The sequence below is a fragment of the Pseudomonas sp. GW822-FHT07A10 genome (genome assembly GCF_058798795.1).
The window spans coordinates 115,344-170,268 of sequence record NZ_JBXAKV010000014.1; the positions used below are offsets into that span (position 1 = coordinate 115,344).

Here is a 54,925-nt window from a genome sequence, read left to right on the forward strand (position 1 = left end):
AGGGCGCGGTGAACTGGGAAGGTAAACCGATCACCACGTTCAAGCCGCACCAACGGGTGCATGCCGGTATCGCTTACGTGCCTCAGGGCCGGGAAATCTTCGGCCGGCTGACCGTGGAAGAAAACCTGTTGATGGGCCTGTCGCGCTTTCCGGGTTCCGAAGCCAAAGAGGTCCCGGCGTTCATCTACGAGCTGTTCCCAGTGCTGCTGCAAATGAAGCAACGGCGTGGCGGTGACTTGTCCGGCGGTCAGCAGCAACAGTTGGCAATCGGCAGGGCATTGGCCAGTCGTCCACGGCTGCTGATTCTCGATGAGCCCACCGAAGGCATCCAGCCGTCGGTGATCAAGGAAATCGGCGCAGTGATCAAAAAGCTCGCAGCCCGTGGCGACATGGCGATTTTGCTGGTGGAGCAGTTCTACGATTTCGCCGCCGAGCTGGCCGATCAGTACCTGGTGATGTCCCGGGGCGAGATCGTGCAGCAAGGTCGCGGCGAAAATATGGAAGCCGAAGGTGTGCGTGGGCTGGTTACGATCTAACCTGCAGCCTTCTGACGATAAATTAGACGATATGAATTTACCTCTCCCCACTGCGCTGTTTACCCCGAGCTGGCATGCCGAGCTGGAGCTGGGCTACGCCCGTTTCGGCGCCAGCACCCGCCCGGTGCAGCGCCGTCATCAAGGCCCGCTGCGGGTGCAGAAGCACTTGTATGCCGAAGGCCCCGAGGTGTGTCAGCACATCATCGTCCACCCGCCGGGCGGGATTGCCGGCGGTGATCGGCTGGATATATCGGCCAGCGTCGGCACGCACGCCTGGGCGCAAATCACCAGCCCCGGCGCCGCCAAGTGGTATCGCGCGGCCGGGCCGGCTTATCAGAAACTCGACTTGCGCGTTGCCGCCGGTGCTACGTTGGAGTGGCTGCCGCAAGAAACGATTATCTTCAGCGCCGCTCAGGCTGAACTCAGCACGAGCATTGATCTTGAGGGCGATGCCCGGTTGTTCTACTGGGACGTGGTAGCGCTGGGGCGTCCGGCCAGTGGCGAGCGCTTCGACCTCGGGCACTTCCAGACCCACCTGGATATCCGCCGCGACGGCCAGTTGCTCTGGCACGAACGCCAGCGCATTGCCGGGGATGACGGTTTGCTGGACTCGCCGATCGGGCTGGATGGGCAACCGGTGTTTGCGACGTTGCTGGTGACCGGAGAGATTGATAGTGAATTGCTGGAGAAGTGCCGCTCGCTGCCCAATGAGGTGCGCGGGGATCTGACGCAGCTGCCGGGGCTGCTGGTCGCCCGGTGCCTGGCCAGCGAGGCGCTGTTGGCACGGGGCTGGCTGATTGATTTATGGCGATTGCTCCGGCCTGCATTGCTCGGCCGCGAAGCCGTTCCGCCCAGAATATGGGCCACCTGAACACCTATCCCTGTAGGAGCGAGGCTTGCCGGCGAAGGGAACGCCCCGGTTTAACTGGAGGACCACGTTATCGTTCTTCGCGGGCAAGCCTCGCTCCTACAGGTTGAGTAAACCTTTTAACTGCCGATTATGGATTTCTACGATGGACCTGACCCCACGCGAAAAAGACAAGCTGCTGATCTTCACCGCCGGCCTCGTGGCCGAGCGGCGTTTGGCTCGCGGCGTGAAACTCAATTACCCGGAGGCCATGGCCTACATTTCCGCGGCGCTGCTCGAAGGCGCGCGTGACGGCCAGACCGTGGCCGAGCTGATGCACTACGGCACCACCCTGCTCAGCCGCGAACAAGTGATGGAAGGCATCCCGGAAATGATCCCGGAGATCCAGGTCGAAGCGACGTTTCCCGACGGCACCAAACTGGTCACCGTTCACCAACCGATCGCCTGAGGCTGCGCCATGACTTACCACATCCGCGATGCGCTGCACGCCGATCTGCCGGCGATCCGCGACATCTACAACGACGCGGTGCTCAATACCACGGCGATCTGGAACGAACAGGCCGTGGACCTGGGCAACCGCCAGGCCTGGTTCAGCGCGCGGCAAGCCCAGGGCTATCCGATTCTGGTGATCGTCGACGGCGACGACAACGTACTCGGCTACGCTTCATTCGGTGACTGGCGGCCGTTCGACGGGTTCCGCCACACGGTTGAGCACTCGGTGTACGTGCGCAACGACCAACGCGGCAATGGCCTCGGCCCGCAACTGATGGCAGCGCTGATCGAGCGCGCCAAAGGCTGCAACAAACACGTGATGGTCGCCGCCATCGAAAGCGGTAATAGCGCCTCGATCCGGCTGCACGATCGGGCCGGTTTTGTCGTCACCGGCCAAATGCCGCAGGTGGGTACCAAGTTCGGCCGCTGGCTAGACCTGACCTTCATGCAACTGATCCTCGATCCGGGCGCAATGCCACCCGATCCCCACAAGGAGTGATGCCCCATGAACGCCGCCCAACTGCGACGCGTCAACGTTGAAAGCTTTGCGCACTATCGTCAGGGATTGATTGATCTGCTGCTCGACGCCGTCGGCTATGGCGCCAGCGTCGGGTTCATGGCGGATCTGGACGCCACCCAGGCCCGAGCCCATTTCGATGAAGTCCAGGACAACCTGAACAAAGGCAACGTGCTGCTGTGGGTGGTGGTCAAGGACGAACAGGTGCAGGCCAGTGTGCAACTGAACCTGTGCCAGAAAGCCAATGGGCTGAACCGCGCCGAAGTGCAGAAACTGCTGGTGCGTGAACACGCCCGTCGTCGCGGCCTGGGCCAGCAGTTGATGAATGCCCTTGAGCTTACGGCCCGCCAGCACAAGCGCGGCATGCTCTACCTCGACACCGAGGCTGGCTCCCCCGCCGAAGACTTCTACAAGGCCTTGGGTTACACCCGTGCCGGCGAAATCCCGGACTACGCCTGCGACCCGAACGGGCGCTACAAACCGACCGCCCTCTACTACAAGATTCTCCAAGGAGCCCAGTGATGATTCCCGGTGAGTACCAGATCCAGCCCGGCGACATCGAGCTTAACGTGGGCCGACGCACTGTCAGCCTGACGGTGGCCAACAGCGGCGACCGGCCGATCCAGGTCGGCTCGCATTATCACTTCTTCGAAACCAACGACGCGCTGACCTTCGACCGCGCCGCCAGCCGTGGCATGCGCCTGAACATCCCCGCCGGCACCGCGGTGCGCTTCGAACCAGGGCAGAGCCGCGAGGTCGAGCTGGTGGACCTGGCCGGGCATCGCCGGGTGTTCGGGTTTGCCGGCAGGATCATGGGCGACCTGTAAGTAATGCGTTGTCCGCACCGGCCCCTTCGCGGGCAAGCCTCGCTCCTACAATTAATCGCATCCCCCTGTAGGAGCGAGGCTTGCCCGCGAATCTGTGAGCGAAGCGAACAGTCTCAAACCCAATTGAATCCCAAGGCAAGCGCATGAAAATCTCAAGACAAGCCTACGCCGACATGTTCGGCCCCACCGTCGGTGACAAGGTCCGCCTAGCCGACACCGAACTGTGGATCGAAGTGGAACAGGACTTCACCACCTACGGCGAAGAAGTGAAATTCGGCGGCGGCAAAGTCATTCGCGACGGCCAGGGCCAAAGCCAACTGCTGGCACGCGATGTCGTCGACACCCTGATCACCAACGCGCTGATCATCGACCACTGGGGCATCGTCAAGGCCGACGTCGGCCTCAAGGATGGACGCATCGCCGCCATCGGCAAGGCCGGCAACCCGGACATCCAGCCCAACGTCACCATCGCGGTCGGCGCCAGCACTGAAGTGATCGCCGGTGAAGGCATGATCCTCACTGCCGGCGGCATTGACACCCATATCCACTTCATCTGCCCGCAGCAGATCGAAGAAGCGCTGATGAGCGGCGTCACCACCATGATCGGCGGCGGCACGGGACCGGCCACCGGCACCAACGCTACCACCTGCACGTCAGGGCCGTGGCACCTGGCGCGCATGCTCCAGGCCGCCGATGCGTTTCCGATGAACATCGGCCTCACCGGCAAGGGCAACGCCAGCCTGCCGGAACCGCTGATCGAACAGGTCAAGGCGGGCGCCATCGGCCTGAAGTTGCACGAAGACTGGGGCACCACGCCCGCGAGCATCGACAACTGCCTGAGCGTCGCTGATCAGTACGACGTGCAAGTGGCGATTCACACCGACACCCTCAACGAGTCCGGTTTTGTCGAAACCACCCTCGCCGCTTTCAAGGGCCGCACGATTCACACCTACCACACCGAAGGTGCGGGCGGCGGTCACGCGCCGGACATCATCAAGGCCTGCGGTTTCGCCAATGTGCTGCCGAGTTCCACCAACCCGACCCGGCCGTTCACCCGCAACACCATCGACGAACACCTCGATATGCTGATGGTCTGCCACCACCTGGACCCGAGCATTGCCGAAGACGTGGCCTTCGCCGAAAGCCGCATCCGCCGCGAAACCATCGCCGCCGAAGACATCCTCCACGACCTCGGCGCGTTCTCGATGATCAGCTCCGACAGCCAGGCCATGGGCCGCGTCGGCGAAGTCATCACCCGCACCTGGCAGACCGCCGACAAGATGAAAAAACAGCGCGGACCACTGCCGGGCGATGGCCAAGGCAACGACAACTTCCGCGCCAAACGCTACATCGCCAAGTACACGATCAACCCGGCGATCACCCATGGCATCAGCCATGAAGTGGGCTCGATCGAAGTCGGCAAATGGGCCGACCTGGTGCTCTGGCGCCCAGCGTTTTTCGGCGTCAAACCGACGCTCATCCTCAAGGGTGGCGCCATCGCCGCCAGCCTCATGGGCGACGCCAATGCCTCGATTCCGACGCCGCAACCGGTGCATTACCGACCGATGTTCGCCAGTTATGGCGGCTCGCTGCACGCCACCAGCCTGACCTTTATCAGCCAGGCTGCACAGGAGGCGGGTCTGCCTGAGGCGCTGGGTTTGAAGAAAAAAATCGCAGTGGTCAAAGGGTGCCGCGAGGTGCAGAAAACCGATCTGATCCACAACGACTATCTGCCGGACATTGATGTCGATCCGCAGACCTATCAGGTCAAGGCTGACGGCGTACTGCTGTGGTGCGAACCGGCGGATGTGTTGCCGATGGCCCAGCGGTATTTTCTGTTTTGATTTCCAGTCAGGCATAAAAAACCCGGCACGAAGGGCGTCAATCTTCGTGCCGGGATGGCTGTATTGTCAGGTCAATCAGTTGCTCGGTTCAACCGTAAAGGGTATCTCCACCCTTTACAGCTTCGCCCGATCCATCGCCTGTTGGGTCAGGGTTTTGAGCAGTGTCTTCATTTCGTTATAGATCAAGTCCAGCTCGGCGGAATAGGCCTCGTGAGTCATGATCTGTCCTGGGGCAATCTCGCTTTCCGGTTTGCCCAGCTCTGCGGCGAGTACCCTCAGCTCCTCTTTCAGGCCGGCCTTTGCCTCAAGCGAAAGATCCTGTTCGGTCGCGCGCTTATCAAGCGCCATGAAAAACTCCGTCGTTGCATCGATTCGACGCCTGAACACCTTGAACGCGCGACGATTCGAGCCCTGGACGTAAGACGCCCAGAATGGCTGTTCAACGATGGAATCACGCAGCAAATCGCCGGCCTCCAGATCCAGTACCCGCCGATAGGCATCTTCGATCATCTCAGGCGTGACGTCCGTGTACGTGCGGAACTGCAGATCACGGGATTGCCAGGGCAGATCCAGTCGCTCGGCCAGGTCCGTCATGTAGCCCAGATGTACCTGGACCTCATCGATGCTCCCCGTAACACGGCCGTTGGCATCGACCACCATGTAATCCTCACCGTTCGCCAGTCGACCGGCGATCACTTGGTGGGCAATCCGGCTCAACTCATCCAGACGGGATTTGCCTCTGGCAAGCTGCACCAGTTCAGCCTCCACCAGGCTTGGACTCCCCAGCGCATAGGCTTCGTGGATCAGCACCTCCACACCCATTGAATTGAACAACTGGGCCCCGGCATCCACACAGTTGGTAGCCTCGTCCCTGCCGATGACAAAAAGGTTGCTCCGCAACTCACTGTCCTTGGACATCGCTTCCAGCATTCGCCAGACCTTGCTCGTCATGTCCACTCTGAATGCGTTGTCGTTTTGGAAGTGGCTGGACTCAGTGAGCTTCCTGATCTTATTGAAAAAATGCACCGAGCCGAATTCGTCCTCCACGCTGTTCCATATCTCCTGTTTGGCGACCCAATCTCGTCGCGTCAGGCCAGCCTCCCACTCAAGGCTGTCGCGCACACCACGAGGCGGATACGGACGATCGGGGTCCAGGCCGACGGACCTGATGTTGTCTCTGAGCGTGTTCAAAGTATCGGCCGACATCCACTGCCGGTCCCGACTCACCACCGTCCGCGCCACCAGCTCCGCTCCGACAGAGCCGGGCGTCACCCGAGGGATGACCCTCAGTTCATTGCGTTGCAGATTCAAGTAAAAATGCCGGAATCGGGGTTGAGAAAACAATCCGTCCGGCCAGGTATCAATGCCGGTATCGCCCAGCATCACCGTGTGCAGCAGGCGCATACCGCCGATATCCGGCACTCGACCCAGCGGGTTCCCCTGCAAATCGAGACTTTGAAGTCGGGTAAGCCATCTCAAGTACGTAGCCCCCTGCAGATCCAGCACAATCCGGTTATCGGCGAAGTACAACTCGGTCAGTCCAATCATTCGCCCCACGGCACTGGGAAAATGCGTGAGCCGGTTGCCGGTAAGGTTGAGCGAACGGAGTTTGGGGAAATGATCAAGAAAGGCGACGTGAGCGTCGGTCATTTCAGTGCCCAGCAAGTTCAGGCAAGTCACGTGCTGAAAATCGGCATCCAGAGGAGGCATGGTCCCCAAGTGCCGCCCCAAGGGCATATTCCTGAGGTCAAGCACCGTCCCCGGTAGATTCCCGGAAGCGTCCACATCCCTGGGCCCGGTTTGCTGCCAGCACTGACGAATGGCCTTGTACAACTTGTTTCTGGACTGCCATTCGGCAACGCCGGCAGGGCTGAATCTGTACGCTTCCGTCGGCGAATTCAGCCAGCGCTGGAAGTTGGTATTGAGGCGGTTGAATTCCGCTTCCAGCGCGCTGGCCCGCAGTTCCGGGTCAGCCTCGTTGCCGGCACCGTCCAGATAAGCCTGGGCTTGCTCCTCCGTCCAGCCCGGCCGCACGCTCCTGACGCGTTCCTGCAACGTCAGGCGTCCGGTGAGCCGTCGAATGCCTTGAGGAAGAGGCATTCCACCGAACAGCTTCATCGTCTCGGGATCATAGGCAGGCTTGCGCAGCGGACTGTCCGCCAGCATCGGACGCAGCTGGTCACGCGCCAATGGTGCATTTTGAACGGTGTGCTTGAGTGTCGAGCCTTGATTGATTTCAAAACCCAATTCTTTGCGTTCAGCGTCAGGCAGGGCATGCAATACCGAAGAAAACAGGTCATCGGCGCCGTGCAGATGGTTGTCCTCGGCATCCCGCGCTTCATAACCGTTCTCCGTGCTGACCAGGACTTTGCGTACATCCGCTTCTTCTGGGCCAATGCTGTCGCGCAGACGGCCAGTGAAAGAATGCTCGCGAATCTCGATGCGCACCTCCTGCGGCCAGTTCGGCAAGCTTTCAAGGCTATGCAGTGCCAGCCTTTCCGTATCCAGCGCCTGCAGTGAATCAAGGAACAGCCCTTCATAGGCACGCGCCAGACGCACCTCCAGCGAGGCGGCGCGCGCCTGTTGCCTGAGGTGCAAGCCAATACGCTTTTGCTCGGCCAGCACTCGCAAGTCAGCCGGATCAGCGGCGCTCAGTAGCTCCTCTGCCATGTTGGCGGGCAATTGCGCGAAGGTGTCCTGAAGCGTCCTGGCGTCGGCAATGTTTGACTGGTCGTTCTCAGGCAGTTTCCCCGTTTCCGCCCACGCCTTGAACCGGTTGATGGTGTCGACCAGCAACGCGGGCGGCGCTTCGTTTTCGACATGCAGCCGACGCAACACATCTTCTTCGATACCACTGGCGATACGGATGCGTTCAAGCATTGCATCATCGAACGCTTCTGACTTCGTCCCCAGCCCACGCATGAGCTCGGCCGAAGTCCACTCGACAGGGCGGTCGAGTTCGGTGTGCCAGGTACCGGCGCCATCGTGGTCAAGCTTTGGCTGGTAAGCTGTTGGCCGGTCCGGATGCTGCATCCTTGGCTCGCCGGTCAGTGGATCGTCCTGCACCGCGAAGTATTTGCTGTCGCGCGGCAGCAACTCCTTATCACCGTGCACGTGAAGGCCTCGCTCGTTGGGCGTCGAGTCGGAACTCAAACTGACTTGATGCTCGTACGGGCTCAAGTCCGGGTTCCAGAGGCGGGTCTTGCCGTCAGCGAGTACGACCGGCCTCAACTGGTCGATAAAAGGCGAAGGCTTGACCGCTGCCGCTGCGCCCGTCGGCAACACATGCCCTGCCCCCATGATTGCCAGCTGGGCAGCATTGATCAGGACACCGCACAGAAGCGCCGACGCTTCTTCCTTGTCTCCCTTGCTCCAGTCTTCGATGCCCTCCATGGTTTCGAGCAGCATTTGCCCGACCATGATGCCCAGCATGGCCTCTCCCAAACCCGGTACCAGCATCGCGCCGAAGTTGAATACGTTCCAGCCGATGCTCGCGTAACTGTTTAGTCGCGCCCAACGGGCATTGGCATCTTCATCGTCAGTGGGAACGGCGATATCTCGCGCATCGGCGATGGCCTTGTCGAGCCTCCATTGACTGAGCTGAGGCCAGAGCGCGCCTTCAATCACGTTGGTGATCGGCTCTGCATCGGGGTTTTCCACTGCAGTTTCCCGCCACCATGGCCCCATGCTCAACGGTTCCCGCTGCTGCCAGGTAAAGGTGCTGAAGCGCTCTCTGACGCGTGCGAAAAACCTGCCCTTGTCTTTTTGCGGTACGAACCGACTGAAGAACTGCTGGTAGTCCGACGAGCGCAATTGGCTCGTCAGCTCCTTCATGAAATCGGTGAAGGACGGGTATTCCTTCAAAGGATGTTCAGGGTCTTCAGGTACGTAGGCGATCAAGGCGCCATCGAGCCGGCTTTGCGTAAAAATATCGTTTCTACTCTGTATCTCGTCGACCACACCGCTTGGCCCGTTGGCAAAAAAGGCTTTGAGTAGTTTGAATTGATCAAACTCCTGCCCGGGCAAAATAGCCAGTTTGCGCGACCACTCCATCATTGTTCGTTGGTGTGTCGGAACCAGGCTATTGTAGATTCGCTTTACTCGTGTTGAATCAGCCACTGCACTGAACAACACGATACCCGACAGTTTCACCCCCAAAAGAGACAGTCGATGAGACTGTAACGGGCGCTTGCCCATCGTGATGTTTGTCTGGTTGTCTCGCAGTTGCTGCAACTTGCCGTACGCATAAGAAGTGATATCGCCCTTCAAATATGCAATCAGCGCCGACTCATTGAACGCAGCTTTTTCGGTCCCGATGAAGTGTTGCTCAAGTGAGGCCTTTGCACCTGCCGCCGCAGGGGCCAGCAACTCTGTGATGTGTCGCTGATATTGCGCACCGAGATCCAGATCCCTGCAAAGACTCGCAAAACTTTCGATGGTCAATGAATGGCGCTTGAGGGCTCCTTCGGCGTCGGTAATGAAAATGCCGGAGCCATCACGAAAGGTGCCAGCACGGGTTTCAGACTCCTCGAAGTTATGGAGTGCGGCCTCCAGCAGAGTTGACTGCCTGAGCCGACTGGCATTGGTGTCGATGCCAAAACCCAGAAGGGCCGGAATATAAAGCCGTACCGATGTCGCATGAACATCCAGATCCAGGTTCAGCTTTTCTTTCAGGGCCTGAACAAGCAAGGGTTCGGCGAACTTATTGATGTCCTTTTGTAAATTGCCCAGTGTGACATCCAGACTGTCCTGCAATCGCCAGCGCTCACTCATGAGCTCCTTGAGATACTGACGGTCGATAGCGCTGGCCTTGACGTACCACTCGGGAAAGTCGGGTGGCTGAATTGCATTTGATACAAGTTTTGATACCAATGGCTTATTTATTAACGCCGGCACTTTGGTTGCAAGATAATTCAGATGAATATTTTCATCGACAGCGGGCACTGGAGACGTGCCCGAAACAGATCCTTCTGATACTTCATTCATTACGCATGTATCCCTATGCGATCAACAGAACGCCTAGCTTATTCAATGACGACAAAAATAAAAGCTCAAATAGTTGTTGGAAAACAGCGATAAAACAAACAACACCACTCAACTTTAGAATCTAAAAAACAATTAAATACCACCCGCAAAACTCGCAAGCCTGATCCGCCTTGTCAGCGGTAGTTTTTACCCGTCGGCAAAGGGGCTAAGATGCCAAGAGTTTCCAGTCAGGTGTGCCGGCCATGCGCTTATCCGAATTCATCAGGCAACACGTGGACCGTATCGTCGATGAATGGGAACAGTTCGCCAGAACGATCGCCCCGGCGGCCGAGTACATGGATCAAGCAGCCTTGCGCGACCACGCCAAGGCGATTCTGCTGGCGGCAGCGCGGGACATGACCACCGCGCAAACCGCCAGCGAACAGCTCGCCAAGGCCAAGGGCGAAGGCCCGGAGAAAACCCCAAGCCTGGATGAAGCGGGTGCCAGCCATGGCGAACTGCGGCATACCGTGGGGTTCGACCTGGTGCAGATGACCAGTGAGTTCCGCCATTTGCGTGCCTGTGTGATTCGGTTGTGGGTCGACAGCCTGGACGCCCCGGACATCGCCTATTTCCAGGACATGATCCGTTTCAACGAGGCCATCGACGAAGCCCTGGCCGAATCCACCGAGGCTTATGCCGAGCAGGTCAATCGCTCCCGGGACATCTTTTTGGCGATCCTCGGCCATGACCTGCGCGCGCCGCTGCAAGCGGTGAGCATGTCCACGGAGATGCTGCTGCGCAAAGCCGCTCTCGAAGGCGACGCGCTGACGTGTGCAATCCATATCCAGCGTGGCGCTCGGCACATGGCGGTGATGGTCAGCGATTTGCTGGAACTGGTGCGCAGTCGCCTGGGCAAGCGCCTGCCGATCGAACCGGCGCCCATGGACCTGGCCGAGGCGGCGCGCGAAGCGATTGCCCAAGCCTGCGCTGCTCATCCGCAATGCGATCCGACACTGAGCGTCGAAGGTGATACCCGGGGTGTATGGGATGGCCGAAGGCTCGCTCAAATGCTGCAGAACCTGATCGGCAATGCCTTGCAGCACGGTTCGAACCACAGCGTGATCAAACTGACCCTCAGGGGTGAAACGGACAGCGTTCGCCTCACCGTGCACAACGACGGTGCGCCGATTCCACCCGAGGCAATCGGCACCATCTTCGATCCGTTGGTACGCAGTGCCGACGAAGAACTCGGAGCTCCTAGCACCAGCCTTGGTCTGGGATTGTTCATCGTCAAGGAAGTGGTTGATGCCCATCAAGGGACGATCGAGGTCAGTTCCAACGAGGCTGAGGGCACACTGTTTAGCGTGGTGTTGCCCAGGAAGGTGTAACGCCTTGGGACCGCTGTGGCGAGGGGGCTTGCCCCCGTTCGGCTGCGCAGCAGTCGTAAAATCGACGCATGCGGTCAGTCTGAAAAACCGCGATGACCGGATTTGGGGTCGCTACGCAACCCAACGGGGGCAAGCCCCCTCGCCACAGGTTTAGTGTTTACAACTATTCGATCACCAAGCGCCCCAACCGCTGCTTGAGCATGCGGTTCTCGGCCCGCAGCTGCTGGACCTCGTCAAGCAGGTCCAGCGCCAGGGCGACGCCTTCCCATTCCAGTTCCAAGTCGCGCCGCAGCTTGGCGGCGCGCTTGGCCAATACCAGTTCGTAGTCGGTGAAACGCCAATCCTTGGGCTCTGTCCCCTGTGGTTCGAGGATGCCGTGTTCGACGATCTCGATCACATGCACGTCCGACAACTCGGTCGCCTCACAGAATTCTGCCAGGTCCAATAGAACGATCACGGGGTCGCTCATGATTGGGCTCCTCCTTAATTTGGAATCAAAAATTCTCTCGCGGATCGAAAGCAGCTTTTTTCGCCAACTCCTCCCACAACGCCTTGACGTCATGGTCGAGTTTTTTCGGCATCACCGCCTTGAGCTGCACGAACAGGTAACCACGGTGCCCGGCCTTGTGCATCAGGCCGTGGCCCTTGGCGCGCATACGCTGGCCATTCTGGCTGCCGGCCGGCACCTTGAGGTTGATCTTGCCGGTCAGGGTCGGCACCGCGACTTCGGTCCCCAGCGCCAGTTCCCACGGCGCCAGTGGCAAGGTGATGATCAGGTTTTCGCCTTCGACATCGAATTTGGGGTGCGGCGCAAAACGAATGGTCAGGTACAAGTCGCCATTGGCCCCGCCACCGATGCCCGGAGCACCCTGGCCCTTGAGGCGGATGCGCTCGCCGTCGGTCACGCCGGCGGGGATCTTCACGTTCAGGCTTTTGCTGGTGTTGCTGACATGCTGGCCGGCAGCGTTGTACTGCGGCACCTGGAAGCTGACCTTCTTCGATTCGGTCGAGAGGGTTTCTTCCAGAAAAACCGGTAATTCCATTTCCACGTCTTGCCCTCGACGACCGGCGCTATGGCCCGACCGTCCACCACCACCGAAACCCGAACCACGGTTGCCGAAGATCGAACTGAAGAAGTCCGAGAAATCGCCCGTGTCCTGACCACCGCCACCGAAACCACCACGACTCTGCCAACCCGGCGGGCCCTGGAACGGCTGGCCGTGGTGACCGTATTTGCGCAAGTCGTCGTATTCGGCGCGCTTGTCGGCGCTTTTCAGCGCTTCATAGGCTTCCGACGCATCCTTGAACTTGGCCTCGGCGTCCTTTTCCTTGCTGACATCGGGGTGGTATTTGCGCGCCAGCTTCCGATAGGCGGCCTTGATCGCCTTATCGTCCGCGGTCGGCTCCACGCCGAGAATCTTGTAATAGTCTTTGAAGTCCATCGAGGGAATCACCATCCATTATCGAAATCGCGCCACTCGGTACAGCATGCTCTGGTTTACAGCGTCTTGATTGATCAATCTCAACTTTGTGACCGGGCAGCGCATCAGTAGTTTATCGGCAGCCGGGCGCAGTTCTTGCTGTAGCCCAAGGATTGCCAAACCTATGCAGGGAAGTTTGGGGGTGATGACGCATCTTTCAAGCGCAGATCAATGTGATTTAACAGATAGTCGGCCTTCGAATCTGCGCCGCACTGACATACACTGCGCGGCCGTTTTTTAACCGGAACTTGAAAGACATGAAAAACGCATCTCCAGCCCGTGCCTGTGGTATCGACTTCGGCACGTCCAACTCCACCGTCGGCTGGCTGCGCCCCGGCATGGAAACGCTGATCGCGCTGGAGGACGACAAGATAACCCTGCCCTCGGTGGTCTTCTTCAATATGGAAGAACGCCGCCCGGTGTACGGTCGGCTGGCGCTGCACGAGTACCTGGAAGGTTACGAGGGCCGCTTGATGCGCTCGCTCAAGAGCCTGCTGGGCTCCAAACTGATCAAGCACGACACCAGCGTCCTCGGCACGGCGATGCCGTTCAAGGACCTGCTCGGGCTGTTCATCGGCCAGCTGAAGAAGCGCGCCGAAGCCGCCGCCGGTCGGGAGTTCGAGGAAGTGGTGCTAGGCCGTCCGGTGTTTTTCGTCGACGACGATGAACTGGCCGACCAGGAAGCCGAAAACACCCTGGTGGACGTGGCCCGCGCCATCGGCTTCAAGGAAGTCTCGTTCCAGTACGAACCGATTGCAGCGGCGTTCGACTATGAATCCACCATCGAAAAGGAAGAGCTGGTACTGATTGTCGACATCGGCGGCGGTACGTCCGACTTCTCGCTGGTGCGCCTGTCCCCTGAGCGACGCGGACATGACAACCGTCATGACGACATCCTCGCCACCGGCGGCGTGCACATCGGCGGGACCGATTTCGACAAGCAGCTGAGCCTGCAAGGCCTGATGCCGCTGTTCGGCTACGGCAGCCGGATGAAGAGCGGCGCCTACATGCCCACCAGCCATCACATGAACCTGGCGACCTGGCACACCATCAACTCGGTGTACTCGCAGAAATCGACCCTGGCCCTGGGCAGCATGCGCTACGACATCGAAGACACCGGCGGCATCGATCGCCTGTTCAAGCTGATCGACCAGCGCGCCGGGCACTGGCTGGCGATGGAAGTGGAAGAAACCAAGATCCAGCTGACCCACGCTGACAGCCGTCATGTGCCGCTGGACCGCATCGAGCCCGGTTTGAGTGTGGAACTGACTCGTGCGCTGTTCGAATCAGCCATCGACAACTTGCTGGAGCGGGTGCGCAACAGCGTGACCCAGTTGCTGAACGACGCCAATGTGCGGGTCGATCAGGTGGATACGGTGTTCTTCACCGGCGGTTCTAGCGGGATTCCGGCGCTGCGTAACAGCGTCTCGGCGATGTTGCCGAAGGCGCAGCATGTTGAGGGGAATATCTTCGGCAGCATCGGTAGCGGGCTGGCGATCGAGGCGGCCAAGCGTTACGGCTCGATGGATTGACCTGAAACCCTGTGTCGAGGGGGCTTGCTCCCGTTGGATTGCGCAGCAGTCCCTTCTTTTGGAGATAAGGGGGGCCGCTTCGCGACCCAACGGGGGCAAGCCCCCTCGCCACAGTAGATCAACACTGGATCAAACCATCCCCACCTGCTTCAACTCACTCTTCAGGTACGCGTAATAAATCGGCCCCGCCACCACCCCCGGCAGGCCGAACGCGGCTTCGAACACCAGCATCGCCAGCAGCAACTCCCACGACTTGGCACTGATCTGCCCGCCGACGATGCGCGCGTTGAGGAAGTATTCGAGCTTGTGGATAAAGATCAGATACCCCAGTGCCGCCACCGCCACCCAGATCGACAATGACAGGCCGACGATGGTGATCAAGGTGTTCGACATCAGGTTGCCGATCACCGGCAACAAGCCGAGCAGGAAGGTCAGCACGATCAGGGTTTTGGTCAGCGGCAGCTTGATCCCGAACATCGGCAGGACCACCGCGAGGAAAATCCCGGTGAAGAAGGTGTTGAGCAGGGAAATCTTGATCTGCGCGAAGACGATGTTGCGAAATGCCTGGACCAACAGGTGCAAACGGTCGAACAGCGCCGCGGCCAAGGGCTTGCGCTTGGTCAGGTCCGGCACGCGCTGCAAGGCGATGATCGCGCCCAGCACCATGCCGATCAGCAGCGTCACGAACATGTGCGCCGCGTCCTTGCCCACCAGCTGCAAGTCGCTCAAGTGCTTGCTCATCCACTCACCGATGGCCACCCGGAACTCGGCGGCACTGGCCGGTAAATAAGCATCGATGAACGGCGGCAACTGCCCGCGTGCACGGTCGACCACGCCCATGAATTTGTCGAGGGAAGCACCGGGGTTTTCCGCCTCGTGCAGCAGGAAACTGATCGCACCGGCAAAGATCAGCGCCAGCACACTGACCACCAATGTTCCCAGCAATGCCACCGCCAACCAGCGCGCACGGCGGCCTTCGATCAGCCGTTGCAATTGCGGCGTGAGCATGTTGACCAGTTCGAATACCAACAACCCGGCCAGCAGGCTGGGCAGCAATCGCAGAGGGATCACCAGTAGCAAACCGCCAAAGATGATGACCCAACTGATGAGCAACAAGACCTGACGCTGAGAAAACGCTGACATACAGCCTCAAAACGAACGACGTGAAAGGATTGGCAGTCTGCCAGCGTTCCGGCGCCGAAGCGAGCGGATGACCCACAAGCGGCGTCACCCCGAAAAGATCGCAGCCTGTGGCAGCGCCTACAGGGAACGCGATCTCATGCGGGAGCTGCCGCAGGCTGCAATCTTTTGATGTTTATTTTTTCTTCAGGCACTCGCTCATGAACGCTTTGCGCGCATCGCCCTTGAGGGCCTTGGTGGCGGCATCGGCGTTGCAGGTTTTCATTTTTTCTTGCTGAGGAGTCAGGGGTTTGGCGGCATCGGCGGCCGGGGCGGCTTTGAGGCAGCTGCTCATGAAGGCTTTGCGCTCGTCGCCTTTAAGGCTCTTGGCGGTAGCGTCGGCATTGCAAGTGGTCATCTTGTTCTGTTGGGCAGTGGCGGCGAAACCCTGGGAGCAGAGCAGCAGACCGATCATCAACAACGGGGCACGCAACATCTTCATGGAGTTTTCTCCTTGTTACCGCACCGATGGGTACGGCCTCGCTCTGGAGTGTAGACAAAGCCTGTTACACGTTCACCTGCTATCAAGGTGGCTGCGTCGATACTGTTCCGGCGTGCACCCGGCCTGGCGTTGAAACATCGCGATAAACGCCGAGCCGGTGCTGTAACCCATGTCGAAGGCGATTTCCTGAATGCTGCGGTGGCTGTCCAGCGCTTCGATCGCCGCCAGAAACCGCAACCGTTGCCGCCATTCACCGAAACTCATGCCCAACTCGCGAACAAACTGCCGGGCCAGCGTGCGTTCGCTGACGTGAACCTGCCCGGCCCAATACGCCAATGGCCGGTTATCCCCAGGCTCGGCCTGCAAGGCTTCCAGAATGCCAAGTAACCCGGGGCTGCTGGCGTAGGGCAAATAGCACTCATGCATGGGCGCCTGTTGCAGTTGGTCCACCAGCACTTGAGCCAGACGCTGGTCCGCGTCGTGCTCGGGAATTTTCACATCGCGGGCGGCGAAGTCTTTCAGGATCGCCTTGAGGATGTCGCTGATCGCCAGGGTGCAGGCCTGTTGCTGCAGATTGCGGCACAGCGTCGGCGCGAGGCAGACCGCGCGATAGTTGATCGGCTGATGGCTATAGAAACTGTGTTCGGTCCCGGGCGGCACCCACACCGCGTACTGCGGCGGCGACATGAAACGGCTGCCATCGACTTCCATGTGCAACACGCCATGGGCCGCGTACTCCAGCGTGCCCCACGGATGCCGGTGAGGCGCAGCGTATTCGTGAGCGCTGAAGTCGGCATAGCGGAAATACACCGCCGACGGCAGTTCGCTGAAATCCAGCAGGTCGATGTGTTTACTGTTCATGCTGTCCGGAATCAGGGGCAGGTTGTCTGGATCGCAGTATAGGCTTGCATCCAGACAGACGGATAATTGCCCCTCATTAACGTTCTGGCTTTTTTCCGATGCAATACGCTTATCCCCTGCTGGCCATTTTCATTTGGGCCGGCAACACCGTGATCAACAAACTCGCGGTGGGTGCAATCTTCCCCGCCGAAATCGGCTTCTACCGCTGGCTGCTGGCCGGGATTCTGTTCACGCCTTTCATGCTTAAGCCGGTGATCGCCCATTGGCCGGTAATACGCCCAAACCTGGGGAGGATCTTCATCCTCGGCGTACTCGGCATGGCGGTTTATCAGAGCCTGGCCTATTTCGCTGCAACACTGACGTCGGCCACCAACATGGGGATCATTCTGTCGCTGATGCCGTTGATGTCGCTGGCCATGGCGATGGTCAGCCTCGGCCAACGCCTGACCGCCGGTGCGCTGGCCGGCGCGGTGCTGTCGTTTGCCGGTGTTCTGGTGGTGGTGTCGTCCGGCAGCCTTGGCGCGTTGCTGGAGCACGGGGTGAACCTGGGCGATGCGATGATGCTGATCGCCACGCTGGCGTATGCGGTTTACAGCACCTTGCTGAAAAAATGGCAGCTGCGCTTGCCGCCGCTGGTGTTGCTGTATTTACAGGTGCTGGTGGCGGTGGCGGTGCTGTTTCCGCTGTTCCTCGCCTCACCGAAAATCGGCCCGACCCTGCATAACATTCCGCTGGTGCTTTACGCCTGTCTGCTGGCCTCGATGCTTGCGCCGCTGGCGTGGATGCAGGCCGTGGTGCGCCTGGGCCCGAGCCGGACCACGCTGTTTTTCAATCTGCTGCCGTTGATTACGGCGCTGATTGCGGCGGTGGTGCTGCATGAGCAGTTGGCGCTGTATCACCTGGTGGGTGGGGTGTTGACGTTGGGTGGGGTGATTTTGTCGGAGCGCTGGACTACCGTGCTGGGCCGCAAGAACAGCGTTGCCTGACCGGACGCCTTCGCGGGCAAGCCACGCTCCCACAGGTTTTGTGTCGGACGCTGGCAATGGGCACGACGCCAAACCTGTGGGAGCGTGGCTTGCCCGCGAAGAACGATAACGCGGTCTAAACCCCTGCCGCCTTCAACCGCGCGGCATGCTCGACAAACAACCGCACCGGCTCTGCCCCTTTGCCCACCAGCCCCAGGGATTGGTTGACGATATCGAAGTGATCCATCGGGTATTGATCGCCAATCACCGTCCCGAGATGCGAGCTGTAGCGCCCGACCATCCCGTCGCAATGCCCCGCTTCACGCACGAAGGTTCTGGCAAACAACCGGCAACTGCGGTTAGTGCCGTCGAACAGGTTGCACCCGCGATCGGTCTTGCCCGGCTGCAAAGTCCCGGACCAGGAGTAATAGCGCACGCCATTGACCACTTCCGGGCCATGCCCACCCCAGGTGTCAGGCAGCCCCTGTGGATAACGCTGATTGAACAGCGCCACGCCGGCCGTGGTCAGCGATTGGTGCGAAGCCGGGATATCCACCGGCAGTCGCGGCCCGCGATAACCGGTTTCCAGCAGGCACATCAACGCGCTGATCAACCACAAAAAAAAGGTGAGCAATCGGCCCCTGGCGCTGTCTGCCGGGTAGTGATCGTGCAGGTAGTCCGCCAGCTCCGAACCGTGATTGGGCCCGGCCACCGAAGTCACTGAAGCCACCTGGTCCGGGCGTTTTGCCGCAGCATACCGAGCGGTCAGCGAGCCCTGGCTGTGGCCGATCAGGTTGACCTTCTCGGCCCCGGTGTCGCGCAGGATTTCCTCGATTCGTGCCAGCAATTGCTCACCGCGCACCTCGGTTGAATTGAGCGGCGAAACCTGCACCGCGATCACCGTCGCCCCATCCCGGCGCAACGCCGAAATGATCCCGAACCAATACGGATAGAGCAGCAGACGAATAAACCCGAGCATCCCCGGGACCAGCACCAACGGGTAACGCGTGGCGGAGCCTTGCGACATGGATGAACATCCTTGTGGTCGGTGAGATGAAGCAAGGCTGGATGCAAGGCCTCAGCCAAGCATCGCCATCCAAGATGACAACTCGACGACCAGTCTATGACATCCCCTACTTCAACCCCACCACGCCCGCCACAATCAGCCCGACCGACACCAGCTTCAGCGCAGTCAGGCTTTCGCCCAATAACGCAAAGCCGAGGAACACCGTGCCCAGTGAACCGATAGCGGTCCAGATCGGGTAGGCGATGCTCACCGGCAATTCACGCATGGCCAGGGTCAGGAAATAAATCCCTCCGATTGCCGCCACCACGGTGATCACCGAAGGCCAGAGCCGGGTGAAGCCTTCGGCGTACTTCATGCCCATGGCGAAGGTGACCTCGAACCCGGCAGCAATCATCAGGAACAGCCAGGCCATCTAGAACTCCCTGGCCAGCGCCAACAAGCGCTGTTCGGCCTCGGCCACGGAAACCTGGAAGGTGCGCTCGGCGGACTCTTCGCCCTCGGCGGCGACAACCGTGACGTCAGTGATGCCGATGAACCCCAGTGCCGTGCGCAGCAACGGGTCGGCATGGTTCATCGCTTCAAGCTCGCCACCGGGGCCGAAGCCAAACCCGCCGCGACTGGTGACGATCAACGCCTTCTTGCCCCGCACCAGCGGTTCGTACTGCGCGATGCCGTTGTCCAGGCTGTGATTGAACGTCAGTCCGAGCCGCACAATCTGGTCGATCCAGGCCTTGAGGCCACTGGGCACGCTGAAGTTGTACATCGGCGTGGAAATCACCAGCAGATCATGGCCGAGCAACTCCCCCACCAACTCATCGCTGAGTGCCAGGTCGGCCTGCATCGACAACGGTCGCGCTTGAGGCTCCGGATGAAAAGCAGCCGCTACGAAGGCTTCGTTGACGGCCGGGATCAACGCCCGGCCGACTTCACGGCGGGTCAATTGCGACTGCGGGTTACGGACCTGCCAGGCTGAAAGAAACACCTCGGCCAACCGCCGCGAATGAGAGCGTTCGCCACGGGGGCTGGCGTGAATGGCAAGAATTGTGCTCATCTGAATCTCCTTGAGGGCTAAACTGAAACGGCTTGTGGTTGCAGCTTGAAGTGCACAGCCGCCTGCCTTCAAATGAGCAAAAATCAGTCTGGATGAATCTATTTCACCCATGGAGTTTTAAATGTTTGCCTCGTTGCCATTGACCGCCCTGCGGGCCTTCGAATCCGCCTCGCGCCTGCTGAGTTTCAAGGCTGCCGCCGAAGAGCTGTCCGTGACGCCGACGGCCGTTTCCCACCAGATCCGCTCCCTGGAAAACTGGCTCGGCGTGCCACTGTTCGAACGACTGCCACGCCAGGTGCGCCTGACCGAGTGCGGCGAACGGCTGTTCCGTAGCCTGCATGGCGCCCTGCTGGAAGTGGCGCAAAGCGTCGATACCTTGCGCCCGCAACGCAGCGGCACGAGCCTGACGATCTCCACCACCGCCGCTTTCGCCGCCCTTTGGCTGGTGCCACGGCTGGGACGGTTTTATGCCCGGCATCCGCACATCAGCGTGCGGCTGGACACTCACTGCGAAGTCATCGATTTGCATCAGGACGCCAGCGTCGATCTGGTGCTGCGTTACAGCCAAGACGACTACCCGAACCTGTATGGGTTGTGCCTGTTCGACGAATCCTTCGGGGTTTATGGCTCGCCTGAACAAGTGGCCCTGGCGACCCGTCGGGTACCCACCCTGATCAGCGTGCAGTGGCATAACTCCAAACTGTATGCCCACGGCTGGGAAGCCTGGTGCGCACAATCCGGCGAAACCTGGCTGACCGGGCAGCCAGCGGTGCGTGAATACGACGAAGAGCATTACGCCCTGCAAGCCGCCATCGCCGGGCAAGGTTTGGTGCTGGCGAGCAATATTCTGGTGTCGGAGAATGTGGCCAGCGGCTTATTGCTGCCTTACCGGGGTGAGATTCAGGTCGACGGGGCCGGATACAGCGCACTGTGTGTACCAGGGCGCGAACGGCATCCGCCGGTGCGGGCGTTTTTTGCGTGGTTGCAGGAGGAAGCTCGATTGTCTGGTCTATTGCCAAGATCGAAGCCTGCGGCAGCTCCTGCAGGGGAACGCGTTCCAATGTAGCTGCCGCAGGCTGCGATCTTTTGATCTACCGGGTCGGCTTGACCGTCACCGGCGCCTTGCCCGCCTTCATCTGCTCCAGCAACGGCGCACATTGATTCGGCTCGCCAGCGCTCGGCGCGATCAGCGCCAGCAACCCCGCCGCCGGCGCGGCAATCACACCCAACGCCACCATCCCGGCCCCGCGCAGCATCAGCGGCACCGCTTTCACCCCCGCATCCGGCTTGATGAACTTGCCCCGCACATACAGTGGCGAACGCAACGAAATCAAGCGCCAGCCCTTGGATTCCGGGCTGATGGTCAGGTCCAGTTGCTCGGTCGCCATGTTCGCCGTGCCATCGATGTAGACAATCGCGTTCTCGGTATCGAAGACGAACAACTGCGTGGTCGCCAGACCGCTCTTGATGTCGAAATTGGCCGCCGCGCAGTTGATCTTCACTTCCTTGTCGCCAAAGATTTTCCCGACCACATAGTTGCCGACATTGAGCCCGGCCAGCTCCATCAACTCGCGACTGATGGCGCCATCATTGATCAGCATCTTCAAATTGCCGTCAGCGGTGCCCAGCAGCTTGGCCACCGAGTTGCCACGACCGGTAAGGTCGGCGTCGCCATTGAGCTCACCGAAGCTGGTTTTCATCCGTTCAATGGACGGGAACAACTGTTTGAGCTTGAACTTGCGCGCGGTCAGTTTGGCCCGGCCTTCCAATGGCTCGGCGCGCCCGTTCAGACGAATCTGCGCATCCAGATTGCCGCCAGCCACGCCGAAACGCAGGGGCTCGAGGCTGAGCACGCCATCGGTCAGCACCAAATGGGTGTAGAGGTCGTTGAACGGCAGTTTTTCGCTGTGGACGATGCGCTTGCCAGTGAATTCAACGTCAGCGTCCATATCGCGCCAGCGCTCGGTCTTGAATTCCTCGACCGGCAGTATCTTGTCCGCCGGCTGCTTGCTTTCACCGCCGCGGGCCTTTTGCTTGGCATTGGAGTCGGCGCCGATCAGCGGGGCCAGGTCGGTAAACAACAGTTGATTGGACTCCACCGCCCCGCTGAGCTTGGGCCGCGGTTGGCTCGCGACATAAGCCAGGTTGCCATGGATGTCGCTCTCGCCGATCTTGCCGTTGAAGTCCTCATAGCGGTAAACCGCCCCGCCCGACTCATGCAACTTGGCGGTCAAATGCCCATCCGTGGCGTACGGCGGGGTATCCGGCAGGGTCACGCCGATCAGCGGATAGAGATTGCCCAGGCTGGCACCGGCCAGTTTCAGGCGCAGATCCAGGGCGCCGAGGTTCAATGGGTCGGTGAGCGTGCCGGCCAGTTCGACGCTGGTGTCGGCAATCTTCATTTGCGCATGAAGCGGGAACGGCTTGGCGGCATCCTGTAGGGCCAGCAAACCACCGATTTTGCCTTGGCCGGCCAGATTCTGGCCGTGGTATTGGCCTTTGACCTTCAACGCGAACGCGTAATCCTGCGGCGAACCGCCCTTCTCAAGCGCGGTTTTCGCCGCTTTGTCGCCGACGATGTCACTGAACGGAATCGGCTTGCCCAGCGGATCGATAAGCAAGTCGAGGCGGGTTTTCAGGCTCTGGTCGTCGAGCGTGACATGGCCCTTGTCGAAGCCGATGGCACCGATGTCCAGCACCCAGTTAGAAGGCTCGGCATTCGGATCCTTGGGGTCGAACTTGAATGTCCAGTTGGCGCGGCCGTCGGCAAGACGCTGCAGGTCGGCATTGGGCTCGGTCAGGTCGATACGCGGGATCGTCACCCGCTGTGTCAGCAAGGCCAGCGGTGAAATACGCAGCTCGACGCGTTTGAGGGTGGCCATCTGCGGTTGCTTCGACCAGTCCGGGTTGCCCAGGCTCAGGTCCTCGGCCACCACATGCGGCCACGGTACCCAGGCCCGCCAGCCGCCTTCGTCGGGCTCGCGCTGCCAGACCACCGCGAGGTTGCCATTGATGGCGAACGGACGATGCAGTTCTTCGGAGACTTTGGCGTTAAGGGGCGGTTTGATCCGGTTCCAATCGAAGAACGCGATGATCAGCACCAGGACGGCCAGCAGCACAACGAGGCTGGCGGAGGTCCAGGCAAGCATTTTACGAGTGCGCGTCATTGCACAGAGCTCCTGAATACGACTGAGCGCCCTGACAGCGACGCACTGATGAAACGTTAGGCCAGAACCGGCCTGCCATGAAATGTACGACTGGAAAACGGCCCGCAGGTTTAACCCGAAGGCCGATTCGAACGCAAATAGCCGTCTCGCCCCTCCCTTTTCAGCGTTACCGACCCCGCACTTTTGCGAGGCGAAAATGAGTCGAAAATACCCACCTCAGTGCAAAAACGTTCGCCGGAAACGCCCGTTCTAGAGCCGCTCGGCCAAACAATCAATTCCGTTGATTATTACCATTGCGTTTATGAACTTTTATATCGACTTATCGAGAGTAGCATTGCCCTCGTACCCACTTTATCGCCCTCCCAAGGAGCAACCCATCATGAAACGCGAATTACTGCTTAGCCTGACCCTCTCAATGTTAGCCAGCACCGCTTTTGCTCTGCCGGCTGCCGATCAGGCCACTCCACAAGTCAAAGACAGCCACTCGGTGTTCAGCCAGACCGTTGCCGATGGTGCCAACGGTAACGAGCGCCTGAAAGAAAAAGGCCTGATCACCCAGGATGGTTCGGATCGCACTCCACAGGGCCAAACCCTGGCCGCTGACGGTGCTGACCGCACTCCACAAGGCCAAACTCTGGCTGCTGACGGTACCGACCGTACCCCACAAGGCCAAACTCTGGCTGCTGACGGTACCGACCGTACCCCACAAGGCCAAACCCTGGCGGCTGACGGTACCGACCGTACCCCACAAGGCCAAACCCTGGCGGCTGACGGTACTGACCGCACTCCACAAGGCCAAACCCTGGCGGCTGACGGTGCCGATCGCACTCCACAAGGCCAAACCCTTGCTGAAGGTGGTGGTGACCGTGTGATCGAACGCAACAGCGCTGTGAGCTAAGCCCATGGCGGCCTGGAAAAAAAGCCCAATCCCCGGATTGGGCTTTTGACTTTATAGAAGCTGCATTTCCCCCGCGTGATCCCCCGACAGTCCGTTCGACGCCAGCGAAGCCGATTTGCTAGAGTGCGCCGCTGTCCCTGTCCAGAAAACACCCTTGCGATGCTGCCCCGCGCCGAACAGAAACAACAGACCCGCAACGCCCTGATGGACGCTGCCCGCCACCTGATGGAAAGCGGCCGAGGATTCGGCAGCTTGAGCCTGCGCGAAGTGACGCGAACCGCCGGGATCGTGCCCACTGGTTTCTACCGGCACTTCGCCGACATGGACGAATTGGGCCTGGCGCTGGTGTGCGAAGTCGGCCAGACCTTCCGCGAAACCATCCGCCTGGTGCGCCATAACGAATTCGTCATGGGCGGTATCATCGATGCCTCGGTGCGGATCTTTCTCGACGTGGTCACGGCCAATCGCTCGCAGTTCCTGTTTCTTGCCCGAGAGCAGTACGGCGGCTCGCTGCCGGTGCGCCAGGCCATCGGCCGCCTGCGCGAGGACATCAGCTCGGACCTGGCGGCCGATTTGTCGCTGATGCCCAAACTGCAGCATCTGGACATCGCCGGCCTGAGCGTCATGGCCGATCTGATCGTCAAAAGCGTGTTCGCGACCCTGCCGGACATCATCGATCCGCCGGCCGAAGCATTGCCCGAGCACCTGACACCACAGGCGAAAATCACTCAGCAGTTGCGGTTTATCTTTATCGGGCTGAAGCATTGGCAGGGACTCGGCAGTACCGAGTAACCCGTTAGAAAAAGATCGCAGCCCTCGGCAGAAGGCTGCGATCTTTTTTTGTGCGCTGCAAATTGGTGCGCAAACACCCGCCACGCACCAACTTCAATCAAAGTCCTGCAACACTGTGAGTCTCCCCCGTCGCTCTGACAGGCATTTCCTACCTCTCACCCGATTGGCAAGCCCCTTGCTCTAGCCTGAACATTGTTCATTGCTGGAAGCCTTCCGATGCTGGTGATTCATCGCAGAATCGACCCTCAACCCGTCTGGGCCGCCGAGTTGCACCTGACCTTCGAAGCCAGGAGCAAAAGTCGCTTGCGCTGTTTCAGTGCCGAGGGTGAAGACGTCGGCTTGTTTCTGGAGCGCGGCCAGCCGCCGCTGCATGACGGCGAATGCCTGCAAGCCGAAGACGGGCGCGTCGTTCGCGTCTGTGCTCGCCCCGAACAACTGCTGCACGTCACCTGCGCCAATGCGTTCGAACTGACCCGCGCCGCCTATCACCTGGGCAATCGCCACGTGGCCCTGCAAGTCGGCGACGGCTGGTTGCGCCTGCTCGACGATTACGTGCTCAAGGCCATGCTCGAACAGCTTGGCGCCAAGGCCGAGAACATCGAAGCGCCGTTCCAGCCGGAACACGGTGCCTACGGCGGTGGCCATCACCACTCGCGCCACGGTGACGAGGACTTCAACTATCCGCCGAAACTGCATCAGTTCGGCGTGCGTTTATGAACCCGGCCTGGGCGCTGCTGCGCCTGGCCAGCCCGCAGCTGCCGATTGGCGGCTACAGCTATTCCCAGGGCCTGGAAATGGCGGTGGATAACGGCCGGGTCAATGATCCCGACAGCGCGCGACGCTGGATCAGCGATCAATTGCTGCTGAACCTGGCGCGTTTCGAAGCACCGCTACTGCTCGCGCATTGCACCGCCGCAGCCGAAGAAAACTGGGCCGAGTTGCTGCAACGCTGCGAAGAGCATCGCGCCAGCCGCGAAACCCGCGAGCTGCATCAGGAGAGCCGGCAGATGGGCTATTCGCTGCAGCAACTGCTCAACGGCTTGCCGGAGCTGGACGAGCCTGCTCGCGCCTTTCTCGAGCAACGCCCTGAACCGCACTTGGCTCTCGGCTGGGCGCTGGCGGCTCGCGCCTGGAACATCAACCCGCAAGATGCGCTGGCCGCCTGGCTCTGGAGCTGGCTGGAAAACCAACTGGCGGTGTTGATGAAAACCCTGCCGCTGGGCCAGCAAGCCGCACAACGCCTGACCAGCGAACTGCTGCCGTTGCTGCAACAGGCGCAGCAGGACGCCAGCCGAATCAATCCCGAACATGTTGGCAGTGCCGCTTTCGGTCTGTCCCTGGCGTGCATGGCCCATGAGCGCCAGTACAGCCGTCTGTTCCGTTCCTAGGGCCTTTTAGTTTGGAGAATCACATGAACACACAACCCCTGCGCGTCGGCATCGGCGGCCCGGTCGGCTCCGGCAAAACCGCCTTGACCCTGGCCCTGTGCCTGGCCCTGCGCGAACGCTACAACCTGGCCGTCGTGACCAACGACATCTATACCCGCGAAGACGCTGACTTTCTGGTGCGCAACGAAGCCTTGGCGCCGGAGCGGATCATCGGCGTGGAAACCGGCGGCTGCCCGCACACGGCGATCCGCGAAGACGCCTCGATCAACCTCGAAGCCGTGGACCAACTGAACCGGCGCTTTCCAGGGCTGGATCTGATCCTGGTGGAATCCGGCGGCGACAACCTCTCGGCGACCTTCAGCCCGGAACTCTCCGACCTGACCATTTACGTGATCGATGTCTCCGCCGGCGACAAGCTGCCGCGCAAGGGTGGCCCCGGCATCTGCAAATCCGACCTGCTGGTGATCAACAAGATCGACCTGGCGCCGCTGGTAGGCGCGTCGCTGGAAATGATGAACAGCGACACCCAACGCATGCGCAACGGCAAGCCGTTTGTCTTCAGCAACCAGAAAACCGGCCAGGGCCTTGAAGAAATCATCGCCTTCATCGAACGCCAAGGCCTGCTGACTGCGGCCTGATCACACTTATCAACAAGGAAGCTTATCCATGACACTGAAACGCATTCTGGGCGCCATGGCCCTGCTGCTGACCCCAGCCATTGCCTTCGCCCACCCGGGCCATGGCGACAACGGCTTGATCGCCGGCATCAGCCACCCGATCGGCGGCATCGATCACTTGCTGGCGATGGTTGCCGTGGGATTGTGGGCGGCGCAGCAGAAAGGCGCTGCGCGCTGGGCCCTGCCGTGCACATTCGTGGGCACCATGTTGATCGGCGGCTTGCTGGGTTTTGAAGGGCTGAACCTGCCGGCGCTGGAGAGCGGGATTGCGGCATCGGTATTGGCACTGGGCCTGGCGGTGGCGTTGGCGGTGCGTCCGCCCTTGAGCCTGGCGGTGGCGGCGACTGCGTTGTTCGCACTGTTTCATGGCGTGGCACATGGCCTGGAGCTGCCGGACATGTCCAGTCCTTGGGCGTATGCCGCAGGGTTTGTGGCAGCGACAGCGGCTTTGCATACCGCGGGTTATGCGCTGGTTCGCGTCTTGCCTCAGGCCGCGGTACCGTTGGTTCGGCTGGCGGGTGCGGCGTCGGCGGCAACCGGAGTCTGGTTGCTCGCGGGTTGATTCTCTAGCGTCTGAACTGGCCCCTTCGCGATCCGACTTGCCCGCGAAGGCGGCCTGACAGACACCGCATCTCTAAGGCCTGCTAACATGTCGCGCAATTAACCCTGCCGTGACGACGCCAGCCAATGCCGCATGTTTCCCGCTCTGCCTCCCAGCCTGAATTGACCACCCTGTTCGCCTCAGTGCATCAGCACTTCCAGGACGTGATCGTGCCGCTCTGGCAGGGCCCCGGCTGGAACGCCGACATGGCGTTGCCTTATGAGGCGCTGGATGCCGAGCATAAACCGCTGCCCCCTCAGCGCTACCGGGCCATGGCCTGCGCGCGGCAGCTGTATTTGTTCTCCAGCCTGATCGGCCAGGTGCCCAAGGCTGAAGAGCGCGCGGCGGCGCTGTTTCGTTCCTTGCAACGGCATTTCCACGATGCCGAGCATGGCGGCTGGTTCTACAGCATCGACCCGCAAGGTACGCCGCTGGACCAGCGCAAAGACCTCTACACCCACGCCTTCATCCTGTTCGCTTGCGCCCATTATTGGAACAAGGTTCGCGAACCGCTGGTGGAGTCGGTACTCAATGCCGCGCTGGAAGTGGTGGCGCAGCGTTTCGCCACGGGCGACGGCCTGTACGAAGCCAGCCTGGACCGTGATTGGTCCTCGCTCGACTCCGGTCCATTACAGAACCCGCTGATGCATTTGGCCGAAGCCTTCCTCGCCACCCTGTCGGTGCGCGAAGACGCGGCTGTGCAGAACGCGCTCATCGAGTTATGCACAGCCATGCAAAAGCGTTTCATCGACCCGCGACATGCGGTGTTGATGGAGAAGCCGCTGGGAGCTGTGGATAACTGGTTCGAGCCGGGCCATCAGTTCGAATGGTATTTCCTGCTGCAATCCTCGCCATTGCTGCGCGGCTCGACACTGCATGCCTCGCTGGAGCGCGCGTTTGCGTTCACCGAGCAACGGGGTGTCGATCAGCAGACCGGTGCCGTGCGAGCGATGCTGGAACTGGATGATCACCCTCGCGACGCAACCCAACGCATCTGGGCTCAAGCCGAATACCTGCGCGCCCTGACCTTACGCCCGGACAGCGAAGCATCGGTGCAACGCCAATTGCAGGCGTTGCAGCAGCGCTTTCTGCACGCGGGCGGTTGGTATGAGTGTCGCGATGAGCAGGGCGAAGTAAGCCGCAAGGACATGCCTTCGACCACGCCTTATCACTTGGCAACCTGCTATCGCGGGCTGGCCGAGTATCTCGGCTGAGTTTTTGTGGCGAGGGGGCTTGCCCCCCGTTCGGGGGCGAAGCAGCCGCCTGCGATGCAACTGACAAAACACTAGGGCTGCTGCGCAGCCCAACGGGGGCAAGCCCCCTCGCCACAATTACGCCTTACCGCCATTACGCTCAATGGCAAACCCGCTCCAGGTCTGGCTCACCGGCATCAGCTCGAGGCTGTTGATGTTGATGTGGGCCGGTGCGTTGAGCACCCAGAAAATGGTCTCGGCGATGTCTTGCGGCTGGATCGGATCGGCACCGGCGTAAGTCGCGTTGTAACGCTCCTGGTCACCGGCAAAACGCACCAGCGAGAACTCGCTCTCGCACAGGCCCGGCTCGATGTTGCTGACCCGCACGCCCGTACCTTGCAGGTCGCAGCGCAGGTTCAGGGAGAACTGTTTGACGAACGCCTTGCTCGCGCCATACACGTGGCTGCCCGGGTACGGGTAGTTGCCGGCGATGGAGCCGAGGTTGACGATACTGGCGCCACGGCCATGAGCGATCAAACGCGGCAGCAACAGGCGGGTGCTGTACATCAGGCCTTTGATGTTGGTGTCGACCATGGTGTCCCAATCATCGAGATCGCACTTGGGCGCCGGATCCACACCGAGGGCCAGGCCGGCGTTGTTGATCAGCCCGCGCAGCTTGGCGAAGGACGGCGGCAGGTTGGCAATCGCCTCCTCCATGGCCTTGCGATCCCGTACGTCGAGCACCAGGCCATGGACCTCGGTCTGCTTCGACAACTCGGCGCACAGGGCATTGAGGCGCTCTTCACGACGACCTGTCAGCACCAGTTTCCAGCCGGCCTCGGCAAAACGACGGGCACAGGCTTCACCAAAACCGGAGGTCGCGCCGGTAATAAACAGGGTGTTGGACATCGTGTTCTCCTTGCTTCGGCTGACAGTCAGCCCTTGGAATAGAAAATCAACCGGCAGCATGCCCGGCCTTGCCCACAGCGGCAACCATGGCAAAAACCGTACAAAAAACGATCAATGCTGGCAACAGCCCATGCCCCGTGGCTTGCAGCCATGTACGCGCACCTTATCCACAGGCCGGTCCACAGTTTCCGGGGGCAAGTGGAAAAGCTGCAAGCCGCTATCCACAAGGCTTTGCGGGTAGATTTGAAAGTTTTTTTCTTGACCCTGAGGCATCCGCTGTGTAGTCCAGGGCAATTTGCACGACCGAGTGGTCATAGCGACGATGGCGCCAAGCCAGCAACCACGGCCCTCAGCCGAGTCTTTCCAGAGTTTAACCACAGACTTATCCACAGGCTTGTCCACCTCGGCTCATACCGTGTTCGCTCATAACAAAAAGGTTGACAATGCCCACTTCAGGCTCGCCAAAAGCACCTGATCAAAAAACAACCACCTCTCTGCAAGCCACGTATTCAAAGGCTTACAGCCAGCTACTCCCACGTTATTCACAGCCAGCTCCACAGCAAACGGGGACAAGTCAAAACCGTGACAAAACAGCAATTTGCAGCGGCTTTATGTCGCGCTTTGAGAGGTCATGAATATTGTTTTCCACAATTTCCCTTTACCTCAAACCACAGCCTCGTGTAGGGATTGTGCGGGCATAAAAAAACGCCCTGAGTTCGTCAGGGCGTTTTCCAGGCTCTTCGGTTTAGTGCCCGCCGAGATAGGCGTTACGCACCTCCTCGTTCACCAGCAGCTCCTTGCCGGTGCCGCTGAGGCGGATCTGCCCGTTGACCATCACGTACGCCCGGTCCGACAGCTTGAGGGCGTGGTTGGCGTTCTGCTCCACCAGAAAGATGGTCATGCCCGTCTTGGCCAGTTCCCGCAGGGTCGCGAAGATCTGTTTCACCACAATCGGCGCCAGCCCCAGGCTCGGCTCATCGAGCAGCAACAGCTTGGGTCGGCTCATCAACGCCCGGGCGATGGCGAGCATTTGCTGCTCGCCACCAGACATGGTCATGGCCCGCTGGTTACGCCGTTCCTTGAGCCGCGGAAACAGCTCGAACATGCGCTCCATGTCCTCGGCGGCGTACTTGTCACCGATCGGAATGGTGCCCATCAGCAGGTTTTCCTCGACGGTCATGTCGGGGAACACCCGGCGGCCTTCCGGCGACTGAGCGATACCGTTGGAGGCGATGTAGTGGGACGACTTGTGAGTGATATCCACACCCTGATAGACGATTTGCCCGTCAGCCGCCCGTGGCTGACCGAAAATCGACATCAGCAGGGTCGATTTGCCGGCACCGTTGGAGCCGATCAGGCTGACGGTCTCCCCTTCATTGATGTGCAACGAGACTTTCTTCAGGGCCTGGATCGGTCCGTAGAACACGTCGATCTCTTTCAGTTCGAGGATCGGTTGACTCATACCAGTTCCTCTTCGTCGGCGCCCAGGTAGGCGGCAATCACTTTCGGATCGTGTCGGATCGCATCAGGCCCGCCCTCGGCGATGACAACGCCGTGGTCCAGCACCACGATGTGGTCGGAAATGCTCATGACCATGCCCATGTCGTGTTCGATCAGCACCACGGTCAGATCATGCTCGTCACGCAGCAGCCGGATCATCGCGCTCAGCGCTTCGGTTTCCTGAGGGTTGAGGCCGGCGGCCGGTTCGTCGAGGCAGATGATCTGCGGCCGGGTACACATGGCCCGGGCGATCTCCAGACGGCGTTGCTGACCATAGGACAGTTCACCGGCCAGGCGGTTGGCGCAGTCCACCAGGTCCACCACTTCCAGCCAGTAGAAGGCGTGGTCCAGTGCATCGCTTTCGGCCTTGCGATAACCCTTGGTGTTGAGGATGCCGGCCAGCATGCCGCGGTTGACCCACATGTGCTGGGCCACCAGCAGGTTTTCCAGTACCGACATCTCCTTGAACAGGCGAATGTTCTGGAAAGTCCGCGCCAGACCGGCACGGTTGATCAGGTGCGTGCCACCGAACATCTTGTAGTGGAGCCGGCTGATGAAGCTTTTCGGCGAAACGAAATCGGTTGCCTTGAACGGCTCCCCGAGCATTTTGATGACGTTGGTTTTCACCCCACGGGTGTTGAGCTCGATATGCCCGCCGGACGCTTTGTAGAACCCGGTCAAGCAGTTGAACACAGTGGTCTTGCCCGCGCCGTTGGGGCCGATCAACGCGAAGATCGAGTTGCGCTTGACCTTCAGGCTGACGTCACTCAACGCCTTGATGCCACCGAAGTGCATCATCAGGTTCTCGACCGAGAGTACGACTTCACTCATGGCGCTACTCCTTTACGCGGGGTCACACCGGTACGGCTGATCCGGATCAGGCCGCGCGGTCGCCAAATCATCATCAACACCATCAGGATGCCGAACAGCAGCACGCGATATTCAGCGAAGCCGCGCAGCAGTTCCGGAGCGACGGTCAACACGAATGCTGCCATCACCACGCCGATGGTCGAACCCATGCCGCCAAGTACCACGATGGCGAGGATCAATGCCGATTCGAAGAAGGTGAATGAGGTCGGGTTCACAAAGCCCTGATAGGTCGCGAAAAACACGCCGGCCAGGCCCGCCGTCGATGCGCCGATGGTGAACGCCGACAGTTTGACCAGTACGTGATTCAGACCCATGGAGCGACAGGCGATTTCGTCTTCACGCAAGGCTTCCCATGCGCGACCGACCGGCATGCGGGTCAAGCGATGCTTGATGTACAGCACGGCCAGCACTACCAGGAACAACACCGCATAAATGAAGTAGTACTTCACGTCCGGGTTGTAGGCGATGCCGAAGAACTCATGAAAAGGTACCCCACCGTCCTTCGCTCGCTTACCGAATTCGAGACCGAAGAAAGTTGGCAACGGCGCCGCCATGCCATTCGGGCCACCGGTCAGGGACAACCAGTTGTTGAGGATCAACCGGATGATTTCACCGAAACCCAGGGTCACGATTGCCAGATAGTCGCCGTGCAGACGCAGCACCGGGAAACCCAGGATGCACCCCGCCAGCCCGGCAGTGATCGCCGCCAAAGGCAGCACCGTCCAGAAGCCCAGCCCCAGGTATTGGTAACCGAGCGCCAGGCCGTAGGCACCGATGGCATAGAACGCCACATAACCCAGGTCGAGCAGGCCGGCCAGGCCGACCACGATGTTCAGGCCCAGGCCCAGCAGCACGTAGATCAACCCAAGGATGACCACGCCCAACAGGTAAGAGTTGGAGAAGAACGGGAATACCACGGCGACAACGATCACCAGCGGGACGACCCAGCGCAACCGGGATTTGTAATCAGGCGCCAGAACATGAACCCCGGAGCCGGTGCTCTCAAAGCCTTCGAGAATTCTCAGGCCTTTGGAGGTTTGCAAGAATAGGCTCAGGGCAAAGCGGCCAGCCATAACGATGGCGACTATCCATGCCACGCGCGTCGGCTGCAGGTTGAAGCCGTAGCCGTCGAGGACCACACCAACAATCGGGCCGAACACAATCAGGGCGATGAGGCCGGCAAGAATCGCGTCAACCAGGCTTTTTTTGACATCAATGGTTTTAGTGGTTGAAGACATCGCTTACACCTTCGACACAAGAGGACGGCCAAGCAGGCCTTGAGGCCGAAAGACCAGAACAAGAACGAGCAGCGAGAAGCTGAAAACGTCTTTGTAATCCGAGTTGACCAGCCCCGAGAACAGCGACTCGGAGATCCCGAGAATGATCCCTCCCAGCATGGCGCCGGGCAGTGAGCCGATCCCGCCGAGCACCGCCGCGGTGAACGCCTTGATCCCGATGACGAAGCCTGCGTAGAAGTCGAACGTGCCGTAGTTCATGGTGATCAGCACGCCGGCCAGGGCCGCCATCGCCGCACCGATGATGAACACGTAGGAAATCACCCGATCGGTATTGATCCCCAGGATCGAAGCCATCTTGCGGTCTTGCTGGGTGGCGCGGCACATGCGGCCGAGCTTGGTGTACTTGATGACGTAGGTCAGCAGGCCCATCCCGACGAATGCGGCAACCAGAATGAAGATTTTGGTGTAGGTGAGTTGAACGAAGCCGTTCCCGACTTCAACTCGCCATGCACCGGTCAGCAGTGTTGGTACACCCTGTTGACGGGCGCCCTGACTGATCTGTGCATAATTTTGCAGGATCAGGGAAATACCGATGGCGCTGATCAGCGGTGCCAGTCGGGTGGAGTTGCGCAGCGGTTTGTAAGCGACACGCTCAATGACCCAGCCATACACCGCGGTGACGATGATGGTGAAAACCAGGGTGCCGAGCATCAGCAGCGGGAAGGATTCAATACCGAAGTAAGCCAGCAGAGCCAGACTGATCGCCGCGAGGTACGCAGAGATCATATAAACCTCGCCATGGGCGAAGTTGATCATGCCGATGATGCCATAGACCATTGTGTAGCCGATGGCGATCAGGCCATAGACCGACCCGAGGGTCAGGCCGTTGACCAGTTGCTGCAGGAAAATACCATCCATAACGCAATCTCACGCACTTGAGAGACTGCACAGAAGCCGGGCGCGACGGACCGGGGTTCAGCCGCCGGCGCAACTCGGTTGTGTGCAGCTCTACGAGAAAAGACAGGTACTGCACGGACATGTTTCAGGACTGCCCGGCGCGCAAGGCGCCGGGCAGATCAACCGCTCATATCACTTCTGTTTTTCCAGCTGGTGGTATTTGCCGTCCTTGTCCCACTTGTAAACCACGTAGTCGGAGACTTTCAGGTCGCCCTTGCTGTCCCAGGTCTTCTCGCCCATGACGGTCTTGACCGGGTTGGCTTTCAGCCATTTGGCAGCGTCTTCGCCCTTGTTGGATTTGGCGCCATTGAACGCCGCGGCCAGGGTCTGGACCGAAGCGTAGGCGTACAGGGTGTAGCCTTCAGGTTCGGTGCCGGCCTTGCGGAAGGCGTCTACCACGGTCTTGCTGTCTGGCAGCAGACGTGGGTCGGCGCCGAAGGTCATCAGTACGCCATCAACGTTCTGTGGGCCACCGGCGGTGGTCACCAGTTCGTCAGTCACGATGCCGTCATCGGACATGAACTTGACGTCTTTGAGGCCCTGTTCACGCAGTTGCCGAACCAGTGGACCGGCTTCCGGGTGCAAGCCGCCGAAGTAGACCACGTCGGCACCGGCCGCACGGATCTTGGTGACGACGGCACTGAAGTCTTTCTCGCCGCGAGTCAGGCCTTCATACAGCACTGGCGTTACGCCGCGCTTGATCAGTTGAGCCTTGGTGGCATCTGCCAAGCCTTGGCCATAGGTGTCCTTGTCGTGCAGCACGGCGACTTTCTTGCCCTTGAGCACGTCGACGATATAGTCGCCAGCCACGATACCTTGCTGGTCGTCACGCCCGCACATGCGGAACATGGCACTCAGGCCGCGCTCGGTCACCTTGGGGTTGGTGGAACCTGGGGTGATCGTGATGATGCCGGCTTCGTCGTAGATCTCGGAGGCAGGGATGGTCGACGAGGAGCAGAAGTGACCTACCACACCAACGACTTTCTTTTCAGTCAGGTCTTTGGCGACCGTCACAGCCTGCTTCGGCTCGCAGGCGTCATCGCCTTTGACCAGTACGATTTTTTCCCCGTTGATACCGCCCGCTGCGTTCACCGCATCAGCGGCTGCCTGTGCACCCTTCATGTACTGCTCGCCAAATGCCGCGTTGGCGCCTGTCATCGGGCCCGCCACACCGATTTTCACATCAGCCTGTGCAAACGCAGAAACACCCAACGCAGCTGCCACTGCGAGGGCCAGAAAGCCTTTCTTGTAAAACGTCTGGGACATGAGGTGGTGCTCCAAGGTTTTTTTTAGTTGGCACTGCGACTTCACTGAATGCTCAGAGCAAGGGCCGTGCCATCGGTTTTTTATTCTGAAAAAAGTCGCTGCTTTCTTGTTATTTCGACTGTTTCGATCCCATTTTCATTGGGCGTGCAACCGTCTAAACCGCGGGAGGTGAAACCATCCATTCCAAAAGGCGCAACCCGTCTGCGCCATCATTGCAACCGCAGCGCCAAACGATGTGCAACCTACCTGTAACAGCCCGCGTCACCGAACTGCACACTGCCGGTGCACAACTGCTACAACCCGCACCATTACAGGCTAGCCGCTTCGCTGAAAAGCGCTGCTTCCAGCAACATATTTCAACAATCAGATCACGATCCGCAGGCACTGGCCCGCGTGATACAGCGAAAAGCCGGCCTCATACAGGCAGCTTCGCAGCCCCACACCCGCCAATGGCTGCATGGGTGCAAAGGGAATCGGCAAGGCCTGAGGATTTCCGTTACACAGATAATCGGCAAAGGCTTTGCCGACCACTGTACCGGTGGTTACCCCTCGACCGTTGTAACCGGTAACGGCCACCAGACCCGGTGCTGGCTCGAACAGGCGCATCAAATGATCGGGGGTGAAGGCGATGCAACCGGTCCAGGTGCATTCCCATTCCACCGGTTTCAGGTAGGGGAAGTAATGCTGCTGAACCCGATCGGCCCAGGCTTTGAGGAACCAGGTCGGTTTCTGGTTGCCATTGCCGAGGCTGCCGAGCAACAACCGCCCTTCGGCATCGCGACGGATGCTGCTGAGCACTTGCCGGGTGTCCCAGGAGCCCTGACCACCGGGCAGAATTTGCTGCGCGGCGTCTTCGGTCAGCGGCACCGATGCCACTTGATAGTAATAACCGGGGAAGAAGTTGCGGCGCAGTTCCGTCCAGTCGCCTTCGGTATAAGCATTGGAGGCGATCACCACCTGTTCGGCCAGCACCGAACCCTGGGCGGTCTGCACTGACCAGCGCTGGCCCTGACGTTCGAGTCGGGTCACCGGGGAATGATCGAACAACTGCCCCCCAAGGCCGATGGCCGCATTGGCCAGCCCTGTGGTGTAGGCCATCGGGTTGATCGTGCCGGCACGCCGGTCGAGCAGCGCGGCGGCGATCTTTTTGGTGCCCGTGGCTTGTTCGCAGGCAGCTCCGGTCAACAACTCCACCGGTGCCCCGCGACGTTTCCATTGTTCTTCACGACTGCGCAGGTCCGCCTCGCCACGCGCGTTGTGCGCCATATGTAGCGTACCTTCGCGGCGTAACTGGCAATCGATGTTGTATTTGTCGACAAGGCTGAATACCAGCGACGGCGCCGCACCGAGCATACGGTTGAGCTGACTGCCGACCGCCTTGCCAAAACCGGCTTCGATTTCGTCCGGAGGAATCCACATCCCGGCGTTGACCAGCCCGACGTTACGCCCCGAACCGCCATGGCCAGCACGATGCGCTTCCAGCACACAGACACTTTTGCCTTGCTCCAGCAGATGCACCGCCGCCGACAGCCCGGTGAAACCGGCACCGATGACGCAGACATCCACCGTCACCTCACCCTTGAGCGCCGCATTGTCGGGCCTTTGCGGCGTCAGTTTTTCCCACAGACACTCTTCGCGTAACGGCATTGCCAGACTCCGAAAATGAAACCTAACCAACACACCATCGATCGTTCCCACACAGAGCGTGGGAACGATCGATCAACAGCTTGTCGCTTGCTGCTTAATCGAACGTAATCCCCTGAGCCAACGGCAACTCCAGCGAATAGTTCACGGTGTTGGTCTGGCGGCGCATGTACCCGCGCCATGCATCGGAGCCCGACTCACGACCGCCGCCCGTTTCCTTCTCGCCGCCGAACGCGCCGCCGATTTCCGCGCCGCTCGGGCCGATGTTGACGTTGGCGATGCCGCAATCGCTGCCCACCGCCGACATGAACCGCTCGGCTTCACGCACGTCGGTGGTGAAGATGCACGACGACAGGCCTTGTGGCACGGCGTTGTTCAGGCGCAATGCCTCTTCGAAATCGGTGTAACCGATCACGTACAGAATCGGCGCGAAGGTTTCGTCGCGCACCACATCGCTCTGTTCCGGCATTTCGACAATGGCTGGCGAAACGTAGTAAGCGTTGGGGAATTTGTCTTCCAGCTGACGCTGGCCGCCAAACACCCGGCCGCCTTCGCTCAAGGCTTGCTCCAGCGCGTCCTGCATGTTGTCGAAGCTGTGTTTGTCGATCAGCGGCCCGATCAGGTTGCCTTCCAGTGGATGGCCGATGCGCACCTTGGAGTAAGCGGCTTTCAGGCGGGTGACGATTTCTTCCTTCACCGATTCGTGGGCAATCAGGCGACGCAAGGTGGTGCAACGCTGACCGGCAGTGCCGACGGCGCTGAACAGAATCGCCCGCACAGCCATGTCCAGATCGGCGCTTGGGCCAAGGATCATCGCGTTGTTACCGCCCAGTTCCAGAATGCTGCGGGCGAAGCGTGCGGCGATTTTCGGTGCCACTTCGCGGCCCATGCGGGTGCTGCCGGTGGCGCTGACCAGCGCGACACGCGGGTCATCGACCAAGGCTTCACCGGCATCGCGACCACCGATGATCACCTGGCTCAGGTGCGGTGGGGCGTCGCTGAAGTTCTTCAGGACGCGGTCGAACAGCGCTTGGCAGGCCAGCGCGGTGAGCGGGGTTTTCTCCGACGGTTTCCAGATCACCGGGTTGCCGCACACCAGCGCCAGCGTCGCGTTCCAGGCCCAGACGGCGACCGGGAAGTTAAACGCGCTGATCACGCCGACGATGCCCAGCGGGTGCCAGGTTTCGCGCATGTGGTGGCCAGGGCGCTCGGAGGCGATGGTCAAACCGTACAACTGACGGGACAGACCGACCGCGAAGTCGCAGATGTCGATCATTTCCTGAACTTCACCCAGGCCTTCCTGAGTGATCTTGCCGGCTTCCCAGGAAACCAGCTCACCGAGATCGGCCTTGTACTCGCGCAGGATGTCGCCCAATTGACGAACCAGTTCGCCACGGCGCGGCGCCGGCACCTTGCGCCACAATTCGAACGCATGATCTGCGCGACTGATGTGCTGCTCGACTTCAGCGGCGCCTTCCCAGTTCACGGCGGCAATCCGACTACCGTCGATGGGCGAATGCACCGGCACTTTGCCGTTCTGGTACAGGGCCGGGTTCACACCAAGACGATCAAGCAATGCGGCAACCATGGGTCACTCCTCGAGCAGAAACAGAAAACGTGCAGCCGGATTAATTCGACTGATCTGACCTGTATTTTTAGCGCTCCCGAGGTTCTCCAACAAACGACGATTAAGCGAGATATCATTCCGTTTATTCATGCTGTGAATCTGCCGCAACGTAAAGTGCCGGCGGAGCGACAAGAACAAGGAGAACCGATGCTGAATAAACGCTACTTGCCGTCGATCACTGCGCTGCAGTGTTTCGAGGCCGTGACCCGGCATTTGAGCTTCACCCGCGCCGCCGAAGAGCTGAACCTGACCCAGAGCGCCGTGAGCAAACAGGTCGCGCAACTCGAAGAGTTGTTGCAGCACCTGTTGTTCCGCCGGGTGCGCCGACGCCTGCAAATGACCCCCGCTGGCGATTTGTATTTGGTGGAGGTGCGAAAAATCCTCACCCAAGTCGAAATGTCGACCCATTACCTGCGTTCCTACGGCGGAGACACCGAAGTCTTGCGCGTCTCCACGCCTCCGACCTTCGGCGCGCGCTGGCTGGTGCCACGCTTGAAAGGCTGGCGCCTGCGTCATCCGTCTATCCATCTGGACCTGTGCAGCGAACAGGAAGCCGACGACCTGCTGCAAGGTCGCAGCGATCTGGCGTTCTACTTCGGCCAGGGCTCACGGCCCGGCACCGAATGCCTGAAGCTGTTCGGCGAAGAGCTTGTTCCTGTGTGCGCCCCGGGCAGTCTGCCGGACACGCCGTTCACCGATCCGACCCAACTCACCGACCTGGTCCTGCTGCAAAACGCTTCCCGGCCCCAGGCCTGGCACGATTGGTTCGACAGCCAGGGCTACCACACCGAACACAGCTACCACGGCCCGCGTTTCGAAACGTTCTACATGTGCATCCGCGCCGCCCAAGTCGGCTGTGGTGTAGCGCTGCTACCGAAGTTTCTGGTGGAAGAGGAATTGGCCGACGGCAAACTGGTCATTCCCTGGCAGCATGCAATGCCCAGCACCGACGCCTATTACCTGGCGTATCCGGAGCATTCGGCGGAAGTGCCCAAGGTGCGGGATTTTGTGAAGTGGATGCTGGAGCAGATGGACAATCCGAATACACCGCAAAGTTGAAATATCATGCAAAACTCTGTGGCGAGGGGGCTTGCCCCCGTTGGGTCGCGTAGCGACCCCAAAACCTGCAATCGCGGTCCCTCAGACAGATCATGCATGCGGAATTTACGACTGCTGCGCAGCCGAACGGGGGCAAGCCCCCTCGCCACAGAGATCTCTAGCGTCTAAAAAATTGCTGGCAATCCTCACCGCTGATATGCGCCACTAGCCCCATTCATTGAAACAGCTGCAACGTCGCTGCCACGGGCTGCGACCCGCCTGGAGACCCGTTATGAGCGAGAGTGTGTTTGCCGATCGCATCGTGCAGAACCTGCTCGACACCGACTTCTACAAACTGACGATGATGCAGGCGGTGCTGCACAACTACCCTAACGTGGAAGTCGAATGGGAGTTTCGTTGCCGTAACAGCGAGGATCTGCGCCCGTACCTGGCGGAGATCCGTTTCCAGATCGAGCGCCTGGCCGAGTTGAGCCTGAGTGCCGATCAGTTGAGCTTCCTGGAGCGCATCAGCTTCCTGAAACCGGATTTCCTGCGCTTTCTCGGTCTGTTCCGTTTCAATCTGCGCTATATCCACACCGGCATTGAAAACGGCGAGTTGTTCATCCGCCTGCGCGGGCCGTGGCTGCACGTGATTCTGTTCGAAGTGCCGTTGCTGGCCATGGTCAGCGAAGTGCGCAACCGCTATCGCTACCGGGAAATCGTCCTGGAACAGGCCCGTGAGCAGCTCTATCGCAAGTTCGACTGGCTGACCGCCAACGCCAGCAGCGATGAATTGTCCGAGTTGCAGGTAGCCGATTTCGGCACTCGCCGGCGCTTCTCGTACCGTGTGCAGGAAGAAGTGGTGAACGTGCTCAAGCACGACTTCCCCGGTCGTTTCGTCGGCACCAGCAACGTGCACCTGTCCCGCGAGCTGGATATGAAGCCGTTGGGCACCATGGCCCACGAATGGATCATGGCCCACCAGCAACTCGGCCCACGGCTGATCGACAGCCAGATCGCCGCCCTCGACTGCTGGGTCCGCGAGTACCGTGGCCTGTTGGGGATCGCCCTGACCGACTGCATCACTTCCGATGCGTTTCTCGGCGATTTCGACCTGTTCTTTGCCAAGCTCTTCGACGGCTTGCGTCACGACTCCGGTGACCCGGTGCTCTGGGCGGAAAAGGCCATCGCCCACTACCACAAGCTGGGCATCGACCCGATGAGCAAGACCCTGGTGTTTTCCGACAGCCTGACGTTGCCCAAATCTCTGGAGATTTTTCGGGCGTTACGTGGTCGGATCAATGTCAGTTTCGGCATCGGCACTAACCTGACCTGCGATATTCCGGGTGTCGAACCGATGAGCATCGTGCTTAAAATGACTGCATGCAACGGCCAACCGGTGGCCAAGATTTCTGATGAGCCTGGCAAGACTCACTGCAAAGACCCGAATTTCGTCGCCTATTTGCGACACGTTTTCCAAGTACCTGCCACCCTTTCCAGTACATCAAGCAAGGAGTGAATTCATGCAAGCCGTACAGCGTGAGATTGCTGAACAGCTCAAGGTCCAACCGCCGTTCGTGGATCAACTCGCCCTTGAGGCTGAAGTCGCCCGGCGAATCACCTTCATTCAGGATTGCCTGGTCAATTCCGGGCTCAAGGCCCTGGTGCTCGGTATCAGCGGCGGCGTCGATTCCCTGACCGCCGGCCTATTGGCCCAACGCGCCATCCGTGAACTGCGTGAGCGTACCGGTGATAACAGCTACAAGTTCATCGCCGTGCGCCTGCCGTACCAGACGCAGTTCGATGAACACGATGCCCAGGCCTCGGTGGACTTCATCGCACCGGACGAACGCCACACGGTGAACATCGGCCCGGCAGTCAAATCCCTGGCCGGCGAAGTGGCAGCCTTCGAAGGCAAAGAAGCCGTCTGGGTGGATTTCGTATTGGGCAATACCAAGGCGCGGATGCGCATGGTCGCGCAATACACCATCGCCGGTGCGGCTCATGGCCTGGTGATCGGCACCGACCACGCGGCAGAAGCCGTGATGGGTTTCTTCACCAAGTTCGGTGACGGCGCCTGCGACCTCGCACCGCTGAGCGGCCTGGTGAAAAATCAGGTCCGGGCGATTGCCCGCAGCTTCGGCGCGCCGGAGTCGCTGGTGGAGAAAATCCCGACCGCCGACCTCGAAGACCTGTCGCCGGGCAAACCGGACGAAGCGTCCCACGGCGTGACCTACGCCGAGATCGACGCCTTCCTGCACGGCGAACCGGTGCGCGAGGAAGCGTTCAAGATCATTTGTGATACGTATAAGAAGACTCATCACAAGCGTGTGATGCCGTTCGCGCCTTGATTCTGCCCCCCTGTAGAAATGAGCACAAAAAAAAGCGTCCCAAGTGGACGCTTTTTTTATGCGCTTGAATCGATTACTTCAGTGTAACCGTGCCTTTCATCATCGAGATGTGGCCCGGGAACGAGCAGAAGAAGCCGTATTTTTCGGCTGCATTGAGCTTCGACACATCGAATGTCACAGAATCCTTTTCACCAGCGCCGATGACTTTGGTGTGAGCGATGACGCGGGCATCACCTTCTTTCAGGTAATTTTTGTCGATGCCAGCCGACAGGCCGTCGGTGGCGATCGGCTGCATGTCAGCCTCTTTGCTGATCACCAGGTTATGGCCCATGACGTTTTTCGGCAGGCTGCCGGAGTGGGTCAGTTCAACGGTGAAGGTCTTGCAGCTTTTGTCGATTTCAATGGCCTTGGTGTTGAAGGACATCTGATCGGTGGAGTCGATGGTCGTTTTGCACTCGGCAGCCATCAATTGGCTGCTGGCCAGTGTCAGCAGGGATACCGCAACAAGTTTGGCAAACATGGTGAATCTCCAAGGCAGGGTTAACAAAAGTGCGAATGGACAGAAGACTGCCTGAAATCTTCGCAAGTTCCTATGACCTGAATCAAAAATTGTATACAACTTTCGGGCTATGACACCCATCGAAACAATCTACCAGCCAGACGTCTGGGACGGCCCTATCATCAGGGCCATCATTACTCACCTGGAGCGCCTGTCATGTCTTTCAGCAGCTTGTTGAGCAGTTTGTTGGCCGCCTACGCCTGTGGCGCCAGTGGCACTTACGAAACACCTGAACGCGCGGTTTAACCCTTGGAACGATGCGAGCCTGCCTTTACTCTGTGGTCCTGATTGACCATGGAGCAAGGCATGTCTTTAACGTCCGTTTGTGTATTTTGCGGTGCCAGCACCGGCACCAATCCGGCTTATCGTGAAGCGGCTATCGCCCTGGGGCGAGCATTGGCCGAGCGCAAGCTGACCCTGGTTTATGGCGGCGGCGCTGTCGGGCTGATGGGAATTGTGGCTGATGCCGCACTGGCGGCCGGTGGCGAAGTGATCGGGATCATTCCGCAGAGCCTCAAGGACAAGGAAATCGGCCACAGCGGCCTGACCCGCCTGGAAGTGGTCGACGGCATGCATGCGCGCAAGGCGCGAATGGCCGAGCTCAGCGATGCCTTCATTGCCCTGCCCGGCGGTCTGGGCACGCTGGAAGAGCTGTTCGAAGTCTGGACCTGGGGCCAGCTCGGTTATCACGGCAAACCGCTGGGTTTGCTGGAAGTGAACGGTTTCTACAGCAAGTTGACGTCTTTTCTCGATCATATCGTCGGCGAAGGCTTCGTTCGCGGGCAGCACCGTGACATGCTGCAAATGAGCGAATCACCGCAAACCCTGCTCGATGCACTGGACGCCTGGCAACCCTCGGTACCGCCAAAATGGACCGAGCAAAAACCCAGCTAACGGCTCGGTGCCGATACAGGGCAGAATATGCGCCGCTCAACCTCACCTTCGACCCCAGAGGATCGCCCATGGCTAAACCTAATTATTCCTTCGCCAAACGTCAGAGAGACTTGGCCAAGGAGCAGAAGAAAGAGGAAAAGCTTCAGCGCAAGAAAGCTACAGCTGAAGAAGAAGCAGCAGCACTGAACCCGGATGCAGAAGGTGAAGTGGCGGCAGAAGATGATGTTGAAGCACCGAAAGATCAGGCGCCCGACGCCTGAGACCCTCAGGGCCCGATGATCTGATCAGGCCCACCGGATCTGTGTCCAGGGTCAGCAACGATGTTGCTGGCCCTCACAGGCCAATTTGAAACCCTCCTCCAAAAAACACATTCCCGCATGGGGTCTGCGCTATTCCAATGGCATCACTGTCACCCGAACTTCGGGATCATGGCTGCCACCGCCCAGAATCACCCCGCGCAACGGCGACACATCGGAAAAGTCCCGGCCCCAGGCCAGGGTGATGTGCTCCAGCGCCGGTTGCACATTGTTGGTCGGGTCAAAATCCACCCAACCCAACACCGGGCAAAACACCGATACCCATGCATGCGATGCATCGGCGCCGATCAGCCTTGGCTGGCCCGGTGGGGGCTGTGTCAGCAGATAGCCACTGATGTACCGCGCCGCCAACCCACGGGAGCGCAGGCAAGCGAGCATCAAATGCGCGAAGTCCTGGCAAACCCCACGACGCCTCTCCAGCACTTCCACCAACGGCGTCGCCACTTGGGTCGCCTCGGCGTCGAAGGTGAACTCGCTGAAGATCTTCTCCATCAACGCTTGAACACCCAGCAGCAATGGCCGGCCAGCAGGAAAGCAACTTTCGGAGAACTCGACGAAACTGCGTTTCAAATGCACGTAGGGCGATTCGAAGCGGTAACGGCAGGCTTCCAGCAACGCAGGCGAGAGTGGCTGACCGCTGTAGGTCAGCGCGTTGCAGGTCGCTTCCCAGGCCGGCGATTGATTGAAGTCCAGCGACGGACGTTCCAGCACTTCGACGGTGAGCCGAGCGTTGACCAGCAATTCATCGTGGGGGCGCTCGAACGCCAACCGGGTCAGCGGATTGCCGAACACATCCAGCTCATCCCTGCGTGAAGTCGGCTGGGGACTGATCTGCAACTGCTGCTCGGTGCAGCGCTGCCAGGCACAGGCCCGCGGCCACAGATGTGCCAGTTGCTGGGCCAGGGACACCGGGCTGTCGTAGTGATAATGGGTGTCGTGGAAGATCTGGTAATGGGCACTCATCAGACGGACACCGTGCGCTGGCTGACATCATCGACATGGGCGAAATGGCGCAAGGCCAGGCGATCCGACACCTGTCCGCTGGCATCGGCAATCTCTTGCAGCAGATCCGCCAGCCCCTCTACGGCGGCGTGAACACTGGCCTCGCCGAACAGCGAGTTCTCCAGGCAGCCCAGATCGAAGTGCACCAGCCGCTCCACCAACTGCAGCAGACCCGTTTCGCGTGGCGCGCCGAAGTCGTCGTTCAAGCGCTTCAACGTACGGGTCACCAGTTTCAACTGGAACAGCACCGCGTGCGGGTTCTGCTCGTCGAGCAGCAACAGGTCGAGCACCGGGATCAATTGCGCCACCGCCAAGTATCGCGAACGGTAGGTGATGCTGCTGTTGCCCAGCTCCAGCAGCCATTCCAGCCCGGCCTGATCGAAAGCCCCGGCACCGCGCAAAAACGCCGCCAGACTGCCGCTGAGAAATTGCAGCCGTTCGATCCGCCGACCGATCATCAGGAACCGCCAGCCCTCATCCCGGGTCATGTCGTCGAGAGCAAAACCGGACAGCGCCGCCAGCGACATCACCAATCGGTTGAGGAAATCCAGCAACTCGCCGAAATCCGGCTCTTCGGTTTCCAGCTCCATGGCCTCGCGCTGCAACTCCACCAGCGCTTGCCAGTTCTCTCGCGAGAGCTTGCCGCGTACTTGCGACGCCGCCCACTGCAAACGCTGCAGATTGGAGCGCAGGCTGAACGGCCAATCATCGCCGAGCAGCGCCGCCAGCAATCGTTCCGGCAACTCACCCTCCTCCGGCAACAGATTCAGGCGTTCACCGAGATCGACCGCCGCCTCCAGGGCTTGCGGGTCATCGCCATCGACATAGCGCGCGAGCATGACCCGCAGCAGCCGCGCGCTGTCATCGCAGCGCTCGCAATAACGGCCAAACCAGAACAGGTTCTCGACCACCCGCGATGGCAGATACGGATCACGACGTACCAGATCGTGAACGCCAATGTTGCGCTGGGCTTTCCATTGTTCGCCGCTGGGCGGGCGGTCGCCCAACACCCAGGTGTCTTTGCTCGCGCCGCCGCGTTGCATCGACACCGCTTCGGCATCGGCCTCGGCGGCAACCCGGGTCAGGCCACCGGGCAGCACTCGATAACCCTCCCGACTGGCCACCGCATACACGCGCATGCCGATGGCTCGCGGTTGCAACTGTCCGCCTTCGGCCTGCCAGATCGGCGCCTGGGACAGTTGCGCCAATTCTTGCGCAACATAGGCGTAAGGCCGTGCCTGCATGCGCTCGGCCAGAGCCTGGCGCTGTTTTTCACTCAAATCACGCCCAAACACCGGTGCAAAACTCTGCGACGGAAACGCCGGCTTGATCAACAGTTCCGGCAGTTTTTCCAGGGCCTGGGCCAGCACCGGCGCTTCGCCGCACCACCAAGTTGCGATGGACGGCAGGATCAACTCTTCGCCGAACAGGAATTGATTGATTTTCGGCAGGAAGCCCAGCAAACCCGGCGACTCCAGCACACCGCTGCCGAGGGCGTTGGCCACCAGCACCCGGCCCTGACGCACCGCTTCGAGCAGCCCTGGCACGCCAAGTGCCGAGTCGGTGCGCAGCTCCAGCGGGTCGCAGAAATCATCGTCGAGCCGACGCATGATCGCGTGAACCCGGCGCAACCCGCTCAAGGTTTTCAGATAGACCGTGGCATCGCGGACGGTCAGATCGCCGCCTTCCACCAGCGGATACCCGAGCTGACGAGCCAGGTACAAGTGCTCGAAATAGCTTTCGTTGAAACGCCCCGGTGTCAGCAGGACCACCAGTGGCGCTTCATCATCGCTCGGCGCCTGCCGGGCGAGTGTTTCCTGAAGTGTGCGGAAGAACCCGGCCAGGTGCCGCACCTTCAAGTCGCGGTACAACTCGGGGAAGGCTCGGGACACGATGGTGCGGTTTTCCAGGGCGTAACCGGCACCGGATGGCGCTTGAGTGCGGTCGGCGGTCACCCACCAGCGACCGTCAGGCGTGCGCGCCAAATCCACGGCATACAGATGCAGAAAAGCCCCGTCGGGCGGTGCGATGCCCTGGCAAGGCCAGAGGAAGTTGTTATGACCGAACACCAGTTCAGCCGGCAGCAGGCCTTCGGCGATCAAGCGTTGAGGACCGTACAGGTCCGCCAGCACAGCATTGAGCAAACGCGCCCGTTGAGCGATCCCGGCCGAAAGCTGCTGCCACTCATCGGCTGCAATCACATGAGGCAACAAATCCAGCTCCCATGGCCGATCAGCGCCCTTGGGGTCGGCGTAGACGTTGTAGGTCACGCCGTTTTCCTGAATCTGCCGGGTCAGCAGCGCCTGACGCTGCACCAGTTGCGCTGGCGTGCTGCGTTGCAATTGATCGAACAGCCGCCGCCAGTGCGGGCGCACGGCGCCGCTGTTGTCGAGCAGTTCGTGATAGGTGCCCGCAGTCAACGGGTAGCGGTCAAGCAGGTCAGGCATGGAAAGCTCGGCAGACAGCAAAGAACGGTCAGACTAACGCAGGCTCATGACGCCCGGATAGACGAAAAATCCGAGCGTCGCGTACGGTTTAAAAGCGTCGCAAATCGAGCGTCATCGGCAGCTCGTCGTTGATTTCCAGTTTCGGTACAGGAAGTTTCCCCGGCGTGTGTCCGATGCGGAAGAAACGCGCCATCCGCCGGCTCTCGGCTTCATTGGCGTTCACCGGCAGGCTGTCGTAGTTGCGCCCGCCCGGATGGGCGACGTGGTACTGACAACCACCCAGCGAACGCCCCATCCAGGTGTCGAGCAAGTCGAACACCAGCGGTGCGTGGACCGGGATAGTCGGTTGCAGACAGTTGTACGGTTGCCAGGCACGGAAACGTACACCGGCGACGAACTCGCCGACCCGACCGGTAGGTTGCAACGGCACCGGGATGCCATTGCAGGTCAGCAGATAACGTTGCGGCGGCAACCCCGTCAGCTTGACCTGCAAACGTTCCAGGGACGAATCCACATAACGCACCGTACCGCCCGCGCTGCCCTCCTCGCCCAACACATGCCAGGGCTCCAGCGCCTGACGCAATTCCAGTTCGATGCCGCTGACGGCGTAGTCGCCGACCTTGGGAAAACGGAACTCCAGATGCGCCGCGAACCACTCGGCCCGCACCGGATAACCGGCGGCATTCAGGTCGACGATCACATCGGCGAAATCTTGCTCGATAAAGTGCGGCAGCAGGAACCGGTCGTGCAGTTCGGTGCCCCAACGCGCGAGTTTCGGCGGCGCATAAGGCTCGCGCCAGAACCGCGCCACCAGCGCCCGCAACAACAACTGCTGAGCCAGGCTCATGCGCGCATGGGGCGGCATTTCAAAGGCTCGCAGTTCCAGCAAGCCAAGGCGTCCGGTGGCGCCGTCCGGTGAATAGAGTTTGTCGATACAGAACTCGGCGCGGTGGGTGTTGCCGGTCACGTCGATCAGCAAATTGCGCAACAAGCGATCCACCAGCCATGGCGGGCATTCTTCGCCCGGCTTCGGCATCTGGGCGAAGGCGATTTCCAGTTCATACAGCGAATCGTTGCGCGCTTCGTCCACCCGCGGTGCCTGGGATGTCGGGCCGATGAACAGCCCGGAAAACAGGTAGGACAAGGACGGGTGGTTATGCCAGTAGCTGATCAGGCTGCGCAGCAGGTCCGGACGGCGCAGAAACGGCGAGTCAGCCGGGGTCGCGCCACCCAGGACGAAATGGTTACCGCCGCCGGTGCCGGTGTGTCGGCCGTCGATCATGAATTTCTCGGTGGTCAGCCGAGTCTGGCGCGCCTCTTCGTAAAGAAACTCGGTACGTTCCACCAACTCGTCCCAGGTAGCGGACGGCTGGACGTTGACCTCAATCACGCCCGGATCCGGGGTAATTCGAAAGTTGCTCAGGCGCGGATCGCTCGGCGGTTCATAGCCTTCCAGCAATACCGGGCAATGCAGTTCCTCGGCGGTGGCTTCGATGGCGGCGACCAGTTCCAGGTAGTCCTCGACCCGCTCCAGTGGCGGCATGAACAGGTACAACCGACCTTCACGTGCTTCGGCGCAGAACGCGGTGCGGGTCAGCCAGTCGGCGGACTGGTCGATCTCGGGCACACGTTCGTCGGCCGTTTTCGGTTGAGCGTGATTCTGTAGTTGGTCGGTGTCCGGCAGCTCCGGGAAATCCTGATTCGGGTCCGTGGGGTGAATGAACGGGTACTCCGCGGCTTTCACCCAAGGCTGCGAACCGAGCGGCAAACGATACCCCAGTGGCGAATCCCCCGGCACCAACCGGCAGTGTTCCTCGCGCAGGTACCAGCGACCGCTCTGCCATTGATCGCCCTTGGCGGTGCGCGCCAGCGGCAGGACCTGACCGATGACCTTGTCCAGGCCTTGGCTGAAGACTTTGCGCAGGCGCGCACGCTCCAGAGGTTCTTCCAGGCGTGAGTCTTCGGCGCTGACGTTCTGCGGTAAAGCGCCTTCGCGCCAGAGGTAATAGAAATTGTCTTCGTAGGTAGGGAACACGAAGCGTGTCGGAATCTTCAAGCGTTCGGCGACACTCGCCAGGAAACGCCCGGCCAATTCGCCATCGGCGCCGTAGTCTTCCTGCTCGTCGGCGATCAGCGCGCTGTTGTGCCAGATCGGCACGCCATCGCGGCGCCAATAGCAGTTCAGCGACCAGCGCGGCAGTTGCTCGCCGGGGTACCACTTGCCCTGACCGAAATGCACCAGGCCCTTGGGCGCGTAATGCTTGCGCATGCGCTGGAACAGTTCGGCTGACAGCCGACGCTTGTCTGGCCCGAGCGCGGCGGTGTTCCACTCGGCGCCGTCCGGGTCATCGATGGAAACGAACGTCGGCTCGCCGCCCATGGTCAGGCGCACGTCACCTTCGAGCAAATCAGCATCGATCTGCCGGCCCAATGCCTGAATCGCCAGCCATTGGTCTTCGGTGTAGGGTTTGGTAACCCTTGGCGCTTCCCAAATCCGCTCGACCGACATTTCGTGGGTGAATTCGCACTCGCACGGTTCCACCAAACCACTGATCGGTGCCGCAGAGGATGGGTCGGGGCTGCACGCCAACGGAATGTGTCCTTCACCGGCAAACAACCCTGAGGTTGCGTCCAGGCCGATCCAGCCGGCACCGGGCAAATAGACTTCGCACCAGGCATGCAGGTCAGTGAAATCCACTTCGGTGCCCGAGGGACCGTCGAGGCTTTTGACGTCGGCGGTCAGCTGGATCAGATAACCGGAGACGAATCGCGCCGCCAGGCCGAGGTTGCGCAGCAATTGCACCAGCAACCACGCCGAGTCGCGGCAGGAGCCGGAGGCCTGTTCGAGGGTGTATTCCGGAGTCTGTACGCCAGGCTCCATGCGAATCAGGTAACCGATGTCTTCGCTCAGGCGCTGGTTGATCGCGACGAGGAAATCCACGCTGGGCAGCGGCGTGCGGTCGATGCCGTCCAGATAGGCCTTGAATGTCGGCGTCAGCGGCAAGGTTTCCAGGTACGGCGCCAGTTCTTTGCGCTCATCCGCTGCATAGGCGAAAGGGATCTTCTCGGCGTAGGGCTCGAGGAAGAAGTCGAAGGGATTGAAGACTGCCATCTCGGCCAGCAGGTCGACTTCGATCCTCAGTTCATCGGTTTTCTCCGGGAACACCAACCGCGCCAGGTAATTGCCCTGAGGGTCTTGCTGCCAGTTGATGAAATGCTGCTCGGGCGAGACTTTCAGCGCATAGGACAGTATCCGCGTGCGACTGTGGGCAGCCGGGCGCAAGCGAACGATCTGCGGACCGAGCTCGACGGCGCGGTCGTAGCGGTAATGCGTGACGTGATGCAATGCGACATGAATCGACACGGCGGCCTCCTGCGAGCCAGGGCATAGACACAAAGCGCGCAAGACTTATGCCAGAGCGGCGGTCATTGCGCTTTATCAACAGACCCGGTGCAGTACAGCACCAAAACGGCGCCGTGGCCGCGGTTATGGTGCGAGAGTTGCACATATTTGTGGCGCACGTGTGAAGGGCGGGGCCCGAATCTACCCAACTAACGGGCTTTGTGCTTTGCAATAACAGCTTGGCGCAAGTGACGTACTTCAAGCAGCTTCTGGCGCATCTCGCGGTGACGCTTGCTGTTGAGCAGCAATAGCGCCAGCAATGGGAACAACAACGTCACAGCATAAGTCAGGGGATGCACCTCATATGCAATGGTGGGCAATACCCCAAGAAAACAAAGGGCCAGAAGCACAACCAGAGGCCGCACCCAATGCGGACGACCGCGCGCGACCATGAAATGGCAGTGCACGACAATGAGGGTCAGCGCGATCCCCCCGAAAAACGAGTACTTGGTGTTGTCAGCCAACGGAAGGCTTCGAAAATAGCTTTCGAAAAACAAAGGCACCGCAAAGACCAGAGTAAAAATTGACGCGAATATTGCCCCCATGAAGACCGGGAAATACTTCGATAGAAAATTGCGAATGCTGGGCAGCTCATTCATTGCTCAGCCTCCTCGTACAGACCTACGGCAATGGTGCGGACATTCCCCGAAATTGCACTGCCGGTAAAACCGATAGCGGCGCCCAAGGCGTCTTTTATCTGAGTGACCGTTGCATTCTTGACCTCGGTGGGTGTGAAACGCTTGGGCAATTCGCCCGACAACTGCTTCAACTTGATCATCTTCGACGTCAAGCGCGGGTCGTTGATGCTCAATAGTTCTTTGGTCAGTTTGGCACGTGTCGATTCAGCCCCCTGAGCACTTCCCTGACACTTTTCCCGGTCGTGGCCTTATTCAGCCTGACCAGTTTGAGCGTTGTCAGCGTGGATGCGCCTACCCCGACCAAGGACGCAGCATCCAGCGCAATCATGGTGTACTGGTACCACTCTTCGCTGTCGAGCTCATCGTTACGGGCGGGGTTGACGATCTCATTGCGGGTCCGATAGCCGCTGGCAAAACACTGCACTGAGCTGGCAGCCGCAGCGGTATAACCGAGCGCAGCGACCACCGTACTTGCCCCTGCCGAAAACGGAATAGCCACGGAACCACTGAGCACTACGATCCAGCCGATCACTGCACCCGCGCACGATAAGCTGGTGTTGACTGCCTCACCAACCAGGCGCGATTCGCGCGGATTGTCCTGCACCTGCTGGGCGAATTGCGCAGGCGCAATGTACTTCTGCGCCTCGCGCAAAATGATCCGCTTGGGCTTGATGCTGCAAATCGGCTTGAACTCGCGCAGGGTCACTACGTTGAACTCAGCGTCAATGTACACCACGCCCGCGCCGACGATTCCGGGGTCGGCGTCAATGGCGGCGAACAGGCGTGGCAGGTTGATCTGGCTTTCGATGCGTTGGCGGGCCATGAACTGGGAGGGGCTGTAATCCATGCCGATGCCCGGTAAGGGGTTGCTCATGTGAATCGTCCTTGAGAATCGGGGGTGAGATCTTTATTGCCCGTGCCGCCGTCATCGCGGGCGAGCCCGGCTCCCACAGGATTGGGCGTTATACAGGGAAATCGGTTGTCCGGGCAGCCGTTGAAGTGCGCGCCACCTTAGCAAACAGGCCGCACACTCGCTAGAAAACAAAACGCCAGCACTAAGGCTGGCGTTTTGCGATATGGCGCGGAGATTAACGCGGCACGACCGGCTTGCGCGCAGGCTTCGGCCCCTTGCCTTTGGCCGCGTCCTTACGCTCCTTGGCAGCCTGCTGGTTGCGGGCGAATGCCGCCGCCTTGGCCTGTTCACGCTTGTCCCACGGGTTACCGCCATCGCTGGCACGCGGTGGCAGGCCGGTGTGCTGGGTCAGGATCTTGGTGGTCGTTTCCTTGGCCACTTTGTGGCTGCCAGCCGGCGTCGAGTTCTTGCGACGGGCGCTCTGGTAGCTGTCGGTCGCTGGCTGATGCAACGGGATCAACTGGTTCTTGCCCGGCCCGATCAGGTCGGCGCGGCCCATGCGGGTCAGCGCTTCACGCAGCATCGGCCAGCCTTTCGGGTCGTGATAACGCAAGAACGCTTTGTGCAGGCGACGCTGCTCTTCGCTCTTGACGATGGTCACGCCGTCGCTCTTGTAAGTGACCTTGCGCAGCGGGTTCTTGCCCGAGTGGTACATCGCGGTGGCGGTGGCCATCGGCGACGGGTAGAACGCCTGCACCTGGTCGGCACGGAAACCGTTGCCCTTGAGCCACAGGGCCAGGTTCATCATGTCTTCGTCGGTGGTGCCCGGGTGAGCGGCGATGAAGTACGGAATCAGGTACTGCTCTTTCCCGGCTTCCTTGGTGTACTTCTCGAACATGCGCTTGAACTTGTCATAGCTGCCGATGCCCGGTTTCATCATCTGGTTGAGCGGACCTTCCTCGGTGTGTTCCGGGGCGATCTTCAGGTAACCACCGACGTGGTGGGTCACCAGCTCCTTGACGTACTCCGGCGACTCGACCGCAAGGTCGTAGCGCAGGCCGGAGGCGATCAGGATCTTCTTCACACCCGGCAAGGCCCGGGCGCTGCGATAGAGCTGGATCAGCGACGAGTGATCGGTGTTGAGGTTCGGGCAAATGCCAGGGAACACGCATGAAGGCTTGCGGCACGCGGATTCGATTTCCGGGGTCTTGCAGGCGATGCGGTACATGTTCGCGGTCGGGCCGCCGAGGTCGGAAATGACGCCGGTGAAGCCCGGTACCTTGTCGCGGATCTCTTCGATTTCGCGAATAATCGACTCTTCGGAACGGTTCTGGATGATCCGGCCTTCGTGCTCGGTGATCGAGCAGAAGGTGCAGCCGCCGAAGCAGCCACGCATGATGTTCACCGAGAAACGGATCATCTCGTAGGCCGGGATCTTTTCCTTGCCGTACGCCGGGTGCGGAACGCGCGCGTAAGGCATGCCGAACACGTAGTCCATTTCTTCGGTGGTCATCGGAATCGGCGGCGGGTTGAACCAGACGTCTACCTCGCCATGCTTTTGCACCAACGCACGGGCGTTGCCCGGGTTGGTTTCCAGGTGCAGCACGCGGTTGGCGTGAGCGTAAAGCACCGCATCGCCACGGACTTTTTCAACCGACGGCAAACGAATCACGGTCTTGTCGCGGGTCATTTTCGGGCTGGCCAGGATCTGCACGACTTTGGCTTCTTCCGGGTCTTCGACCGGTCCCTTTTCCTGCTCAATGGCGCAGGCCGCGGTGTCTTGCGTGTTGACGTACGGGTTGATGATCTTGTCGATCTTGCCCGGACGGTCGATACGCGTGGAGTCGACTTCGTACCAGCCTTGCGGCGTATCACGGCGAATGAACGCGGTGCCGCGCACATCGGTGATGTCTTCGATCTTGTGACCATAGGACAGGCGCTGGGCGACTTCGACGATCGCACGCTCGGCGTTGCCGTAGAGCAGGATGTCGGCGCAGGCGTCGATCAGGATCGAGTTACGCACCCGATCCTGCCAGTAATCGTAGTGGGCGATGCGGCGCAGGGAGGCTTCGATACCGCCGAGCACAATCGGCACGTGCTTGTAGGCTTCCTTGCAGCGCTGGCTGTAAACCAGGCTCGCGCGGTCCGGACGTTTGCCCGCCAGGCCACCGGGGGTGTAGGCGTCGTCGGAACGGATTTTCTTGTCGGCGGTGTAGCGGTTGATCATCGAGTCCATGTTGCCGGCCGCGACACCGAAAAACAGGTTCGGCTCGCCAAGTTTCATGAAGTCGTCTTTGGACTGCCAGTTCGGCTGCGCAATGATCCCGACGCGGAAGCCCTGGGCCTCCAGCAGCCGGCCGATGATCGCCATGCCGAACGACGGATGGTCGACGTAGGCATCACCGGTGACGATGATGATGTCGCAGGAATCCCAGCCGAGCTGATCCATCTCCTCCCTGCTCATCGGCAGGAATGGCGCTGGCCCGAAACATTCGGCCCAGTACTTGGGATAGTCAAATAACGGCTTGGCTGCTTGCATGTCGATAACCGGTGTTGGCTTTCATTGAATTTCGCGGGCGCGGAATATAGCACAAATTTTGACCAATTCCGACGGCTATGGTCGGAAATTGGTGGCGCGCCCTTCGCGGGCAAGCCTCGCTCCTTGTATGTTGGCCGAACACCCGGCGAGAGCAGCTAAGCTCCTCGGTGTTGTCTCAA

47 protein-coding genes and 1 pseudogene (1 of these 48 running past the window's edge) are annotated in these 54,925 nt (G+C 60.2%); 23 read left to right on the forward strand and 25 right to left on the reverse strand.

Features of this window, described 5'->3' with window-relative positions; translation table 11 throughout:
- The 7 genes from urtE to ureC all read left to right on the forward strand — a co-directional run.
- Window positions 1–536: the 3' portion of an urea ABC transporter ATP-binding subunit UrtE gene (gene urtE / locus AC1RL4_RS22260; protein ID WP_019582243.1), read on the forward strand. The gene continues 163 nt to the left of window position 1, outside the view; only the last 536 of its 699 coding nucleotides appear in the window; its start codon lies off the left edge, out of view; it ends in the stop codon at window positions 534–536.
- Window positions 537–567: 31 nt separating this feature from the next.
- Complete coding sequence (locus AC1RL4_RS22265) at window positions 568–1,407, forward strand: urease accessory protein UreD (RefSeq protein WP_028940147.1); 840 nt, start codon at window positions 568–570, stop codon at window positions 1,405–1,407.
- A gap of 142 nt (window positions 1,408–1,549) precedes the next feature.
- On the forward strand, window positions 1,550–1,852 hold the full coding sequence (gene ureA / locus AC1RL4_RS22270) for an urease subunit gamma (protein WP_007937143.1): 303 nt from the start codon (window positions 1,550–1,552) through the stop codon (window positions 1,850–1,852).
- A 9-nt stretch (window positions 1,853–1,861) separates the two neighbouring features.
- The gene (locus AC1RL4_RS22275; RefSeq protein ID WP_018928451.1) at window positions 1,862–2,395 is read left to right on the forward strand and encodes a GNAT family N-acetyltransferase; all 534 of its coding nucleotides are present in this window, start codon (window positions 1,862–1,864) and stop codon (window positions 2,393–2,395) included.
- A gap of 6 nt (window positions 2,396–2,401) precedes the next feature.
- Entirely contained in the window at window positions 2,402–2,935 is a 534-nt protein-coding gene (locus AC1RL4_RS22280; protein WP_019582241.1) for a GNAT family N-acetyltransferase, read from the forward strand.
- Entirely contained in the window at window positions 2,935–3,240 is a 306-nt protein-coding gene (locus tag AC1RL4_RS22285; protein WP_019582240.1) for an urease subunit beta, read from the forward strand. The genes AC1RL4_RS22280 and AC1RL4_RS22285 overlap by 1 nt, the downstream gene beginning before the upstream one ends.
- Before the next feature lie 143 nt (window positions 3,241–3,383).
- Window positions 3,384–5,084 carry an urease subunit alpha gene (ureC, locus tag AC1RL4_RS22290; protein ID WP_019582239.1) on the forward strand — a complete coding sequence of 567 codons (1,701 nt, stop codon included), beginning with the start codon at window positions 3,384–3,386 and terminating at the stop codon, window positions 5,082–5,084.
- Between the two features lie 114 nt (window positions 5,085–5,198).
- On the opposite strand, the gene AC1RL4_RS22295 is transcribed toward ureC, so the two are convergent.
- A complete protein-coding gene (locus AC1RL4_RS22295) occupies window positions 5,199–10,070 on the reverse strand; it encodes a dermonecrotic toxin domain-containing protein (protein ID WP_230174526.1) in 4,872 nt (1,623 codons plus the stop codon).
- A 242-nt stretch (window positions 10,071–10,312) separates the two neighbouring features.
- Between AC1RL4_RS22295 and AC1RL4_RS22300 the strand changes: the two genes are divergently transcribed.
- Window positions 10,313–11,440 (forward strand): sensor histidine kinase, encoded by a 1,128-nt coding sequence (locus tag AC1RL4_RS22300; RefSeq protein ID WP_019582237.1) that lies wholly within the window; start codon window positions 10,313–10,315, stop codon window positions 11,438–11,440.
- Window positions 11,441–11,603: 163 nt separating this feature from the next.
- On the opposite strand, the gene AC1RL4_RS22305 is transcribed toward AC1RL4_RS22300, so the two are convergent.
- Both AC1RL4_RS22305 and AC1RL4_RS22310 read right to left on the reverse strand, forming a co-directional pair.
- On the reverse strand, window positions 11,604–11,909 hold the full coding sequence (locus AC1RL4_RS22305; protein WP_018928457.1) for a chaperone modulator CbpM: 306 nt from the start codon (window positions 11,907–11,909) through the stop codon (window positions 11,604–11,606).
- Window positions 11,910–11,934: 25 nt separating this feature from the next.
- Complete coding sequence (locus AC1RL4_RS22310) at window positions 11,935–12,882, reverse strand: DnaJ C-terminal domain-containing protein (RefSeq protein WP_018928458.1); 948 nt, start codon at window positions 12,880–12,882, stop codon at window positions 11,935–11,937.
- A gap of 296 nt (window positions 12,883–13,178) precedes the next feature.
- On the opposite strand from AC1RL4_RS22310, the gene AC1RL4_RS22315 reads away from it, so the two are divergent.
- A complete protein-coding gene (locus AC1RL4_RS22315; protein ID WP_019582236.1) occupies window positions 13,179–14,453 on the forward strand; it encodes an Hsp70 family protein in 1,275 nt (424 codons plus the stop codon).
- A gap of 129 nt (window positions 14,454–14,582) precedes the next feature.
- Here AC1RL4_RS22315 and AC1RL4_RS22320 read toward each other — a convergent pair whose 3' ends face one another.
- The 3 genes from AC1RL4_RS22320 to AC1RL4_RS22330 all read right to left on the reverse strand — a co-directional run bounded on the left by AC1RL4_RS22320 (window position 14,583) and on the right by AC1RL4_RS22330 (window position 16,935).
- Window positions 14,583–15,596 carry an AI-2E family transporter gene (locus AC1RL4_RS22320; protein WP_018928460.1) on the reverse strand — a complete coding sequence of 338 codons (1,014 nt, stop codon included), beginning with the start codon at window positions 15,594–15,596 and terminating at the stop codon, window positions 14,583–14,585.
- A 172-nt stretch (window positions 15,597–15,768) separates the two neighbouring features.
- Window positions 15,769–16,074 carry a PsiF family protein gene (locus AC1RL4_RS22325; protein ID WP_019582235.1) on the reverse strand — a complete coding sequence of 102 codons (306 nt, stop codon included), beginning with the start codon at window positions 16,072–16,074 and terminating at the stop codon, window positions 15,769–15,771.
- Between the two features lie 72 nt (window positions 16,075–16,146).
- Window positions 16,147–16,935, reverse strand: coding sequence for an AraC family transcriptional regulator (locus AC1RL4_RS22330; protein ID WP_028940150.1), 789 nt, complete (start codon window positions 16,933–16,935; stop codon window positions 16,147–16,149).
- Window positions 16,936–17,033: 98 nt separating this feature from the next.
- On the opposite strand from AC1RL4_RS22330, the gene AC1RL4_RS22335 reads away from it, so the two are divergent.
- Window positions 17,034–17,921 carry a DMT family transporter gene (locus AC1RL4_RS22335; RefSeq protein ID WP_028940151.1) on the forward strand — a complete coding sequence of 296 codons (888 nt, stop codon included), beginning with the start codon at window positions 17,034–17,036 and terminating at the stop codon, window positions 17,919–17,921.
- Between the two features lie 115 nt (window positions 17,922–18,036).
- On the opposite strand, the gene AC1RL4_RS22340 is transcribed toward AC1RL4_RS22335, so the two are convergent.
- The 3 genes from AC1RL4_RS22340 to AC1RL4_RS22350 form a co-directional block, all read right to left on the reverse strand.
- Entirely contained in the window at window positions 18,037–18,927 is an 891-nt protein-coding gene (locus AC1RL4_RS22340) for an esterase/lipase family protein (protein ID WP_018928464.1), read from the reverse strand.
- Window positions 18,928–19,033: 106 nt separating this feature from the next.
- The gene (locus AC1RL4_RS22345) at window positions 19,034–19,339 is read right to left on the reverse strand and encodes a DMT family transporter (RefSeq protein ID WP_019650662.1); all 306 of its coding nucleotides are present in this window, start codon (window positions 19,337–19,339) and stop codon (window positions 19,034–19,036) included.
- On the reverse strand, window positions 19,340–19,978 hold the full coding sequence (locus AC1RL4_RS22350; RefSeq protein WP_019582231.1) for an FMN-dependent NADH-azoreductase: 639 nt from the start codon (window positions 19,976–19,978) through the stop codon (window positions 19,340–19,342). It abuts the gene before it with no gap.
- A gap of 121 nt (window positions 19,979–20,099) precedes the next feature.
- On the opposite strand from AC1RL4_RS22350, the gene AC1RL4_RS22355 reads away from it, so the two are divergent.
- A complete protein-coding gene (locus tag AC1RL4_RS22355) occupies window positions 20,100–21,044 on the forward strand; it encodes a LysR substrate-binding domain-containing protein (RefSeq protein ID WP_230174528.1) in 945 nt (314 codons plus the stop codon).
- Between the two features lie 25 nt (window positions 21,045–21,069).
- Here the strand turns inward: AC1RL4_RS22355 and AC1RL4_RS22360 are convergent, their stop codons facing one another.
- Entirely contained in the window at window positions 21,070–23,145 is a 2,076-nt protein-coding gene (locus AC1RL4_RS22360) for an AsmA family protein (RefSeq protein ID WP_230174530.1), read from the reverse strand.
- A gap of 379 nt (window positions 23,146–23,524) precedes the next feature.
- Between AC1RL4_RS22360 and AC1RL4_RS22365 the strand changes: the two genes are divergently transcribed.
- The 7 genes from AC1RL4_RS22365 (at window position 23,525) to AC1RL4_RS22395 (ending at window position 28,715) form a co-directional block, all read left to right on the forward strand.
- Window positions 23,525–24,043, forward strand: coding sequence for a WD40 repeat domain-containing protein (locus tag AC1RL4_RS22365; RefSeq protein ID WP_230174532.1), 519 nt, complete (start codon window positions 23,525–23,527; stop codon window positions 24,041–24,043).
- 159 nt (window positions 24,044–24,202) lie between these two features.
- On the forward strand, window positions 24,203–24,835 hold the full coding sequence (locus AC1RL4_RS22370; RefSeq protein ID WP_018928469.1) for a TetR family transcriptional regulator: 633 nt from the start codon (window positions 24,203–24,205) through the stop codon (window positions 24,833–24,835).
- A 216-nt stretch (window positions 24,836–25,051) separates the two neighbouring features.
- Complete coding sequence (ureE, locus tag AC1RL4_RS22375; RefSeq protein WP_018928470.1) at window positions 25,052–25,552, forward strand: urease accessory protein UreE; 501 nt, start codon at window positions 25,052–25,054, stop codon at window positions 25,550–25,552.
- Window positions 25,549–26,223: an urease accessory protein UreF gene (locus AC1RL4_RS22380; protein WP_028940155.1), complete on the forward strand. Its 675-nt coding sequence runs from the start codon at window positions 25,549–25,551 to the stop codon at window positions 26,221–26,223. The genes ureE and AC1RL4_RS22380 overlap by 4 nt, the downstream gene beginning before the upstream one ends.
- Before the next feature lie 23 nt (window positions 26,224–26,246).
- Complete coding sequence (gene ureG / locus AC1RL4_RS22385) at window positions 26,247–26,861, forward strand: urease accessory protein UreG (protein WP_008001031.1); 615 nt, start codon at window positions 26,247–26,249, stop codon at window positions 26,859–26,861.
- 28 nt (window positions 26,862–26,889) lie between these two features.
- Entirely contained in the window at window positions 26,890–27,462 is a 573-nt protein-coding gene (locus tag AC1RL4_RS22390; RefSeq protein ID WP_230174533.1) for a HupE/UreJ family protein, read from the forward strand.
- A gap of 125 nt (window positions 27,463–27,587) precedes the next feature.
- The gene (locus tag AC1RL4_RS22395; protein WP_230174535.1) at window positions 27,588–28,715 is read left to right on the forward strand and encodes an AGE family epimerase/isomerase; all 1,128 of its coding nucleotides are present in this window, start codon (window positions 27,588–27,590) and stop codon (window positions 28,713–28,715) included.
- 117 nt (window positions 28,716–28,832) lie between these two features.
- Here AC1RL4_RS22395 and AC1RL4_RS22400 read toward each other — a convergent pair whose 3' ends face one another.
- From AC1RL4_RS22400 to amaB, 8 genes are all read right to left on the reverse strand, one after another.
- Window positions 28,833–29,603 (reverse strand): SDR family oxidoreductase, encoded by a 771-nt coding sequence (locus AC1RL4_RS22400; protein ID WP_019582223.1) that lies wholly within the window; start codon window positions 29,601–29,603, stop codon window positions 28,833–28,835.
- Between the two features lie 745 nt (window positions 29,604–30,348).
- Complete coding sequence (locus AC1RL4_RS22405; protein WP_019582222.1) at window positions 30,349–31,065, reverse strand: ABC transporter ATP-binding protein; 717 nt, start codon at window positions 31,063–31,065, stop codon at window positions 30,349–30,351.
- Window positions 31,062–31,934, reverse strand: coding sequence for an ABC transporter ATP-binding protein (locus AC1RL4_RS22410; protein WP_018928477.1), 873 nt, complete (start codon window positions 31,932–31,934; stop codon window positions 31,062–31,064). The genes AC1RL4_RS22405 and AC1RL4_RS22410 overlap by 4 nt, the downstream gene beginning before the upstream one ends.
- Window positions 31,931–33,211 (reverse strand): high-affinity branched-chain amino acid ABC transporter permease LivM, encoded by a 1,281-nt coding sequence (gene livM / locus AC1RL4_RS22415; RefSeq protein ID WP_019582221.1) that lies wholly within the window; start codon window positions 33,209–33,211, stop codon window positions 31,931–31,933. The genes AC1RL4_RS22410 and livM overlap by 4 nt, the downstream gene beginning before the upstream one ends.
- 3 nt (window positions 33,212–33,214) lie before the next feature.
- Window positions 33,215–34,129, reverse strand: coding sequence for an ABC transporter permease subunit (locus AC1RL4_RS22420; RefSeq protein ID WP_019582220.1), 915 nt, complete (start codon window positions 34,127–34,129; stop codon window positions 33,215–33,217).
- A 171-nt stretch (window positions 34,130–34,300) separates the two neighbouring features.
- Window positions 34,301–35,434 carry a branched-chain amino acid ABC transporter substrate-binding protein gene (locus tag AC1RL4_RS22425; protein WP_028940159.1) on the reverse strand — a complete coding sequence of 378 codons (1,134 nt, stop codon included), beginning with the start codon at window positions 35,432–35,434 and terminating at the stop codon, window positions 34,301–34,303.
- Window positions 35,435–35,797: 363 nt separating this feature from the next.
- Complete coding sequence (amaA, locus tag AC1RL4_RS22430) at window positions 35,798–37,081, reverse strand: L-pipecolate oxidase (protein ID WP_230174537.1); 1,284 nt, start codon at window positions 37,079–37,081, stop codon at window positions 35,798–35,800.
- A gap of 94 nt (window positions 37,082–37,175) precedes the next feature.
- Entirely contained in the window at window positions 37,176–38,666 is a 1,491-nt protein-coding gene (amaB, locus tag AC1RL4_RS22435) for an L-piperidine-6-carboxylate dehydrogenase (RefSeq protein WP_019582218.1), read from the reverse strand.
- Window positions 38,667–38,852: 186 nt separating this feature from the next.
- On the opposite strand from amaB, the gene AC1RL4_RS22440 reads away from it, so the two are divergent.
- From AC1RL4_RS22440 to nadE, 3 genes are all read left to right on the forward strand, one after another.
- Window positions 38,853–39,764, forward strand: a complete 912-nt coding sequence (locus AC1RL4_RS22440; RefSeq protein WP_007939046.1) for a LysR family transcriptional regulator — start codon at window positions 38,853–38,855, stop codon at window positions 39,762–39,764.
- A 271-nt stretch (window positions 39,765–40,035) separates the two neighbouring features.
- Window positions 40,036–41,262, forward strand: a complete 1,227-nt coding sequence (gene pncB / locus AC1RL4_RS22445) for a nicotinate phosphoribosyltransferase (protein WP_019582217.1) — start codon at window positions 40,036–40,038, stop codon at window positions 41,260–41,262.
- 4 nt (window positions 41,263–41,266) lie between these two features.
- Window positions 41,267–42,094 carry an NAD(+) synthase gene (nadE, locus tag AC1RL4_RS22450; RefSeq protein WP_019582216.1) on the forward strand — a complete coding sequence of 276 codons (828 nt, stop codon included), beginning with the start codon at window positions 41,267–41,269 and terminating at the stop codon, window positions 42,092–42,094.
- A 73-nt stretch (window positions 42,095–42,167) separates the two neighbouring features.
- Here the strand turns inward: nadE and azu are convergent, their stop codons facing one another.
- Window positions 42,168–42,614: an azurin gene (gene azu / locus AC1RL4_RS22455; protein WP_019582215.1), complete on the reverse strand. Its 447-nt coding sequence runs from the start codon at window positions 42,612–42,614 to the stop codon at window positions 42,168–42,170.
- A gap of 345 nt (window positions 42,615–42,959) precedes the next feature.
- Between azu and AC1RL4_RS22460 the strand changes: the two genes are divergently transcribed.
- Together AC1RL4_RS22460 and AC1RL4_RS22465 are read left to right on the forward strand one after the other, a co-directional pair.
- A complete protein-coding gene (locus AC1RL4_RS22460) occupies window positions 42,960–43,547 on the forward strand; it encodes a cytokinin riboside 5'-monophosphate phosphoribohydrolase (RefSeq protein ID WP_019582214.1) in 588 nt (195 codons plus the stop codon).
- Between the two features lie 68 nt (window positions 43,548–43,615).
- Complete coding sequence (locus AC1RL4_RS22465; protein WP_018928487.1) at window positions 43,616–43,807, forward strand: hypothetical protein; 192 nt, start codon at window positions 43,616–43,618, stop codon at window positions 43,805–43,807.
- A gap of 129 nt (window positions 43,808–43,936) precedes the next feature.
- Here AC1RL4_RS22465 and AC1RL4_RS22470 read toward each other — a convergent pair whose 3' ends face one another.
- The 6 genes and pseudogenes from AC1RL4_RS22470 to AC1RL4_RS22495 form a co-directional block, all read right to left on the reverse strand.
- Complete coding sequence (locus AC1RL4_RS22470; protein ID WP_019582213.1) at window positions 43,937–44,827, reverse strand: transglutaminase family protein; 891 nt, start codon at window positions 44,825–44,827, stop codon at window positions 43,937–43,939.
- Window positions 44,827–47,313 carry a circularly permuted type 2 ATP-grasp protein gene (locus AC1RL4_RS22475; protein ID WP_019582212.1) on the reverse strand — a complete coding sequence of 829 codons (2,487 nt, stop codon included), beginning with the start codon at window positions 47,311–47,313 and terminating at the stop codon, window positions 44,827–44,829. Before AC1RL4_RS22475 ends, AC1RL4_RS22470 begins: the two co-directional genes overlap by 1 nt.
- Window positions 47,314–47,401: 88 nt before the next feature.
- Window positions 47,402–50,677 (reverse strand): transglutaminase family protein, encoded by a 3,276-nt coding sequence (locus AC1RL4_RS22480; protein ID WP_230174539.1) that lies wholly within the window; start codon window positions 50,675–50,677, stop codon window positions 47,402–47,404.
- Window positions 50,678–50,865: 188 nt separating this feature from the next.
- A complete protein-coding gene (locus tag AC1RL4_RS22485) occupies window positions 50,866–51,315 on the reverse strand; it encodes a hypothetical protein (protein ID WP_019582210.1) in 450 nt (149 codons plus the stop codon).
- Window positions 51,312–52,228, reverse strand: a pseudogene (ssp4, locus tag AC1RL4_RS22490) (Ssp4 family T6SS effector). Before ssp4 ends, AC1RL4_RS22485 begins: the two are co-directional and overlap by 4 nt.
- A gap of 214 nt (window positions 52,229–52,442) precedes the next feature.
- Complete coding sequence (locus AC1RL4_RS22495; RefSeq protein ID WP_019582208.1) at window positions 52,443–54,746, reverse strand: YgiQ family radical SAM protein; 2,304 nt, start codon at window positions 54,744–54,746, stop codon at window positions 52,443–52,445.
- Window positions 54,747–54,925: the final 179 nt, after the last annotated feature.

Bases quoted from the DNA above. Each gene is read 5' to 3' on its own strand.
- AC1RL4_RS22265 (WP_028940147.1), top strand. From the start codon at position 568: ATGAATTTACCTCTCCCCACTGCGCTGTTTACCCCGAGCTGGCATGCC.
- ureA (WP_007937143.1), top strand. From the start codon at position 1,550: ATGGACCTGACCCCACGCGAAAAAGACAAGCTGCTGATCTTCACCGCC.
- AC1RL4_RS22275 (WP_018928451.1), top strand. From the start codon at position 1,862: ATGACTTACCACATCCGCGATGCGCTGCACGCCGATCTGCCGGCGATC.
- AC1RL4_RS22280 (WP_019582241.1), top strand. From the start codon at position 2,402: ATGAACGCCGCCCAACTGCGACGCGTCAACGTTGAAAGCTTTGCGCAC.
- AC1RL4_RS22285 (WP_019582240.1), top strand. From the start codon at position 2,935: ATGATTCCCGGTGAGTACCAGATCCAGCCCGGCGACATCGAGCTTAAC.
- ureC (WP_019582239.1), top strand. From the start codon at position 3,384: ATGAAAATCTCAAGACAAGCCTACGCCGACATGTTCGGCCCCACCGTC.
- AC1RL4_RS22295 (WP_230174526.1), bottom strand. From the start codon at position 10,070: ATGAATGAAGTATCAGAAGGATCTGTTTCGGGCACGTCTCCAGTGCCC.
- AC1RL4_RS22300 (WP_019582237.1), top strand. From the start codon at position 10,313: ATGCGCTTATCCGAATTCATCAGGCAACACGTGGACCGTATCGTCGAT.
- AC1RL4_RS22305 (WP_018928457.1), bottom strand. From the start codon at position 11,909: ATGAGCGACCCCGTGATCGTTCTATTGGACCTGGCAGAATTCTGTGAG.
- AC1RL4_RS22310 (WP_018928458.1), bottom strand. From the start codon at position 12,882: ATGGACTTCAAAGACTATTACAAGATTCTCGGCGTGGAGCCGACCGCG.
- AC1RL4_RS22315 (WP_019582236.1), top strand. From the start codon at position 13,179: ATGAAAAACGCATCTCCAGCCCGTGCCTGTGGTATCGACTTCGGCACG.
- AC1RL4_RS22320 (WP_018928460.1), bottom strand. From the start codon at position 15,596: ATGTCAGCGTTTTCTCAGCGTCAGGTCTTGTTGCTCATCAGTTGGGTC.
- AC1RL4_RS22325 (WP_019582235.1), bottom strand. From the start codon at position 16,074: ATGAAGATGTTGCGTGCCCCGTTGTTGATGATCGGTCTGCTGCTCTGC.
- AC1RL4_RS22330 (WP_028940150.1), bottom strand. From the start codon at position 16,935: ATGAACAGTAAACACATCGACCTGCTGGATTTCAGCGAACTGCCGTCG.
- AC1RL4_RS22335 (WP_028940151.1), top strand. From the start codon at position 17,034: ATGCAATACGCTTATCCCCTGCTGGCCATTTTCATTTGGGCCGGCAAC.
- AC1RL4_RS22340 (WP_018928464.1), bottom strand. From the start codon at position 18,927: ATGTCGCAAGGCTCCGCCACGCGTTACCCGTTGGTGCTGGTCCCGGGG.
- AC1RL4_RS22345 (WP_019650662.1), bottom strand. From the start codon at position 19,339: ATGGCCTGGCTGTTCCTGATGATTGCTGCCGGGTTCGAGGTCACCTTC.
- AC1RL4_RS22350 (WP_019582231.1), bottom strand. From the start codon at position 19,978: ATGAGCACAATTCTTGCCATTCACGCCAGCCCCCGTGGCGAACGCTCT.
- AC1RL4_RS22355 (WP_230174528.1), top strand. From the start codon at position 20,100: ATGTTTGCCTCGTTGCCATTGACCGCCCTGCGGGCCTTCGAATCCGCC.
- AC1RL4_RS22360 (WP_230174530.1), bottom strand. From the start codon at position 23,145: ATGACGCGCACTCGTAAAATGCTTGCCTGGACCTCCGCCAGCCTCGTT.
- AC1RL4_RS22365 (WP_230174532.1), top strand. From the start codon at position 23,525: ATGAAACGCGAATTACTGCTTAGCCTGACCCTCTCAATGTTAGCCAGC.
- AC1RL4_RS22370 (WP_018928469.1), top strand. From the start codon at position 24,203: ATGCTGCCCCGCGCCGAACAGAAACAACAGACCCGCAACGCCCTGATG.
- ureE (WP_018928470.1), top strand. From the start codon at position 25,052: ATGCTGGTGATTCATCGCAGAATCGACCCTCAACCCGTCTGGGCCGCC.
- AC1RL4_RS22380 (WP_028940155.1), top strand. From the start codon at position 25,549: ATGAACCCGGCCTGGGCGCTGCTGCGCCTGGCCAGCCCGCAGCTGCCG.
- ureG (WP_008001031.1), top strand. From the start codon at position 26,247: ATGAACACACAACCCCTGCGCGTCGGCATCGGCGGCCCGGTCGGCTCC.
- AC1RL4_RS22390 (WP_230174533.1), top strand. From the start codon at position 26,890: ATGACACTGAAACGCATTCTGGGCGCCATGGCCCTGCTGCTGACCCCA.
- AC1RL4_RS22395 (WP_230174535.1), top strand. From the start codon at position 27,588: ATGCCGCATGTTTCCCGCTCTGCCTCCCAGCCTGAATTGACCACCCTG.
- AC1RL4_RS22400 (WP_019582223.1), bottom strand. From the start codon at position 29,603: ATGTCCAACACCCTGTTTATTACCGGCGCGACCTCCGGTTTTGGTGAA.
- AC1RL4_RS22405 (WP_019582222.1), bottom strand. From the start codon at position 31,065: ATGAGTCAACCGATCCTCGAACTGAAAGAGATCGACGTGTTCTACGGA.
- AC1RL4_RS22410 (WP_018928477.1), bottom strand. From the start codon at position 31,934: ATGAGTGAAGTCGTACTCTCGGTCGAGAACCTGATGATGCACTTCGGT.
- livM (WP_019582221.1), bottom strand. From the start codon at position 33,211: ATGTCTTCAACCACTAAAACCATTGATGTCAAAAAAAGCCTGGTTGAC.
- AC1RL4_RS22420 (WP_019582220.1), bottom strand. From the start codon at position 34,129: ATGGATGGTATTTTCCTGCAGCAACTGGTCAACGGCCTGACCCTCGGG.
- AC1RL4_RS22425 (WP_028940159.1), bottom strand. From the start codon at position 35,434: ATGTCCCAGACGTTTTACAAGAAAGGCTTTCTGGCCCTCGCAGTGGCA.
- amaA (WP_230174537.1), bottom strand. From the start codon at position 37,081: ATGCCGTTACGCGAAGAGTGTCTGTGGGAAAAACTGACGCCGCAAAGG.
- amaB (WP_019582218.1), bottom strand. From the start codon at position 38,666: ATGGTTGCCGCATTGCTTGATCGTCTTGGTGTGAACCCGGCCCTGTAC.
- AC1RL4_RS22440 (WP_007939046.1), top strand. From the start codon at position 38,853: ATGCTGAATAAACGCTACTTGCCGTCGATCACTGCGCTGCAGTGTTTC.
- pncB (WP_019582217.1), top strand. From the start codon at position 40,036: ATGAGCGAGAGTGTGTTTGCCGATCGCATCGTGCAGAACCTGCTCGAC.
- nadE (WP_019582216.1), top strand. From the start codon at position 41,267: ATGCAAGCCGTACAGCGTGAGATTGCTGAACAGCTCAAGGTCCAACCG.
- azu (WP_019582215.1), bottom strand. From the start codon at position 42,614: ATGTTTGCCAAACTTGTTGCGGTATCCCTGCTGACACTGGCCAGCAGC.
- AC1RL4_RS22460 (WP_019582214.1), top strand. From the start codon at position 42,960: ATGTCTTTAACGTCCGTTTGTGTATTTTGCGGTGCCAGCACCGGCACC.
- AC1RL4_RS22465 (WP_018928487.1), top strand. From the start codon at position 43,616: ATGGCTAAACCTAATTATTCCTTCGCCAAACGTCAGAGAGACTTGGCC.
- AC1RL4_RS22470 (WP_019582213.1), bottom strand. From the start codon at position 44,827: ATGAGTGCCCATTACCAGATCTTCCACGACACCCATTATCACTACGAC.
- AC1RL4_RS22475 (WP_019582212.1), bottom strand. From the start codon at position 47,313: ATGCCTGACCTGCTTGACCGCTACCCGTTGACTGCGGGCACCTATCAC.
- AC1RL4_RS22485 (WP_019582210.1), bottom strand. From the start codon at position 51,315: ATGAATGAGCTGCCCAGCATTCGCAATTTTCTATCGAAGTATTTCCCG.
- AC1RL4_RS22495 (WP_019582208.1), bottom strand. From the start codon at position 54,746: ATGCAAGCAGCCAAGCCGTTATTTGACTATCCCAAGTACTGGGCCGAA.